This is a genomic window from Streptomyces sp. NPDC006997 (assembly GCF_040635175.1).
In the GTDB taxonomy this organism is placed as follows: Bacteria; Actinomycetota; Actinomycetes; order Streptomycetales; family Streptomycetaceae; genus Streptomyces.
This window is the reverse complement of sequence record NZ_JBEYHH010000008.1, coordinates 168,964-225,298: the sequence shown is the minus strand read 5'-3', so window position 1 is coordinate 225,298 and position 56,335 is coordinate 168,964. Positions and strand designations below refer to the sequence as shown.

At 71.7% G+C, this 56,335-nt stretch carries 49 protein-coding genes, 2 pseudogenes and 2 CRISPR repeat arrays (2 of these 53 running past the window's edge); of the genes and pseudogenes, 22 read left to right on the top strand and 29 right to left on the bottom strand.

Annotation, left to right across the window (positions count from 1 at the left end; all coding sequences use genetic code 11):
* The 3 genes and pseudogenes from ABZ659_RS10935 to ABZ659_RS10925 form a co-directional block, all read right to left on the bottom strand.
* Positions 1–109, bottom strand: partial view of a phosphomannomutase/phosphoglucomutase gene (locus tag ABZ659_RS10935; protein WP_360216279.1) — the 5' end (the start) only. The gene continues 1,256 nt to the left of window position 1, outside the view; 109 of the gene's 1,365 nt are visible here — the first part of the coding sequence; the start codon lies at positions 107–109; the stop codon falls past the left edge of the window.
* Between the two features lie 124 nt (positions 110–233).
* Positions 234–566 (bottom strand): annotated as a pseudogene (locus ABZ659_RS10930) (L-lactate permease); the annotation flags it as partial.
* 102 nt (positions 567–668) lie between these two features.
* The gene (locus ABZ659_RS10925; protein ID WP_210928338.1) at positions 669–1,091 is read right to left on the bottom strand and encodes a DUF3499 domain-containing protein; all 423 of its coding nucleotides are present in this window, start codon (positions 1,089–1,091) and stop codon (positions 669–671) included.
* Between the two features lie 291 nt (positions 1,092–1,382).
* Here ABZ659_RS10925 and ABZ659_RS10920 point away from each other — a divergent pair, with 291 nt between their 5' ends.
* On the top strand, positions 1,383–1,832 hold the full coding sequence (locus ABZ659_RS10920) for a metallopeptidase family protein (RefSeq protein WP_360216349.1): 450 nt from the start codon (positions 1,383–1,385) through the stop codon (positions 1,830–1,832).
* A gap of 28 nt (positions 1,833–1,860) precedes the next feature.
* Here the strand turns inward: ABZ659_RS10920 and ABZ659_RS10915 are convergent, their stop codons facing one another.
* The 3 genes from ABZ659_RS10915 to ABZ659_RS10905 all read right to left on the bottom strand — a co-directional run bounded on the left by ABZ659_RS10915 (position 1,861) and on the right by ABZ659_RS10905 (position 7,556).
* Positions 1,861–3,339, bottom strand: a complete 1,479-nt coding sequence (locus tag ABZ659_RS10915; protein WP_360216276.1) for a DUF5719 family protein — start codon at positions 3,337–3,339, stop codon at positions 1,861–1,863.
* Positions 3,336–7,097, bottom strand: coding sequence for a glycosyltransferase (locus ABZ659_RS10910; RefSeq protein ID WP_360216273.1), 3,762 nt, complete (start codon positions 7,095–7,097; stop codon positions 3,336–3,338). The genes ABZ659_RS10915 and ABZ659_RS10910 overlap by 4 nt, the downstream gene beginning before the upstream one ends.
* A gap of 195 nt (positions 7,098–7,292) precedes the next feature.
* Entirely contained in the window at positions 7,293–7,556 is a 264-nt protein-coding gene (locus tag ABZ659_RS10905) for a WhiB family transcriptional regulator (RefSeq protein WP_003975777.1), read from the bottom strand.
* 677 nt (positions 7,557–8,233) lie between these two features.
* Here ABZ659_RS10905 and ABZ659_RS10900 point away from each other — a divergent pair.
* The 4 genes from ABZ659_RS10900 to ABZ659_RS10885 all read left to right on the top strand — a co-directional run bounded on the left by ABZ659_RS10900 (position 8,234) and on the right by ABZ659_RS10885 (position 12,138).
* On the top strand, positions 8,234–8,728 hold the full coding sequence (locus tag ABZ659_RS10900) for a cysteine dioxygenase family protein (protein ID WP_360216270.1): 495 nt from the start codon (positions 8,234–8,236) through the stop codon (positions 8,726–8,728).
* 42 nt (positions 8,729–8,770) lie between these two features.
* Entirely contained in the window at positions 8,771–9,730 is a 960-nt protein-coding gene (cofD, locus tag ABZ659_RS10895; protein ID WP_360216267.1) for a 2-phospho-L-lactate transferase, read from the top strand.
* On the top strand, positions 9,727–11,037 hold the full coding sequence (locus ABZ659_RS10890; protein WP_360216264.1) for a coenzyme F420-0:L-glutamate ligase: 1,311 nt from the start codon (positions 9,727–9,729) through the stop codon (positions 11,035–11,037). The genes cofD and ABZ659_RS10890 overlap by 4 nt, the downstream gene beginning before the upstream one ends.
* An 84-nt stretch (positions 11,038–11,121) precedes the next feature.
* Positions 11,122–12,138 (top strand): DNA-3-methyladenine glycosylase 2 family protein, encoded by a 1,017-nt coding sequence (locus ABZ659_RS10885; protein WP_360216261.1) that lies wholly within the window; start codon positions 11,122–11,124, stop codon positions 12,136–12,138.
* 205 nt (positions 12,139–12,343) lie between these two features.
* On the opposite strand, the gene ABZ659_RS10880 is transcribed toward ABZ659_RS10885, so the two are convergent.
* Positions 12,344–13,789: a peptidoglycan recognition protein gene (locus tag ABZ659_RS10880; protein ID WP_360216258.1), complete on the bottom strand. Its 1,446-nt coding sequence runs from the start codon at positions 13,787–13,789 to the stop codon at positions 12,344–12,346.
* Positions 13,790–13,941: 152 nt separating this feature from the next.
* Between ABZ659_RS10880 and ABZ659_RS10875 the strand changes: the two genes are divergently transcribed.
* The 4 genes from ABZ659_RS10875 (at position 13,942) to ABZ659_RS10860 (ending at position 20,131) form a co-directional block, all read left to right on the top strand.
* Entirely contained in the window at positions 13,942–14,697 is a 756-nt protein-coding gene (locus tag ABZ659_RS10875) for a TIGR03089 family protein (protein WP_360216255.1), read from the top strand.
* A gap of 427 nt (positions 14,698–15,124) precedes the next feature.
* Complete coding sequence (locus ABZ659_RS10870; protein WP_360216346.1) at positions 15,125–16,297, top strand: LCP family protein; 1,173 nt, start codon at positions 15,125–15,127, stop codon at positions 16,295–16,297.
* 251 nt (positions 16,298–16,548) lie between these two features.
* Positions 16,549–18,327 (top strand): LCP family protein, encoded by a 1,779-nt coding sequence (locus ABZ659_RS10865; RefSeq protein ID WP_360216253.1) that lies wholly within the window; start codon positions 16,549–16,551, stop codon positions 18,325–18,327.
* Positions 18,328–18,532: 205 nt separating this feature from the next.
* The gene (locus ABZ659_RS10860) at positions 18,533–20,131 is read left to right on the top strand and encodes an LCP family protein (protein WP_360216251.1); all 1,599 of its coding nucleotides are present in this window, start codon (positions 18,533–18,535) and stop codon (positions 20,129–20,131) included.
* A 38-nt stretch (positions 20,132–20,169) separates the two neighbouring features.
* Here the strand turns inward: ABZ659_RS10860 and ABZ659_RS10855 are convergent, their stop codons facing one another.
* Complete coding sequence (locus ABZ659_RS10855) at positions 20,170–21,213, bottom strand: glycosyltransferase family 2 protein (protein ID WP_360216249.1); 1,044 nt, start codon at positions 21,211–21,213, stop codon at positions 20,170–20,172.
* A 185-nt stretch (positions 21,214–21,398) separates the two neighbouring features.
* Between ABZ659_RS10855 and ABZ659_RS10850 the strand changes: the two genes are divergently transcribed.
* Positions 21,399–22,871 carry an LCP family protein gene (locus ABZ659_RS10850; RefSeq protein ID WP_360216247.1) on the top strand — a complete coding sequence of 491 codons (1,473 nt, stop codon included), beginning with the start codon at positions 21,399–21,401 and terminating at the stop codon, positions 22,869–22,871.
* Positions 22,872–22,894: 23 nt separating this feature from the next.
* Here ABZ659_RS10850 and ABZ659_RS10845 read toward each other — a convergent pair whose 3' ends face one another.
* Positions 22,895–23,488, bottom strand: a complete 594-nt coding sequence (locus ABZ659_RS10845; protein ID WP_360216244.1) for an acyl-CoA thioesterase — start codon at positions 23,486–23,488, stop codon at positions 22,895–22,897.
* A 118-nt stretch (positions 23,489–23,606) separates the two neighbouring features.
* On the opposite strand from ABZ659_RS10845, the gene ABZ659_RS10840 reads away from it, so the two are divergent.
* Together ABZ659_RS10840 and ABZ659_RS10835 are read left to right on the top strand one after the other, a co-directional pair.
* On the top strand, positions 23,607–24,902 hold the full coding sequence (locus tag ABZ659_RS10840) for an LCP family protein (protein WP_360216241.1): 1,296 nt from the start codon (positions 23,607–23,609) through the stop codon (positions 24,900–24,902).
* On the top strand, positions 24,895–25,515 hold the full coding sequence (locus ABZ659_RS10835; protein WP_360216238.1) for an HAD-IA family hydrolase: 621 nt from the start codon (positions 24,895–24,897) through the stop codon (positions 25,513–25,515). The genes ABZ659_RS10840 and ABZ659_RS10835 overlap by 8 nt, the downstream gene beginning before the upstream one ends.
* A 16-nt stretch (positions 25,516–25,531) precedes the next feature.
* On the opposite strand, the gene ABZ659_RS10830 is transcribed toward ABZ659_RS10835, so the two are convergent.
* Positions 25,532–25,963, bottom strand: a complete 432-nt coding sequence (locus tag ABZ659_RS10830) for an ATP-binding protein (protein WP_360216235.1) — start codon at positions 25,961–25,963, stop codon at positions 25,532–25,534.
* Positions 25,964–26,195: 232 nt separating this feature from the next.
* Here ABZ659_RS10830 and ABZ659_RS10825 point away from each other — a divergent pair, with 232 nt between their 5' ends.
* Both ABZ659_RS10825 and ABZ659_RS10820 read left to right on the top strand, forming a co-directional pair.
* Positions 26,196–27,047 (top strand): helix-turn-helix transcriptional regulator, encoded by an 852-nt coding sequence (locus tag ABZ659_RS10825; protein WP_360216234.1) that lies wholly within the window; start codon positions 26,196–26,198, stop codon positions 27,045–27,047.
* A gap of 10 nt (positions 27,048–27,057) precedes the next feature.
* Positions 27,058–27,240: a DUF397 domain-containing protein gene (locus ABZ659_RS10820; RefSeq protein WP_360216232.1), complete on the top strand. Its 183-nt coding sequence runs from the start codon at positions 27,058–27,060 to the stop codon at positions 27,238–27,240.
* 85 nt (positions 27,241–27,325) lie between these two features.
* Positions 27,326–28,025: a CRISPR direct-repeat array (repeat unit 29 nt; unit sequence GGGACCATCCCCGCGGGTGCGGGGAGCAC).
* A gap of 92 nt (positions 28,026–28,117) precedes the next feature.
* Here ABZ659_RS10820 and cas2e read toward each other — a convergent pair.
* The 8 genes and pseudogenes from cas2e to cas3 form a co-directional block, all read right to left on the bottom strand.
* Positions 28,118–28,468, bottom strand: coding sequence for a type I-E CRISPR-associated endoribonuclease Cas2e (gene cas2e / locus ABZ659_RS10815; protein ID WP_360216230.1), 351 nt, complete (start codon positions 28,466–28,468; stop codon positions 28,118–28,120).
* Positions 28,465–29,433, bottom strand: a complete 969-nt coding sequence (cas1e, locus tag ABZ659_RS10810) for a type I-E CRISPR-associated endonuclease Cas1e (RefSeq protein WP_360216227.1) — start codon at positions 29,431–29,433, stop codon at positions 28,465–28,467. Before cas1e ends, cas2e begins: the two co-directional genes overlap by 4 nt.
* Positions 29,430–30,221 carry a type I-E CRISPR-associated protein Cas6/Cse3/CasE gene (gene cas6e / locus ABZ659_RS10805; RefSeq protein WP_360216224.1) on the bottom strand — a complete coding sequence of 264 codons (792 nt, stop codon included), beginning with the start codon at positions 30,219–30,221 and terminating at the stop codon, positions 29,430–29,432. The genes cas1e and cas6e overlap by 4 nt, the downstream gene beginning before the upstream one ends.
* A gap of 155 nt (positions 30,222–30,376) precedes the next feature.
* A pseudogene (gene cas5e / locus ABZ659_RS10800) lies at positions 30,377–31,123 on the bottom strand (type I-E CRISPR-associated protein Cas5/CasD); the annotation flags it as partial.
* Positions 31,120–32,316 carry a type I-E CRISPR-associated protein Cas7/Cse4/CasC gene (gene cas7e, locus ABZ659_RS10795; RefSeq protein WP_360216222.1) on the bottom strand — a complete coding sequence of 399 codons (1,197 nt, stop codon included), beginning with the start codon at positions 32,314–32,316 and terminating at the stop codon, positions 31,120–31,122. The gene cas7e and the pseudogene cas5e, both read right to left, overlap by 4 nt.
* Positions 32,313–33,065, bottom strand: a complete 753-nt coding sequence (gene casB, locus ABZ659_RS10790; RefSeq protein WP_360216219.1) for a type I-E CRISPR-associated protein Cse2/CasB — start codon at positions 33,063–33,065, stop codon at positions 32,313–32,315. Before casB ends, cas7e begins: the two co-directional genes overlap by 4 nt.
* The gene (gene casA / locus ABZ659_RS10785) at positions 33,062–34,861 is read right to left on the bottom strand and encodes a type I-E CRISPR-associated protein Cse1/CasA (RefSeq protein WP_360216216.1); all 1,800 of its coding nucleotides are present in this window, start codon (positions 34,859–34,861) and stop codon (positions 33,062–33,064) included. Before casA ends, casB begins: the two co-directional genes overlap by 4 nt.
* A complete protein-coding gene (cas3, locus tag ABZ659_RS10780) occupies positions 34,845–37,802 on the bottom strand; it encodes a CRISPR-associated helicase Cas3' (RefSeq protein ID WP_360216213.1) in 2,958 nt (985 codons plus the stop codon). The genes casA and cas3 overlap by 17 nt, the downstream gene beginning before the upstream one ends.
* Before the next feature lie 220 nt (positions 37,803–38,022).
* Positions 38,023–39,149: a CRISPR direct-repeat array (repeat unit 29 nt; unit sequence CTGCTCCCCGCACCCGCGGGGATGGTCCC).
* 59 nt (positions 39,150–39,208) lie between these two features.
* On the opposite strand from cas3, the gene ABZ659_RS10775 reads away from it, so the two are divergent.
* Positions 39,209–39,733, top strand: a complete 525-nt coding sequence (locus ABZ659_RS10775) for a DUF6879 family protein (RefSeq protein ID WP_360216210.1) — start codon at positions 39,209–39,211, stop codon at positions 39,731–39,733.
* A 415-nt stretch (positions 39,734–40,148) separates the two neighbouring features.
* Here the strand turns inward: ABZ659_RS10775 and ABZ659_RS10770 are convergent, their stop codons facing one another.
* Genes ABZ659_RS10770 through ABZ659_RS10760 form a run of 3 tightly spaced genes read right to left on the bottom strand, consistent with a single transcriptional unit; the run spans position 40,149 to position 41,753 of the window.
* Complete coding sequence (locus ABZ659_RS10770; protein ID WP_360216207.1) at positions 40,149–40,997, bottom strand: helix-turn-helix transcriptional regulator; 849 nt, start codon at positions 40,995–40,997, stop codon at positions 40,149–40,151.
* Between the two features lie 14 nt (positions 40,998–41,011).
* Entirely contained in the window at positions 41,012–41,527 is a 516-nt protein-coding gene (locus tag ABZ659_RS10765) for a DUF6879 family protein (RefSeq protein ID WP_360216204.1), read from the bottom strand.
* Entirely contained in the window at positions 41,499–41,753 is a 255-nt protein-coding gene (locus ABZ659_RS10760) for a hypothetical protein (protein WP_360216201.1), read from the bottom strand. Before ABZ659_RS10760 ends, ABZ659_RS10765 begins: the two co-directional genes overlap by 29 nt.
* A gap of 799 nt (positions 41,754–42,552) precedes the next feature.
* On the opposite strand from ABZ659_RS10760, the gene ABZ659_RS10755 reads away from it, so the two are divergent.
* Together ABZ659_RS10755 and ABZ659_RS10750 are read left to right on the top strand one after the other, a co-directional pair.
* Positions 42,553–42,786, top strand: a complete 234-nt coding sequence (locus ABZ659_RS10755) for a DUF397 domain-containing protein (RefSeq protein WP_360216198.1) — start codon at positions 42,553–42,555, stop codon at positions 42,784–42,786.
* Positions 42,787–42,868: 82 nt separating this feature from the next.
* Positions 42,869–43,336 carry a hypothetical protein gene (locus tag ABZ659_RS10750; RefSeq protein WP_360216195.1) on the top strand — a complete coding sequence of 156 codons (468 nt, stop codon included), beginning with the start codon at positions 42,869–42,871 and terminating at the stop codon, positions 43,334–43,336.
* Positions 43,337–43,517: 181 nt separating this feature from the next.
* On the opposite strand, the gene ABZ659_RS10745 is transcribed toward ABZ659_RS10750, so the two are convergent.
* Entirely contained in the window at positions 43,518–44,675 is a 1,158-nt protein-coding gene (locus ABZ659_RS10745) for an acyl-CoA dehydrogenase family protein (protein ID WP_360216192.1), read from the bottom strand.
* A 192-nt stretch (positions 44,676–44,867) separates the two neighbouring features.
* Between ABZ659_RS10745 and ABZ659_RS10740 the strand changes: the two genes are divergently transcribed.
* A complete protein-coding gene (locus ABZ659_RS10740; protein WP_360216189.1) occupies positions 44,868–46,211 on the top strand; it encodes a UDP-glucose/GDP-mannose dehydrogenase family protein in 1,344 nt (447 codons plus the stop codon).
* Between the two features lie 82 nt (positions 46,212–46,293).
* Here ABZ659_RS10740 and ABZ659_RS10735 read toward each other — a convergent pair whose 3' ends face one another.
* On the bottom strand, positions 46,294–46,800 hold the full coding sequence (locus ABZ659_RS10735) for a CGNR zinc finger domain-containing protein (RefSeq protein ID WP_360216186.1): 507 nt from the start codon (positions 46,798–46,800) through the stop codon (positions 46,294–46,296).
* 97 nt (positions 46,801–46,897) lie between these two features.
* Here ABZ659_RS10735 and ABZ659_RS10730 point away from each other — a divergent pair, with 97 nt between their 5' ends.
* Entirely contained in the window at positions 46,898–47,263 is a 366-nt protein-coding gene (locus ABZ659_RS10730; RefSeq protein ID WP_360216343.1) for a VOC family protein, read from the top strand.
* Positions 47,264–47,297: 34 nt separating this feature from the next.
* Positions 47,298–47,687: a VOC family protein gene (locus tag ABZ659_RS10725; RefSeq protein WP_360216183.1), complete on the top strand. Its 390-nt coding sequence runs from the start codon at positions 47,298–47,300 to the stop codon at positions 47,685–47,687.
* Positions 47,688–47,701: 14 nt separating this feature from the next.
* Here ABZ659_RS10725 and ABZ659_RS10720 read toward each other — a convergent pair whose 3' ends face one another.
* The 4 genes from ABZ659_RS10720 to ABZ659_RS10705 all read right to left on the bottom strand — a co-directional run bounded on the left by ABZ659_RS10720 (position 47,702) and on the right by ABZ659_RS10705 (position 51,820).
* Positions 47,702–48,820, bottom strand: coding sequence for a dipeptidase (locus ABZ659_RS10720; RefSeq protein ID WP_360216180.1), 1,119 nt, complete (start codon positions 48,818–48,820; stop codon positions 47,702–47,704).
* Between the two features lie 110 nt (positions 48,821–48,930).
* The gene (locus ABZ659_RS10715; protein WP_360216177.1) at positions 48,931–50,139 is read right to left on the bottom strand and encodes a dipeptidase; all 1,209 of its coding nucleotides are present in this window, start codon (positions 50,137–50,139) and stop codon (positions 48,931–48,933) included.
* Positions 50,140–50,144: 5 nt separating this feature from the next.
* Complete coding sequence (gene purE, locus ABZ659_RS10710) at positions 50,145–50,684, bottom strand: 5-(carboxyamino)imidazole ribonucleotide mutase (RefSeq protein ID WP_360216174.1); 540 nt, start codon at positions 50,682–50,684, stop codon at positions 50,145–50,147.
* The gene (locus tag ABZ659_RS10705) at positions 50,681–51,820 is read right to left on the bottom strand and encodes a 5-(carboxyamino)imidazole ribonucleotide synthase (protein WP_360216171.1); all 1,140 of its coding nucleotides are present in this window, start codon (positions 51,818–51,820) and stop codon (positions 50,681–50,683) included. Before ABZ659_RS10705 ends, purE begins: the two co-directional genes overlap by 4 nt.
* 144 nt (positions 51,821–51,964) lie before the next feature.
* Between ABZ659_RS10705 and ABZ659_RS10700 the strand changes: the two genes are divergently transcribed.
* Positions 51,965–52,510 (top strand): GtrA family protein, encoded by a 546-nt coding sequence (locus ABZ659_RS10700; protein ID WP_360216168.1) that lies wholly within the window; start codon positions 51,965–51,967, stop codon positions 52,508–52,510.
* Positions 52,511–52,521: 11 nt separating this feature from the next.
* Here the strand turns inward: ABZ659_RS10700 and ABZ659_RS10695 are convergent, their stop codons facing one another.
* Together ABZ659_RS10695 and ABZ659_RS10690 are read right to left on the bottom strand one after the other, a co-directional pair.
* Complete coding sequence (locus tag ABZ659_RS10695; protein ID WP_360216165.1) at positions 52,522–53,793, bottom strand: ATP-binding protein; 1,272 nt, start codon at positions 53,791–53,793, stop codon at positions 52,522–52,524.
* A 20-nt stretch (positions 53,794–53,813) separates the two neighbouring features.
* Positions 53,814–54,491 (bottom strand): response regulator transcription factor, encoded by a 678-nt coding sequence (locus tag ABZ659_RS10690; protein WP_235457590.1) that lies wholly within the window; start codon positions 54,489–54,491, stop codon positions 53,814–53,816.
* Between the two features lie 368 nt (positions 54,492–54,859).
* Here ABZ659_RS10690 and ABZ659_RS10685 point away from each other — a divergent pair, with 368 nt between their 5' ends.
* A protein-coding gene (locus tag ABZ659_RS10685; RefSeq protein ID WP_360216162.1) for an oligopeptide:H+ symporter crosses the window boundary here: on the top strand, positions 54,860–56,335 show its 5' portion. 21 nt of this gene lie beyond the right edge of the window; 1,476 of the gene's 1,497 nt are visible here — the first part of the coding sequence; the start codon lies at positions 54,860–54,862; its stop codon lies off the right edge, out of view.

The window sequence follows — 56,335 nt, the reverse complement described above, 5'->3', positions numbered from 1 at the left end:
CCTGGACGAAGGCGGCACCGAACAGCTCCGCGAGGGTCTCGTCCCACTGGTCGGGGACCACCCCGCGTACGTCGTACGCTTTCACGATCTGTGACAGATCAGCAGCCACGGCCAACCCTCCTGGAGGTCCTATCGGTCACCCCAAACTACCCGCACCCGCCGACAACGGGCCGCGCGGACCCCGGCGGTGGCGCGGGTTCAGGGCAGCATCCACTCCAGGACCGGCGGACTCTGGCGGCGGCGAGGAGTTCGGGGGAGAGTCCCGACTCGCGGGCGGCGGTGACCTGGAGGGCGCCGAAGAGGGCGTTGGCGGAGGTGTCCGAGCCGGAGACGGCGACGCCGAACCAGCCGAGGACGGGTGAGAGGAAGGCGAGCCCGGTGCCCGCGGCGGCGACGAAGTGGCCGATGGTGGCGGCCTGTCCGGAGAGGTTCATGACGTAGGCGAGGGCGGGGACGGACGTCACGGTGAGGATCGCGAAGCGCGGTTCACGCACGGTCGCGGCCCACTCGCGGACCGCCACGCGGGCGTGGACCCCCAGGACGGCGGCCGTGCAGACGCCCGCGAAGTGATGTCTCACGGGTGACGAAATGGTCGTGTTCGCGACAACGGCGCGTCAATGGTCGTGCAGCACACGACGGAATCAGGAGCGGAACCCGGACTACCGGCGTCAGTTGTCAGGAGAGCGCAGGACCCGCAGGTGGCCGCGGCGCGCGACCTCCATCGGATCCGCCGAGCGACCGCCGCCGCCCGCCTGCGCCGCGCGCTCCTGGGGGCGGGCCGCCTCGCGCACCGCGTTGGCGAGGGCCTCCAGGTCGTCCCCGCTGGGGCGGGCCGGGGCCGAACCGTCGAGGAGCCGGACGACCTCCCAGCCGCGCGGGGCGGTGAGGCGCTCGGAGTGCTCGGCGCACAGGTCGTAGCAGTGGGGTTCGGCGTAGGTGGCGAGCGGGCCGAGGACCGCGGTCGAGTCGGCGTAGACGTACGTCAGCGTCGCGACGGCGGGTCGGCCGCAGGCGGTTCGCGAACAGCGACGTACAGGGCTCACGACGTTGGACGGTACCGCACTCTTGAGCGGGCCGCGACGACTCTCCACCAGGTCACCCCACCGTGTCGTGATGTGAAACGCCCCACACGTTCCCTCCGTTCTACCCCACTGACCTGCGCGGACATGCACGTCCGAGACCTCGAACCTGACCGGGACCGGTCATCAGTCGCCACAAACCGCAGCAATAGCCCCGAGGCCGGCCCTCCCGGAGACGTGCCGGAGCCCCTCGGAGCGTCCGCGGAGCCATGGGATCAAGCCCCACCTTGGCCGGAACGGGCGTCCCACGACATGCCGGCAGGGCGCCGGACGGCGGCCCGTTCGGCATACCCTGCACCAGTGATGGACAACCGAGTACCGCCCCGCGCCGCCGGCCCCGGGCCCCGTCGTCGTGACCGTCACGGCCGGGGTATGCGCGGCCCGATCGCGCCGCCGCAGGTGCCGCTGGCCGCGAGCCGCGCCGACGCGTTCGCGGACCTGGTGCAGGACTCCGTGGAGCGGCTGGAGCGGCGGTGGCCGCAGCTCGCCGACATCGACTTCCTGGTGCTGGAGGTCCCCGCCCTGGACGGGGCAGGGCGGGGGTGGAGCGACGAGACGGTGCCCCTCGGCGGCACGGTGGCCGCCCGCGAGGGGCGCCCCGCGCGGGTGGTGGTCTACCGGCGGCCGGTGGAGATCCGTACCAAGGGGCGGGACGAGCGGGCGGCGCTGGTCCACGAGGTCGTGGTGGAGCAGGTGGCGGAGCTGCTGGGGCTGACTCCGGAGACGGTCGATCCCCGGTACGGGGAGGACTGAGCCTCCTGCCCGTCCTGCCCGCCGGCGGTCACCTCTGGAGGATGGTCAGGTCCTGGTCCGCGTCGGGGACCGAGACCGTGCCCCGGTCGTCGGGGAGTGTCTGGACGGTGAAGGCGGGGACGCCGTTGGTCTTGGCCGACAGGGTCCGGGAGGCGTAGACCGGGGTCGCCGCCGACGCCGGTTCCACGGTCAGGGCGTAGGTGCCCTTCAGGCCGTCCGGCACCGGGAGTTCCACGTCCTGGGTGGTGCCCGCCTTGATCGTGAACGTCTCCGACGCCGCCTCGCCGCCCTCGCTGCCCGCCGACGCGGTGACCTTGACCTTCGCGGTGCCGTCGGGCGCGGTCAGGGAGAGGGTGGTGCCCTTGGCGGTGTTGCCGACGGCGGTCGCGCGGGTGCCCACCGGGTTGGCGGCCGGGACGAACGCCGTCTCCTGGGCGTCCCCCTTGCCCCGCACCACCCGTACCGCCGCCACCACCGGCACGGCCTGGCTCGTCGGCGTCAGCACCAGCGAACCGGCCTCCCCGCGCGTGATGTCGCCCAGGTCGAGCGCGGTCGTCATCCCGGACTTCACCCGCAGCGTCTCGTTCCCGGCCGGGGTGATCAGCCCCGTGGGCGTGGCCAGCCGCACCTTCAGGTCCGCGTCCGTGCCGCCCGGCGTGAACGCCACCAGCCGCACCTCGGTGGCGTCCTTCGGGATGCCCGGCATCACCAGGCTCCCCGCGGGTTCGGCCGCCGCGGCCAGCCAGTCGCCGCCGAGTTCGTCGTCGAGGGCCTGCACGGCCGCGCCGACCCGGCCGCCGCGCACGTTGACGTGCACGGTGAGGTCGGTCTCCTCCTCCGAGACGAGCGTGGACAGCAGGATGGGCTCGCTGGAGTGCGGCGGGACGGTGATGCCCTCCCCGGCGGTGGACTCCAGCAGCCCCTTCTTGCCGTACAGCTCGATGTCGACCACGGCGGCGGAGTCGTCGGGGTTCGTCAGGTGGACGTAGTCGGTGCGGTTCTCGGCGGTGCCGGCGCCCGGGAACCAGAACTCCGTGTCGGCTGCGGCGCAGTTGACGCCCGCGAGGCCGCGCCCGCTGCCCGCGGTGACCTCCGTGGTCTCCTGTACGGTCCAGCCGGACGCGAAGGCGCCCTCGGCCGTCCCGATCAGCGCGGGCGAGTCGTCGCCGGACCGCTCCCCCGTGACCGGCGTGCCGGGCTTCCCCGGCTCCAGCACGGGCTTGGGGGCCTTGCCCTCGCGCTCCTCGTTCCCCTCGGCGTTCAGCAGCTCCGCCTGGCCCTTGCCCTGCGCGCCCTCGGTGACCGGCGTGAACGAGGTGTACGTCGTCTCCGCGAGGTCGGACGTGCTCGGCGCCGGGCACAGCAGGCCGCTGCGCTCCACGGGCAGCCGCTCGGCCGCCCGCGCGGTGTTCGTGCCGGAGCCGTCCGGCGTCGTGACCGAGGCGAAGCCGGTGACGGCGGCCAGCGCGGTCACGCCGACGATCAGGGACAGGGTGGTGCGGTTCACTGCTGACTCCCGTCGGGACGCTCGGGGCCGCCATCGTGCGGATGCTGCGGCTGCGCCGGGTCGTACCCGGCGTCGTAGCCCTGGCCCTGGGGGGCCTGACCGTAGGTCTGGTCGTACGCCCGCGTCGGGTCGTAGGCGGTGTCGTTGCCGGTGTCGTACGCGGGGGCGGCGTACGCGGTGTCGTAGGCCGAGGGGTCGTACGTGCCGCCGCCGTCCCGGGGCTGGGGCTGGCCGCCGTAGGCGTACGGGTCGTACTGGCCGCCCTGGTAGCCCTCCGCCGGGTACCGCTGCTGGTCGTAGCCGCCGCCCGCGTACTGCTGGTCGCCGCCGTAGCCCGCGTAGGTCGTGGCGTCCCACTCGTCGTAGGACTGCTGCCGCGGCACGGTCACCGGGGCCTCCTCCTCCGGAGGGGACGGGGGCTGGGGTGGTTCGCCCTGGGCGGCGGACTCCTCGGCCTCCGCCTCGGCCTGGGCGCGCAGGCGGCGGGCCCGGCGGCCCTCGCCCGCGACGGCCTGAGCCGGGACGGCGGGCTCCTCGGGCAGGTCGTCGTCGATGTCACGGCGACGGCCGGGGAGGGCGAGCACGACGAGGACGAGGGCCAGGAAGCCCTGCGCCCACAGCCACGCGGTGTGGCCGATCGGGTCGTCGTAGGTGACGTCGAGGCGTCCGCCGGAGGCGGGGAGCTGGAAGCCCTGGGCCCAGCCGTCGACGGTGGTGGGGGTGAGGGGCGCGCCGTCCAGGGTGGCGGTCCACCCCTCGGAGGCGGTGTCGGCGAGGCGCAGCACCCGGCCGTCGGCGCCGTCCGGGACGTCGGTGTGGATCTCGATGGGCCCGGCGGCGACGGGCACCGGCTTCCCGGCGCCCGAGGCGGCGTCCGACGCCGAGCCGGTGACGATCGTCGCGCGCGCCACCTCCTGGTTCACCCGCCACAGGGCGCTGCCGTTCTGCTCGCTGAGGCGGCTCAGCCCGGGTGTGGCGTCCAGGACGCGGGCGACCTCGCGGGGCGCGCCCTTGTGGACGAGGACGTAGCGCACGGCGAAGTCGCCGAGCTGGTCGGCCTGGTCGGCGCCGGACCCGGCGACGAGGTTGGCGACGATCTTGTCGAGCCGGGCGTTCTCCCCGTCGGCGGCGGCCAGTTCGGCGTCGCCGAGGCGGGCGCCGGAGCCGCGGACGAGGGTGTAGCCGACGTGGGCGGCGGAGTCGCTGTCGAGGACGAGGGTGCGGGCCTGGTCGCGCGTGTTGCTCTCCTCGGCGACGAAGGCGGGCACCTGGACGGGGTCGCGGCGCTCCAGCGGGCCGTCGGCGCCGCCGATCATCCAGCCCGCGGCGACCAGCAGCGGGCCCGCGGCGGCGGCGAAGGCGATCAGCGCGGCGACGGGCTGGCGCCAGCCGAAGCTCTGCTCGGCCACCCGCGCGCGTGCCCCGTCGGCGCCGAGGAGGGCGGCGGCGAGGAGGGCGATGCCGTAGACGAGGGTGGCGGGGCCGGACCAGGCGGAGGCGTTGGAGAGCGCGGCGAAGACGAGGCCGACGAGGGCGACGGTCCAGGCGGTCCAGATGCCCGGCTGGCGCTCCGAGCGCAGCAGGGCGGCGAGCGCGGCGAGCACGACGCCGACGAGCATCAGCCCGTCGACGGTGCCGGGGCCGCCGGGGCTGGCGCCGAGCAGGTCGAGGGCGGTGGCGGAGGAGGCGCCGTAGTCGAGGCCCGCCTCGGTGAGGAAGCCGGTGGGCAGCAGCGTCAGCGACCACGGGGCGAGGACCAGCAGGGGCGTGCCGAGCTGGGCCAGGAAGCGCGGGCCGTAGGCGACGAGGTCGGTGCGGCGGACGGCGAGCAGGCCGACGCCGAGGAACAGGGCGATGGGCCAGACGATCGGCGTGAACGCGGTGGTGACCGTCAGCAGCAGGGTGTACGCCCAGGTGGCGCGCCAGCTGCCGCGCGTCCCGGAGGGGGCGGCCAGGCCGCTGGCCGCGATGCCCGCGCGGGCGATGAGCGGCAGCAGGACGGCCAGGACGGCGGTGCCGAGGCGACCGCCCGCGAGGGCGCCGGTGGCGGCGGGCAGGAAGGCGTAGACGACGGCCGCCCACGCGCGCAGCAGCCGGGACTCGACGAGCGGGCGGGAGGCGAAGTAGGCGCTGAGTCCGGCCAGTGGGACCGAGCAGACCAGCAGGAGGGTGACGGCGAGTCCGGTGGAGCCGAACAGCACGGTCGCGAGCATCGCCACGAGGGCGAGGTACGGCGGTGCGGAGGCGGTGCCCCCGGTGCCGACGGGGTGCCAGGCGTCGAGGTAGCGCGACCACAGCTCGCCGGAGTCGGCCGGGGCGGGCAGCAGGGCGCCGCCGGCGAGGGCGCCGCCGCCGAGGAGCTGGCGGCAGGCGGCGAGCGAGACGAGCAGCAGCACCACGAAGAGCACCGGCCCCGGCTTGCGGGCGATGCGCTTGAGGCGGGCGAACTGCTCGATCTCCAGGAAGTCGGCGTCGTCGCCGCCGGGTCCGGACTCCACCGCGCCGCCGTGGCGTCCGGCGCCGGTGGTGGCCTCGGGGTCGGAGCTGCCGAAGAGGCTGCCCGCGGCCTGCTCGGCGGTGACGCGGACGGTCGCGCCGGGCGGCGGGAACAGCGGGCGCAGTTCGCCCTTGTCGACGGCGGGGCGGCCACGCTGGCGCCGCCCGGCGATGATCCGTTCCGGCCGCAGCAGGACGCCGAGGAGGCCGCGGATCTCGTCGACGGCCTGGCCGGGGACCTTGCCGACGAGGTAGGCGAGGGTCCGCAGGACGGTGCCGACGACGAGCCGCAGCAGCACCCAGGGCAGGGCGGCTGCGCGGGTGTTGACGAGCAGGGTGTAGGCGGCGCCCGCCTTGTCGACCTTGTGCGGGGAGGCGGTGGTGCGGCCCGCGCAGTCGACGGTGCGGCGCTCGCGCGAGGCGGCCTCGGCGTGGCGTACGACGGCCTCGGGGGCGACGAGGACGCGGTGGCCCGCCTGGTGGGCGCGCCAGCACAGGTCGACGTCGTCGCGCATCAGGGGCAGTCGGCGGTCGAACCCGCCGAGCTGTTCGAAGACGTCGCGGCGGACGAGCATCCCGGCGGTGGACACGGACAGCACGGGCCGGACGTGGTCGTGCTGGCCCTGGTCCTGCTCGCGGCGGTCCAGGCCGGTCCAGCGGCGGCCGGAGCTGGCGATGGAGACGCCGACTTCCAGGAGCTGGCGGCGGTCGTACCAGCCGCGCAGTTTCGGGCCGACGACGGCGATGTCGTCGCGGCCCAGTTCGTGTTCGTCCTCCACGACGCGCAGCAGCTGGGCGAGGGCGTCGGGGGCGGGGGCGCAGTCGTCGTGCAGCAGCCACAGCCACTGGACGGGTTCGCCGTGCGGCAGTTCGGGCAGGTCGTAGGCGTCGTCGCGCCAGCTGCGGGTGACCGGGTCCCAGCCGCTGGGCCGCTTCAGGTACGGCAGGTCGTCCGGGGTGAGGACGGGCGCCGTGCGGTCGGCCTCCTCGACGGCCTGGCCGAAGCCGGTGCGCCGGGCCAGGTGCAGGACCCGGTCGGGGCCGAGGGCGTCGGTGAGCAGCTGCGCGGACTCGTCGGCGCTGCCGGTGTCGGCCGCGACGGCGTACTGGACCGGGCGCTCCTGGCCGAGCAGCCCGGTGAGCGCGTCGGGCAGCCAGCGGGCGCCGTCGTGGGAGACCAGCACCGCCGTCACGACGTGACGCGGAAACTCTGGGGTGGCAGCGGTGTCTTGCTGGGCTGCCATATGGCTGTGCACGGACATCGAGGTACGGGCCCCGGGTTCGGTGGACTGCGGTGGACGCCTGTGCCCCGAGGGGGCGGCGGGACGTCTCGGACGAGCGCCCACACTATCGGCTGACCATGACGACGGCCCGCCGCCTGTGGACAACCCACCCGCGACGGGCCGTTCACACCGTTTATGACGTGCCGTCGGCCGACCGGGACGTCTCGGGCAGGCTCAGACGGCCGCCTTCTTCAGGCGGCGGCGTTCGCGCTCGGACAGGCCGCCCCAGATGCCGAAGCGTTCGTCGTTGGCGAGGGCGTACTCAAGACACTCGGAGCGGACCTCGCACGCGAGACAGACCTTCTTGGCCTCGCGGGTCGAGCCGCCCTTCTCGGGGAAGAAGGACTCGGGGTCGGTCTGGGCGCACAGCGCGCGCTCCTGCCAGCCGAGTTCCTCGTCCGCGTCGTCGACCAGCAGTTGCTGCACCAGCTCGGTCATGTGCGCCCCTCGTCTGTCTTTCGCGTCCCCGTGATCTAGCCGTTACCGATTCCGGCTGAACGACACGAGTGAAATTACAAGTGTGCTGCTCCGGGCGAGTCAAGCCGAGATCTGCTATTGGGCCCCTTATTCACTCTGCGGAACCAAGGCCAAGCGGAAAGTGTTCAAATCGCCATAAACCCTGACACGCAGACGAGGCCCTCACGGACCTCCGGTCCCGCACGGACCTCTACGGAGAAGGACGCCCAAGGGTTCGATCTCGTTCCGACACGCGCGCCGATGCGAACCGGATCACATTCGGATCACGGGATCGCAACGAGGCTTGCGCGCCCGGTTGTGCGCCATGTGTCCCGGTGAACGGGTGAGCAAACCTTTCATCTGCCGGATGAACCGGATGAGGTGAACCGTGTCCCACATCCCGGGCGTCGAGTTGACAGTGCGGGTGTGAACCGCTGTCCTTGTGGGCATGTTCGCGAACTTGGCGCCCACCTCGACCCGCTCCGCCGGGTCCCTCGGTGCTGCCCACGCTCGCTGTAGCTGTTGTCGCTGTTCCAGCTGTTGAGCCCTTCGCGCTCCGGCTCCCGCTGGTTCCACCCCTTCCCTCAGGGCTCTCTTCCCTGCTTCCTCCTTCTTCGCTTCTTCCTTCTTCGTTTCCGCACCGAGGACCAAGCACTCCCATGAACAGCGACAGCGACCTCCAGATCGCCGGCGACATCCTGGAAGTCCCGCACCTGCTCCAGCCCCCGCGTGAGCACCCGGCCACCGTCGCCGAGTTCGCCGGACTGGCCCGCTCCGTCGCCGCCGACCGCTCCCGGTGGGAGCACCTGGTCCGGTACGACGCCCTTACGCGCTGGTACCACCGGCTGCGCACGGGCCCCGGCTACGAGGTGTGGCTGCTGTCGTGGCTGCCCGGGCAGGGCACCGGACGCCACGACCACGGACCGTCCTCCGGGATCCTCACCGTCCTGGACGGCGCCCTGACCGAGCACACCCGCCGCGGCGCCCGCACCCTCACGCCGGGCACCCAGCACGTCTTCGCCCCGGGGTACGTCCACGAGGTGGTCAACGACGCGCTCGTACCGGCCGTGAGCCTGCACGTCTACTACCCGGGCCTGACCGAGATGCCCCTGCACGGGGCCGCCCGCCGCACGGCGGCCACCCCGGTCGCCTGACCTCCCGGCGCGTTGTCGTACCCGCCTGCAAGACTGGCTCCCATGCGCATTGTGGTTCTGGCAGGCGGCATCGGCGGTGCCCGTTTCCTGCGCGGTCTGAAGAAGGCCGCGCAGGACGCGGCCATCACGGTCATCGGCAACACCGGGGACGACATCCACCTCTTCGGGCTGAAGGTCTGCCCGGACCTCGACACGGTGATGTACACGCTCGGCGGCGGCATCAACGAGGAACAGGGCTGGGGGCGGTCCGACGAGACCTTCCACCTCAAGCAGGAGCTGGCGGAGTACGGCGTCGAGCCGCAGTGGTTCGGCCTCGGCGACCGGGACTTCGCCACCCACATCGTGCGCACCCAGATGCTGGGCGCGGGCTACCCGCTGAGCGCGGTCACCGAGGCGCTGTGCGACCGCTGGAAGCCGGGCGTGCGGCTGCTCCCGATGTCCGACGACCGGGTGGAGACCCATGTCGCGGTCGAGCTGGAGGGCGAGCGCCGGGCGATCCACTTCCAGGAGTACTGGGTCCGGCTGCGCGCCTCCGTGCCCGCCCACGCCGTCGTCCCCGTCGGCGCCGAGCAGTCCAAGCCCGCGCCCGGCGTCCTGGAGGCGCTCGCCGAGGCCGACGTCATCCTCTTCCCGCCGTCCAACCCGGTGGTCTCCGTCGGCACGATCCTCGCCGTGCCCGGCATCCGGGAGGCCATCGCCGACGCGGGGGTGCCGGTGGTCGGCCTCTCCCCCATCGTCGGGGACGCGCCCGTGCGCGGGATGGCGGACAAGGTGCTCGCCGCGGTCGGCGTGGAGTCCAGCGCGGCGGCGGTCGCCGAGCACTACGGCTCCGGGCTGCTCGACGGCTGGCTCGTCGACGAGGTCGACGCGGCCTCCGTCGCCCGCGTCGAGGCGGCCGGGATCCGCTGTCGGGCCGTACCGCTGATGATGACCGGCCTGGACGCGGCGGCGCGGATGGCGGGCGAGGCCCTGACACTGGCGGAGGAGGTCCGTACGGCATGAGCACGTCCCCGACCGACGGCTACCGCGTGTGGGCCGTGCCCGGACTTCCCGAGGTGCGGCCCGGGGACGACCTGGCCAAGCTGATCGCCGCCGCCGAACCCGCACTGGCCGACGGGGACGTGCTGCTCGTCACCTCGAAGATCGTCTCCAAGGCGGAGGGCCGGATCGTCGAGGCCGCGGACCGGGAGGCCGCGATCGACGCCGAGACGGTGCGGGTCGTGGCCCGGCGCGGCGCGCTGCGGATCGTGGAGAACCGGCAGGGGCTCGTCATGGCCGCCGCCGGGGTCGACGCCTCCAACACCCCGCCGGGTACCGTGCTCCTCCTCCCCGAGGACCCCGACGCCTCCGCCCGCGCGCTCCGCGACGGCCTGCGGACCGCCCTCGGCGTCAGCGTCGGCGTCGTCGTCACCGACACCTTCGGGAGGCCCTGGCGGGCGGGGCTCACGGACGTCGCGATCGGCGCCGCGGGCGTACGCGTGCTGGACGACCTGCGGGGCGGCACGGACGCGTACGGCAATCCGCTCGCCGCGACCGTCGTCGCCACCGCCGACGAACTCGCCGCGGCGGGCGACCTCGTCAAGGGCAAGGCGGCGGGACGGCCCGTCGCCGTGGTCCGCGGGCTGCCGCACGTGGTCGCCGAGGACGACGGGGACGGCGCGCGGGCGATGCTGCGGGGCGCGCGGGACGACATGTTCCGGCTCGGCACCTCCGAGGCGATCCGGCTGGCGGTCACCCAGCGCCGTACGATCCGCGCGTTCACGGACGAGCCCGTCGACCCCGGCGCCGTACGCCGGGCGGTGGCCGCGGCGGTCACGGCACCCGCGCCGCACCACACGACGCCGTGGCGCTTCGTGCTGCTGGAGTCGCGGGAGTCACGCGTCCGGCTGCTCGACGCGATGCGGGACGCGTGGATCGCGGACCTGCGCCGGGACGGCAAGTCGGAGGAGTCCATCGCCCAGCGCGTCAGACGGGGCGACGTGCTCCGCAACGCGCCCTACCTCGTCGTCCCGTGCCTGGTGACGGACGGCGCGCACACCTACGGGGACCCGCGGCGGGACGCGGCCGAGCGGGAGATGTTCGTCGTCGCCACCGGGGCGGGCGTACAGAACCTGCTGGTGGCGCTTGCCGGGGAGCGGCTGGGGTCGGCGTGGGTGTCGTCGACGATGTTCTGCCGGGACGTGGTGCGTGAGGTGCTCGGGCTGCCGGGTGACTGGGATCCCATGGGGGCGGTGGCGGTCGGTCATCCGGCGGAGGAGCCGCGGGCCCGGGGGGAGCGGGACGCGGGGGCGTTCATCGAGGTGCGGTGAGGGCGGACGGGCGTCCGCGGGTTCTCGTACCCTCGTACTCTCTTACGGCTCTCCCCTGTCCCTCCGCTCCCTGGGAACTCACTCGTGGCTGGACGCTTCGCCCCGCGGCCCACGCGGCCCACGCGTACGACCGTGCGCGGCGGGGACGTCGGTGTCCCCGGTGCGGTGGCCGCCCGGCAGCCGGGTGCGGGGGCGGCGCGGGTGCGGACGTATGTGCCGGACGGGGCGCTCGATCTCGGGCTGGTGCTGGGGCCGTTGCGGCGCGGGCCGGGGGATCCGACGTTCCGGGCGCTGCCCGACGGGTCCTTCTGGCGGGCCAGCCTGACGCCCGCCGGGCCGGGGACCCTGCGGATCAGCGGCCACGGCGGTGAGGTGCGGGGAGAGGCGTGGGGGCCCGGGGGCGACTGGCTGCTGGAGCGGCTGCCGGAACTGCTCGGGGCCGCGGACGATCCGTCCGTGTTCGCTCCCCGGCACCAGGTCGTGGCGCTCGCGCGGCACCGGCGGCCGGGGCTGCGTCTGACGCGGACCGGGCTGGTGCTGGAGTCCCTGATTCCGTCGATCCTGGAGCAGAAGGTCACGACCGACGAGGCGTACCGGGCGTGGCGGCTGCTGGTGCGGAAGTTCGGGGAGCCCGCGCCCGGGCCGGTGCCGGTGCGGATGAGTGTGATGCCGTCCGCCCGGACCTGGGCGCTGATCCCCTCCTGGGAGTGGCATCGCGCCGGGGTCGACGACAAGCGGGCGTCGACGGTCCTGCGGGCCGTGCGGGTCGCCGCGCGGCTGGAGGAGGCCGCGCGGATGGCGCCGGCGGCGGCGCGGGAGCGGTTGGAGGTCGTGCCGGGGGTGGGGCCGTGGACGTCCGCGGAGACCGTGCAGCGTAGTCATGGGGCGGCGGACGAGGTGACGACGGGGGATCTGCATCTGCCGGGCATCGTGGGGTGGGCGCTCGCGGGGGACCGGGACGCGGATGACGCGGTGATGTTGTCGCTGCTGGAGCCGTATGCGGGGCAGCGGCACCGGGCCGCGCGGCTGATCCTGCTGAGCGGGAGGGTGCCGGGGCGGCGGGCGCCGAAGATGCCGCGGGTGGATATCGGGCGGTGGTGAGGTGGGACCCGGGGGTGGGACGCGCGGCCGGCGCTGGCGGGGTGCCTCCCCGAGCTCTTCGAGCAGGGGCCCAGCGCCCACCTGCCGCCCCAGCCGCACGACTGCCCGCGGCCACGGCGGATGGGAGGGGCGGGTCCCGCCCCAACGGGTCCCAGCGGGTCCCAGCGGTGCGACTGCCCGCAGCCAGGGCGGGAGCCGGTGTCGGCTAGCGGCCTTGGTAGCGTGCCGCCTCGGTGCGGGCTGAGCCGAGTTTGTCGTAGAGCTTTCCGCCGGGGCATTCCGTGGCGAAGCCGTCCCGGTGACCCGAGATCACGTTCAGGCGGACGTTCTTGCCCTTGCCGTAGAGGTTGCCGCCGCCCGACCGCAGGTACGTCTTGCCGTTCGGGTTGGCGCCGAACAGTCCCAGCTTCCACGCCGTCAGCCGGGCCACCGCCCGGACCGCCGACTCGGACGGCTTGGAGCTGCCGTAGGAGCCCAGGACGGCGATCCCCGTGCTGTCGTGGTTGAAGCCGAGGGTGTGAGCGCCCATGACCGCTCGGGCCACGCCGCCCGCGCGCCCCTCGTAGATGTTCCCGCACTTGTCGACGAGGAAGTTGTAGCCGATGTCGCGCCAGCCCATGCTCACGACGTGGTAGCGGTAGATGCCGCGGATGAGCGAGGGCACCTGGGCGCACGTGTAGTTGTTGCCGGTCGCGGTGTGGTGGACGAAGGCCGCCTTGACGTACTTGGTGTAGAGGAAGTTCTTCTCCCGCAGGGACTCGTCCGCGCCCCAGCCGCGGCGCGTCACGATGCCCGGGCGCGGGCCGATGTACGGCTTCACGCGCTGCTCCTCCGTCAGTTCCGAGCCGCGCAGGGTGAGCAGTTCCTGCTCCGTGCGCGCCTTGTCCAGCTCCGGGATCTCGGCGGCGCCGAGGGGCGCGAGGTCGGCGTTGGCGGTGGAGGCGGCGATCGTGTCGGCGTTCAGGGAGGCGGTCGTGTCGGTGCGGGGGTCGTCCAGGGCGGGTTGGGCGTTCGTCTGGGTGGTGGCGGTGGTGGTGGCGGTGGTGGTGGCGGTGGTGCCGGTCGGGTCGTCGCCGGGGTCGATCAGTTCGAGGCGGAGGCCGGAGGGGAGGGCGGCGGCAGCGGCGCGGGCCCGGGTCCGGGGGGCCGTCGGCTCCACCTGTTCCGGTTGTTCCGCCTGTTCCGGTTGGGCGCGTAGTTCCACGCCGTTCGACTCGCCGACCCAGAGGGGGGCCGTGGCGCCGCGTACCCGGCCGGAGGCGCGTTCGGCGGTGCCGGGGTCGGCCGCGTGGTCGGCGTTGTGCGTCTCCAGGTCCTGCCACTTCGACCAGGTGCCGGTGGCGGCGGCGCGGGTGCGGACCTGGACGCGGCCGTGCAGTTCGGCCTCCGGGTCGTCCCAGACGACGCCGACCAGGGAGAAGCGCCGTACGTCCCGGCGGGGTACGCCCTGGACGCCGGTCGGGCCGAGGGCGCGGTCGCCGGTGAGGGGGACGAGCGGCAGCGTCTGGGTGCTGCCCGCGGGGGTGCGGGCGGTGACGGTGGTCGCGGGGGCGGGCGGTCCTGCGACGGCGGTGGCCTCCGGGAGGGTGAGGGGGAGGGCGATGACGGCCGCGCAGGTGATGCCGATGGGGGAAGCAAGGTATCCACGCATACTTCGGATCGTGGACATAGCCGAATAAGTCTGTCCATCCGGTAATTGACGGGGTGTTGCCGGGTGATTCCTCCGAAAAGGTGGCGGGGGTCCGCCGAACCGGTGTCCCGCGCGCTGGGTGCGCACGGGCGGGTCCGCGTACGCTTGCGCGGGTGAATGCCACCGATCGCACCCCTGCCGACCTGCTGCGTTCCGCGCTCGCCGCGGATCCCTCGCGCCCGCTGGTGACCTTCTACGACGACGCCACCGGGGAACGGGTCGAACTGTCCGTCGCCACCTTCGCCAATTGGGTGGCCAAGACCGCGAATCTGCTCCAGGACGGGATGTCCGTGGAGCCCGGTGAACGGGTGGCGCTGCTGCTGCCCGCGCACTGGCAGACGGCGGTGTGGCTGCTGGCGTGTTCGTCGGTGGGGGTCGTCGCCGACATGGGGGGTGACCCGGGGCGGGCGGACCACGTGGTCGCGGGGCCCGGGGAGTTCGAGGCGGGGCTGGCCTGCGGGGGTGAGCGGTACGCGCTGTCGCTGGAGCCGTTGGGGCGGCGCTTCCGGGAGGTGCCGGTCGGGTACGCCGACTACGCCGTGGACGTGCCGTCGTTCGGGGACCGGTTCGTACCGTACGGGGCCGTCGACCCTGAGGCGGCGGCGTTGATCGTCGCCGGGGCGGAGTTCACGGGGGCGGAGATCGTGGAACGGGCGCGGGGGGACGCCGGGGGGCTGGGGCTTACGGGGCCCGGGTCGCGGCTGCTGTCCGGGTTGCCGTACTCGACTTGGGAGGGGCTGAGTGCGGGACTCTACGCTCCGCTGGCCAGTGGGGGGTCTGTGGTGCTCTGCCGGCACCTGGAGGCCCTGGACGGCGAGGCGGTGGCCAAGCGGGTGGAGAGTGAGCGGGTTACGGCGACCGCGCGGTAGGGGGTCGCGGGGGCCCGGCGTCGCGGGTCCCCAGGACGCGGGGCCCAACGACCCAGGGGCCCAGCGTCGCGGGGGAGCCGGCGTCGCGGGGGAGCCGGCGTCGCGGGGACCCGACGCCGCGGGGACCCGACGCCGCGGGGACCCGACGCCGCGGGGACCCGGCGTCGTGAGGTACCGCCGGTGCGTGCTGGCGCGCGGGGGCGCCTCGCGCAGTGGGGTGCCCCCGCGCGGACCAGTCATCCCGTCACCCGTTCAGCCCACCCCACCCCGCACCCCCACCCCCCACCCCCCATCGTCGTAAGTGGACGTATGCGGCTGTGCGCGTGCGTCAGTGACGTCAACCCGTGGGCTCGGCTGTGTGAGGGGTGGACTCGTGGTGACCGATCATGGCGGGGTGCCGCTCGGGCCGGGGGTCGGGGCGTCGGCCGTGGGGGGAGGGGGGCGGCGGCGTTGGGGGCGGTGGGTGGCGGCCGGTGCGGCGTTGGCTGTCGTCGTCGCGGGTGGGGTCGGCTGGGGCGTCTACACCAAGCTGGACGGGAACATCACGCCCGACGAGGCCGCCGCGGCGGAGCTGGCGCGGTTCGAGAAGGAGCGGCCCACCGCGCTGGTGAAGGACGCGCAGAACATCCTCGTCATCGGGTCGGACACCCGGGGAGGCGCCGGAAACGCCCGCTACGGGCGGGACCCGGGGACCGAACGCTCCGACACCACGATCCTGCTGCACCTGTCGGGCGGGCGGCGCAGCGCCACCGCCGTGCACTTCCCCCGGGACCTGATGGTCGACGTGCCGGGGTGCCGCAGGCCGGACGGCTCCCGCACCCGGCCCATGTTCGCGATGCTGAACTACGCCTTCCAGGTGGGCGGTTCGGCCTGCGCCATCCGCACGGTGGAGAAGCTGACGGACATCCGGGTCGACCACCACATGGTCGTCGACTTCCAGGGGTTCAAGCGGATCGTCGACGCGGTCGGCGGTGTGGAGGTCTGCGTGGAGCGGCCCATCCGCGACAAGGCGGCGAAGCTGCGGCTGCCCGCGGGCCGGGTGCGGCTCGACGGCGAGCAGGCGCTCGGCTACGTCCGGGTCCGCAAGACCCTCGGCGACGGCAGCGACACCGAGCGCATGGAGCGCCAGCAGCGGTTCCTCGGCGCGCTGGTGAGCAAGGTGCGCGGGAACGACGTCCTGTTGAACCCGGTGAAGCTGTACCCGGTGCTGGACGCGGCGACGTCGTCGCTCACCACCGACCCGGGGCTGGCCAGCCTGCGCGGTCTGTACGAACTCGTACGGGGTGTACGCGACATCCCCACGGAACGGGTGCAGTTCCTGACCGTGCCGCGGGAGGCGTACGTCCGGGACAGCAACCGGGACCAGCTCGTCGAACCGGAGGCGGAACGGCTCTTCGCGCGGCTGCGCAGGGACGCCCCGGTGGCCGTGGCGGGGGACAATGCGCGGAATTCCCCCGAAAGCGGCTTCTCGTACGGAGATTCGGATCCGTCGTCGTACGATGTCGGCCAGCACGCAGGAACAGGACGCAGCACCCGAAACGACGTTTCCCCCGCGCCCACCTTCCGCGGGAACACGGCCGCCGAGGACGTCTGCGAGTAAAAGGCTCGCCAAGCCCTTGCCAAGGCGACGAACATCCGCTCCAGGAATTGGGCGAATTTGCCCAGTTGTAGGGACGTGGAATGGGTCACCGTCGTCGCTCGACGCTGAGCTGGGCGGATAGTGTGAGCGACCCGGTGCACCCGGCTCCCGGCCGTGAAAGGCCATCCAGGGGCCGCGCACCGTTTGTACGAGACCCGAGCGCCTACGAGGGGGAAGGCGCCGCGTGGCCCCGACGGAGGATTCAGACAACCGTGGACGCGCAAGGCCGTGGGCGGGCGGACGACATCGATCCCGCCGACCAGTGGGTACTCAATCCGGACACCGGCGAATACGAACTGCGACTGTCCCCTTCCGCACCGCAATCACCGGTGCCCGGACCCCGCAGCGCATCCTCCCCCACGCCAGGCCGCGCCGGGGGCCCGCCACGCCCCCGTAGGGCGAGCCCGCGCCCCCCCGCCGCCGACGCGGCCGACGGGCTCGACACCGACACCCCGGCCCGCACCCCCAGCCGTGACGTTCCGGCACCGCGCAGACGGCGGGGCGCGCCGGAGGAGCCGGTGCCCGGGCGGCGCGGCCGTCGGCCGGTGAAGAAGTCACGGGCGAAGAAGATCCTGATGTGGACCGGCGGCACCATGGCGTTCGTGGTGGTCGCCGCCGCGGGTGCCGGGTACCTCTACATCAAGCACCTCAACGACAACATCACCTCCGTCTCCGACGACGGCGCGAGCACCGGTGGCTTCAAGAAGGACGAGGCCATCAACATCCTGCTGATCGGCACCGACAAGCGCACCGGCGAGGGCAACGAGTCCTACGGCGACAAGGGCAGCGTCGGGCACGCCGACACCACGATCCTGCTGCACGTCTCCAAGGACCGCTCCAACGCGACCGCGCTGAGCATCCCGCGCGACCTGATCGTGGACGTCCCCGACTGCCCCACCGAGCAGGAGGACGGCTCCACCGAGGTGATCCCGGGCTCGCAGGGCGTCCGCTTCAACACCAGCCTGGGCCAGAGCGGCCGTACGCCGAGCTGCACCATGCGCACGGTGACCGAGCTGACCGGCATCACGCCGGACAACTTCATGGTCGCCGACTTCAACGCGGTCAAGACGCTGACGTCGGCGGTCGGCGGTGTCGAGGTGTGCCTGGCCAAGGACATCAACGACGAGAAGTCCCACCTCAACCTGCCCAAGGGCACGCACACCATCGAGGGCGACGACGCGCTGGCCTTCGTCCGCACCCGCTACTCGGTGGGCACCGGCGGCGACCTGAGCCGGATCGCGCTCCAGCAGCAGTTCCTGAGCGCGCTGATGCGCAAGCTGAAGTCCAACGACACCCTCACCAACCCGTCGAAGATGCTGAAGCTGGCCGAGGCGGGCACCGAGGCGCTGACCGTGGACTCCCAGCTGGACAGCATCGGCAAGCTGAAGGACCTCGGTCTCGAACTGGGCAAGCTCAACACCAAGAACCTGTCGTTCACCACGGTCCCGGTGGTCGACAACCCGGCCGAGACGGTGAAGGCGACGGTCGTCCTCAACGAGGCCAAGGCCCCCGCCGTCTTCGAGACCATCAAGAACGACATCTCCCTCACCGAGGTGAAGGCGAAGAAGAAGAAGGAGAAGGCCGCGGTGGCCGCCCGCCTCAAGGGCACCAAGTCGGCGGCGTCCGAGGTCCGGGTCCGGATCCTCAACGGCGGCGCGCCCTCCGGGTCCGCCCAGGAGACGCTGAACTGGCTCCAGCTCGAAGAGGGTGTCACGAAGTCCGAGAACGCGGGCAACGCGGACCAGAAGCTGAGCAAGACCACGCTGGAGTACGCGCCCGACCAGGCCGACCAGGCCCGCCGCCTCGCCGCCATCATGGGGCTGTCCGGCGCGGCGATGAAGCAGGGCGAGAGCGTGGAGAACTCCCAGGGCCTGCCGACGATGACGCTCACCCTGGGCGAGGACTTCAAGGGCGCGGGCGTCTCGCTCACCGCGCCGACGGCGACGAACGTGGACAAGTCGACGGCGGACAAGGTCGTCTGCGCCAGCTGACGCCGAGAGGTCCCGTCCACAGGACCACCGTTTCTGACAGACGGTGACCGGACGACCGCAAATTGAGGGGTAACCCAACGGGTCCCTCGTGCGTCTGACTTGACGCGGGACGGACCCGTGTCGGGTGCAGGGCCGGGAGGGGCAGGCGTTGGCGCGCAGCGTAGTGCGGGAGGACGGGGCTTCGGCGCCTTCGGCGGAGGACACCATGCCTCTCGCGGCGGAGGAGGCGGCGGAGACGGCGGAGCCCGCCACAGACCGCCGCGGCGGAGACGGTGGGAACGGCGGGGGCCACGGCCGTGGACGGCGGCGTGGCGGCCGGGGCCGCTCACGCGGCTGGCGGGTGCTGCGCTGGACGGCGGTCGTGGTCGCGGTGGCGGTGCTGGGCACCGCGGGTGCCGGGTACCTGTACTACCGGCACCTGAACGGCAACATCAGGCAGGACGACCTCAACCTCGGCGACAGCAAGGTGGCCGAGCCGACCCCGAACGCCGCCGGGCAGACCCCGCTGAACATCCTGCTCATCGGCTCCGACGCCCGGGACACCGAGGCGAACCAGAAACTCGGCGGCGCCCGGGAGACGTTCGGCTCGACGCCGCTCGCGGACGTCCAGATGCTGCTGCACCTGTCCGCGGACCGGTCCAACATGTCGGTGGTGAGTATGCCGCGCGACACACTCCTGCAGATACCGAAGTGCACCGACCCCGACGACGGCCAGGTCTACCCGGCCAGCGTCGGACGGGCGATGACCAACGAGAGCCTCGGCCACGGCGGGCCGGGCTGCACCGTCGCCACCTGGCAGGAGCTGACCGGCATCCACATCGACCACTTCGTCATGGTCGACTTCGCGGGCGTCGTGTCGATGGCGGACGCCGTCGGCGGGGTGCCGGTGTGCGTGGACGCCAACATCCACTCCCGGGACAGCAAGGGCCACGGCTCCGGGCTGCGGCTGTCGAAGGGCACGCACCCCGTCAAGGGCGAGCAGGCCCTCCAGTGGCTGCGCACCCGGTACGGCTTCGAGGACGGCAGCGACCTCGCCCGCGCCAAGGCCCAGCACATGTACATGTCCTCGATGGTGCGGGTGCTGCGCGAGAACGCCACCCTGAGCAGCCCCAACAAGCTGCGCAGGCTCGCCGAGGAGGCCACCAGGGCACTCACCGTCGACCCGGGCCTGGACACCGTGAAGAAGCTCTACGACCTCAGCAACGAGCTGCGGACGGTGGAGCCGGAGCGGATCACCATGACGACGATGCCGAACCGCTACGTCGGCAGCCGGGTGGAGCCGACGGAGGACGCCGAGCAGCTGTTCCGGCTGGTCCGCGAGGACATCGCCCTGGACGGCAAGGACGCCAGGAAGAAGCCGGAGAAGGACGAGGTCTCCGACGACCCGGCCGCGCCGGACGCCGAGATCGCCGTCCGGGTGCAGAACGGCACCCGCACCGACACCCTCGCCGCCGCCGGCGGGCGGGCGACCGGCGTGGCCGGGCAACTGGTCGAGCAGGGCTTCACCGGTGCCGTGGCGGACGGGTCCACCGTCCTGAGCGAGGAGACCACCGTCGTCCGCTACCCGAGCGCGGACCTGGAGGGCGACGCGCAGGCGGTGGCCAAGTCGCTGGGGATCCCGCTGAGCGCGGTGAAGCGGTCCACGGAGGTCTCCGGGGTCACGCTCGTCGTCGGCGCCGACTGGCGCGAGGACACGCCGTACGAGGCACCCGAGCGGGACGACACGACGCCCGACACGGCCGACGTGCTGAACGGCGCCGACGACACGGCCTGTATGCACGTGGACCCGGACTACAGCTGGTGAGGGCGTAGACCGGGTCCCCGGGTCGGCTTCGGCTCAGCTCAGCTCAGCTCTGCGGTGTCCGCGCCGCGCACCGCGGGGCGGCGGCTGGCGATGACCTTCCTGGCCAGCGACTTCGGACTGGTCAGGAAGCCCCAGCCCCACGACATGTGCATGGTCGCCAGAGCGACGGGGATCCGGAGCCGCGCCTTCCACGGCAGCCCCTTGCCCGCCGGAACGGACCCGGCGACGATCGCCGCGAGGTAGCCGCCGGGCACCAGGAGGCCCCAGGGCGTCAGCAGCGCGCCCACCACCACGCCCGCGGCTATCGCGCACACCGCGACGGGCGGGGCGAGGTAGCGCAGGTTGATCGAGCCGGAGTGGTAGCGGGCGACGACGTGCCGCCAGCGGCCGTAGTCCTTGTACTGCCTGGCCAGCGCCCGCACGCTCGGCCGCGGCCGGTACGACACCCGCAGCTCGGGCGAGAACCAGATCAGCCCGCCCGCCTCACGGATCCGGAAGTTCAGCTCCCAGTCCTGGGCGCGGATGAACTCCTCGTTGTACCCGCCCTGCCGCTCCAGGGCCTCGCGGCGGAAGACGCCGAGGTACACCGTCTCCGCCGGGCCCGCCTGCCCGCCGGTGTGGAAGGCGGCGTTGCCGACGCCGATCCTCGACGTCATCGCGGCGGCGACGGCGTGCTCCCAGTCGTTCTCGCCCTCGGCGTGCATGATGCCGCCGACGTTCTGCGCGCCGGTCTCCTCCAGGAGGCGTACGGCGGTGGCGATGTAGTCGGCCGAGAGGATGCCGTGCCCGTCGACGCGGACGACCACCGGGTGCCGCGACGCCTTGATCGCGGCGTTCAGCGCGGCGGGGGTGCGGCCGGTCGGGTTGGGGACGGTGTGGACGCGCGGGTCCTCCCGGACCAGCTCGGCGGCGATCTCGTCCGTACGGTCCGTGGACGGACCGAGGGCGATCACGACCTCCATCTCCCCGTCGTACTCCTGGGCGAGGATCGCTCGGACGGCGCCGCGCAGATGCCGCTCCTCGTTGAGGACGGGCATGATGACGGACACGGGCGGAAGCTGCACGTCGGACTTGGCGTTCATAAGGGCCTCACGTTACCGCGAACGGGGGACGCCGGTGCGCGCCGCGGGGGTGGTAAGCCGGGCAGCCGATCGTATGGGCCTACGGTGCTCACGGATCTCCCTTCCGCACACCTGGGTGGTCCCCACGCACGGCCCGAGCGCCGCCCCGGCCCCCGGCCCCGGCGCCCGCCCCGGAGGTGTCCCCCATGCCCCGCACCACCCCGCCCCGGTCCCCCGCCCGACCGCCGCGCCGCCCGCAGCCACGCCGCGCGGGACGGCCCCCCGTACGGAAGAGGCGTCCGCGCTGGGCCATGCGGGCGGTGACGACGCTGTCGGTGGTGGTGCTGGCGGCGGCGGGCATCGGGCACGCGGTCCTGACGGGCCTCGAGTCGGACATCGCGCGCGTGGACGCCTTCCGCGACATGAAGAACCGCCCGCGCGCCGGGCACGGCATGAACGTCCTGCTGGTCGGCACCGACGGCCGGGACAGGATCTCGGAGCGGGAACGGCGCAAGTACCGGCTGGGCGGGGCGCCCTGCCACTGCACCGACACGATCATGATCGTGCACATCTCCGCGGACCGGGAGCGGGCCAGCGTCGTCAGCCTCCCGCGCGACTCCTACGCCGAGCTTCCCGCCCACACCGACGCCACCACCGGCGAACGGCACCGCCCGCACCCGGTCAAGCTGAACGCGGCGTACGCGGAGGGCGGCCCGCAGCTGACCGTGCGGACGGTGGAGCAGATGACGCGCGTGAAGATCGACCACTACCTGGAGGTCGACTTCATCAGCTTCATGAAGACGGTGGACGTGCTGGGCGGGGTGCGGCTGTGCACCCCCAAGCCCCTCAAGGACTCCTACACCGGCCTCGACCTGCCCGCCGGGACGCACGACATGAACGGCGGCCAGGCCCTCCAGTACGTCCGCGCCCGCCATGTCGACGGCGCCTCCGACCTGGGGAGGATGGAACGGCAGCAGCGGTTCCTCGCCGCGCTGGTGGACCGGGCGACGTCCTCCGGGGTCCTGCTCAACCCGATGAAGTTCCGGGACGTGACCCGCGCGGTGCTGGGCTCGGTCCGCGCGGACAAGGGCTTCGGCACGGACGAACTGCTGGCCCTGGGCCGCGCGATGCGGAACTTCTCCCCGTCCTCCTCGGAGTTCACCACCGTCCCCATCGGGCAGATGGGGTACGCCGTGAAGGGCATCGGCTCGACGCTGAAGTGGGACCCGGTGAAGGCGGGCCGCCTCTTCCGCGCCCTGCGCGAGGACCGCCCGCTCTCCTCCCAGCGGCCGAGGACGTCGTCGGTGCCGAAGGTGGAGGTGCCGCCCCGGGACATCCGCGTCCAGGTGGAGAACGGCACCGTGACCGCCGGACTCGGCAAGCGCGTCGACACCGCGCTCGCGGCGGCCGGTTTCCGTACGACCGGGATGCCGGTGAACGCCGACGACACCGCCGTGACCCGCACGGTCGTCGCCTACGACCCCCGCTGGGACCGCTCCGCCAAGTCCCTCGCGGCGGCCCTGCCGGGCAGCGAGCTGCGCGCGGTGCGCGGGCAGGGGGCGACGCTGAAGGTGATCGTGGGGAGGGACTTCCGGGAGGTCCGGAAGGTACGGGCGCGGGAGCGCCCCGCGGAGGGCGAGGCGAGGGTGGTCCGGGGCGACGAGGTGAAGTGCTCCTGAAGATCACCTGACCGCGGGCTGGCTCAGTCCTCGATCCCCTCGGCGGCCCGCTGGGCCCGCAGTTCCATGATCGCGCGGCGCCGGGCCAGCCGGTGGGTGCGGCGGATCTGGGCCTCCTGGAAGCGGCGCTTGTCCCGCTCGGTCTCCGGCAGCACGGGCGGCACGCGGCGGGGCTTGCCGTCGGCGTCGACGGCGGCGAAGACGAGGTAGGCGGAGCCGACCTGGGTGGGCGGCGCGGACTCGTTCCACCGCTCGGCCAGGACCCGCACGCCGACCTCCATGGACGTCCGTCCGACCCAGTTGACCTGGGCCTTCACATGGACGAGGTCACCGACGCGGACGGGTTCGAGGAACGCCATCTCGTCCATGGACGCGGTGACGGCGGGACCGCCGCTGTGCCGCCCGGCGACGGCCCCGGCGGCGTCGTCGACGAGCTTCATGATCACACCGCCGTGCACGGTGCCCAGGAGGTTGGTGTCGCCCTGGGTCATGATGTGGCTGAGCGTGGTCCGCGAGGCGGAGGTGGGCTTCCCGGGGAGTTCCGCGGCGGCGGGAACGTCGGCTATGTCCGGGGTGCCCGGGGTCTCCGGCTCCGGGGCGCTGGCCTGGTCTGTCATGGCCTCCACCTTATGCGGAAGCGGCAGCGGGGCGATTTGTGTCAGCTTCGCAACAGCGGCGCCCCTATTTCTCGTCATCCCTTGTAAGGACCACAGCAGCGACCGGCACACTGGGCGCATGAACGATTGGCCCCAGGGGTGGTCCGACGACAACCGCGGCACCCGGTACGGACGCGGCAGCTCCGGCGCGCAGCCGGAGAGCGCCCGCGTGATGCGCCAGGTGCGGCGCGGTCCCTCGGCGCCCCCCGGGGGCCCTCCGGGCGGTGTCCCGCAGCAGCCGTCGTACGTGAACGGCGGCCAGGGGGACGCCGGCGGGTATGACGGCTACGACAGCGGGTACAACACCGGCCAGGTGTACGGCGCCCCGGGCGGCCGGGGTCCGGGCGACGCGAGCGGGGGCGGAGGCGGGGGCGCCATGGGGGAGCCACGTCCCGCGCCGGACTGGCGCCGCCGCATCAAGATCACGTCGATCACGGTGGTGACCGTCCTCCTGGCCACCACCGTCGGCACCTACTTCTGGGCCGACTCCAAGCTCAACCGCGAGGTCGACCTGTCCAAGGTGATCGACCGGCCGGAGGCGGGTGAGGGCACCAACTACCTGATCGTCGGCTCCGACAGCCGCGAGGGCATGTCCGCCGAGGACAAGAAGGAACTGCACACCGGGTCCGCCGAGGGCAAGCGCACGGACTCGATGATGATCCTGCACACCGGCGACAACGGCTCCACCCTCGTCTCCCTCCCCCGCGACTCCGACGTGGAGATACCGACCTTCAAGGGCTCCGAGTCCGGCAAGACCTACCAGGGCACCGGACGGCACACGAAGCTGAACGCCGCGTACGCGGAGGACGGCCCGGAACTCCTCGTCCGCACCGTCGAGTTCAACACCGGCCTGCGGATCGACCACTACGTGGAGATCGGCTTCGCGGGCTTCGCGAACATCGTGGACGCGGTCGGTGGCGTCGAGATCGACATCCCGCAGGACATCAAGGACACCAAGTCCGGCGCGAACCTGAAGAAGGGCAAGCAGACCCTGAACGGCGAGGAGGCCCTGGCCTTCGTCCGTACCCGGTACGCGCTGGCCGGATCCGACCTGGACCGCACCAAGAACCAGCAGAAGTTCCTCTCCGCCCTGGCCAACCAGGTCGCCACGCCCGGCACGGTCCTGAACCCCTTCAAGCTCTACCCGACCATGGGCGCGGGCCTGGACTCCCTCATCGTCGACAAGGACATGGGCCTGTTCGACCTGGCCTCGATGTTCTGGGCGATGAAGGGCGTCAGCGGCGGCGACGGCACCTCCATGAACATGCCGATCTCCGGCTCGACCGGCGGCAACCTCGTCTGGGACAAGGCGAAGGTGAAGACGCTGGTGGAGCAGTTGAAGAACGACGAGAAGGTCACGGTGTCGAGTGACTGACGACGTCCCGTTCGACGCCGTGCTCTGCGACGTCGACAACGTCATCCGCTTCTACGACCCCACGGAGCTGCTCGCCCGCGAACGTGCCCTCGGCCTCACCGAGGGCACGACGACGAAGGTCGCCTTCGCCCCCGAGAACGACCTCCCCCTGCTCCTCGGCCGGATCACGCAGGAGGAGTGGGCGGAGTCGGTGGCGGAGGCCCTGACCGGCCTGGTCCCCGCCGACCAGGCCCTCGACCTGGCCCGCACCCTGGCCCACCTGCCCTTCCACGCCGACGAGACGGTGGTCGCGCTGCTCCGCGCGGCCCGCGCACACGTCCCGCTGGTCCTGCTCACCAACGCCACCCTCCAACTGGAGGAGGACCTGGCCTCCCTCGGCCTGACCGACCTCGCCGACCACGTGGTGAGCAGCGCCCGCGTGGGCCTGGCCAAGCCCGACGCCCGGATCTTCGCACTGGCGGCGGAACGGGCGGGTGCGCGGCCGGAGCGGTGCCTGTTCGTGGACGACACGCGGGAGAACGTGGAGGCGGCGGTGGGGCTGGGGATGCGGGGGGTGCGCTTCCGCACACCGGAGGACTTGCGGCGGGCGCTGGCCCCGGTCCTCCGACCGTAGACCGACGACCGGTCCGTCATCCACGGCCTCCCACCTCGAACCAGAGCAGTTTCCCCGCCGACCACCCAAGGACCCCGTCCTCCCCCAGCGACCAGCCACCCCAGGAGTCGGCACACTCCCGCACGAGCCGCAGCCCACGCCCGCTCTCGGCGCCGAGCGGCGCGGGGCCACGGAGCGGCGCGGGGACGTGCGGGTGACTGTCCCAGACCCCGACGCGCAACCGCCCGTCCGGGAGGGCGGTGAGCCGGAGGGAGGCGGGCCCGTCGGTGTGCAGGTAGGTGTTGGTGACGAGTTCGGTAGCCAACAGCTCCACGGTGTCGAGGAGTTCCCCTCTCCCGTGCCCGGTGAGCGCGCCCCGCACGGTCATCCGTGCGACCCGTGCGGCGCGGGGGTCATGGGGGAGGCGAAGGGCGTACGTCCAGGTGTCGGGCGGGGATACGGTGTCCATGAAGGGCTCCTGCGGTGAGAGGACTTGGCGTGCTGCCCGATCCGTCCGTGCGGTGGCAGTGCCGCGCGTGGGCAGGCTGGCGCGGTGCGCTTCCGGCTTACCGGTCGGCGCGAGCGGCTCGGGTCTCACCGTAGACTCCACTCACTGAACGTTTTGCATAGATGAGCAAAACCTTCAGCAACTCCCTTCTTGTGAGGGACTTCTACGCCAGGTGTACGAACGGAGTGAGGACATGCCCCCCAGGCCCATCCCCACGGCACGCCGACTCCGTATCGGTATAGAGCTCCGCCGGCTCCGGGAGCGGGCGGGCATGACCGCCGCCGAGGCCGCCCAGGCCCTGGGCACGACTCCGAGCCAGCTCAGCAACATCGAGGCCAACCGCTTCGGCGTCAGCGCGGACCGCGTACACGCGCTCGCCCACATCTACGGCTGCGCCGACCAGGCCCTGGTCGACGCCCTCGCCACCATGGCCGCCGACCGAACGCGCGGCTGGTGGGAGGAGTACCGCGACAACCTGCCAGCCCGTCTTCTGGACCTGGCCGAGTTGGAACACCACGCCTCGGCCCTGCGCGTGACTCAGGTCATCAACATCCCCGGCCTGCTCCAGACCCCGGAACACGCCCGTGCACTGTTCCGCCAGGCGGTTCCCCCCTTGCGTCCCCATGAGATCGAGTACCGCATCTCCCACCGCATCAAGCGTCAGGCCATCCTGCACCGCGAGCAGCCACCGCCATACACGGCGATCGTCCACGAGGCCGCCCTGCGGATGCAGTTCGGGGGACGTGAGGTGACCAAGGCGCAGTTGCGTCACCTCGCGGAGATGAGCGAGCACCCAGCCGTCACGCTCCGTGTCATCCCCTTCGACGGCACCGCGTTTCCCACCACTGGTCACGCTGTGGACTACTTCCACGGCCCGGTACCCACCCTCGACACCGTGGAGGTGGACACGGCGCATGGCGGCACACTCGTCGACGCGGCAGGACAGCTCGAAAAGTACCGGCTTGTGCTGGACCGGATGGAGTCCGTGACCCTGGAGCCAACCGCGTCCCTCGACCTCATCCACCAGATCGCCCAGTTCACTTGAGGAACGAACCATGTCTGAACCGACCTGGCAGAAGTCGACCCACAGTGAAGAGGGCTCGGCCTGTGTCGAGATATCACCCACGCCCACCACCATCCACATCCGCGACTCCAAGAACCCGACCGGCCCCCGCCTCGCCGCCTCACCCGCCGCGTGGTCGGAGTTCGTCGGGTACGCGGCGGAGAGCAGTCACTGAGCAGGAGCGCGCACGAACGAGGAGCAGGGCCCGCCCCGGTGCTACGCGGTCGAGGCCCCAGTCACGGGGAACAGCGAGCCACATTGGGACCATCCCCGCAGGTGCGGGGAGCACCTCTGCAAGCAGGCCGCGTCCCACTCGTACACGGGACCATCCCCGCGGGTGCGGGGAGCACGTCTGCGCGTCCGTGCCTCCGCGTTGGTGGCCGGGACCATCCCCGCGGGTGCGGGGAGCACACGCTGGGGCAGATGATGCTGCCCGCGCTGCGGGGACCATCCCCGCGGGTGCGGGGAGCACCGCTGAAGGCAGGCCGCGTCCCACTCGTAGGCGGGACCATCCCCGCGGGTGCGGGGAGCACCCCTGATAGGAGGGTGTAGCGATCTCGATGATGGGACCATCCCCGCGGGTGCGGGGAGCACCGCTGGAGGCAGGCCGCGTCCCACTCGTAGGCGGGACCATCCCCGCGGGTGCGGGGAGCACCAGTAGTCCTCGTACTCGCACTGCTCGCACTCGGGACCATCCCCGCGGGTGCGGGGAGCACGACCGGCCCCGCGGATGTGGGGGCCATGGTCCGGGACCATCCCCGCGGGTGCGGGGAGCACGTGTCGTACACCACGACCTCAGTCGACCACTGGGGACCATCCCCGCGGGTGCGGGGAGCACGTGACGCCGGGGTCGTCGGCTGCGGTCTCCGGGGGACCATCCCCGCGGGTGCGGGGAGCACGCCGCCATATCCCACGCCCAAGCCCTCGGCCTGGGACCATCCCCGCGGGTGCGGGGAGCACGCTTCGTGAGCTGGGCTTTTAGTGGGGCTGGGGGTGGTTTTTCGGTACTTTTGTTGAGTCCGGCATATCGAGCATTGAGGACTTGTTGGGCATTAGCCTCTTCCGAAGCGTCGGCGTTTGGCGGCTCTGCTCCAGCCTGACGGTGGGTCCGCTCGGGGAGCGGGGGCGGTTGGTGCTGGGCGGTGGATCAAGGTGACGCCCTCGTGGTCGGTGGGGTGCCAGGAGTGGTCGTGGGTGCGGAAGGTGAAGCCTTGTTCGTTGTTCGTGGTGTGGGCCAGTAGCGCGCGGCCCTGGCCTGCGTACTGCTGGACCTCTTCCCACAGGGCGTCGCGGACTCGGGCCGAGGGGTTGCCCACGAACACGCCTGCGGAGATCTCCAGGAGCCAGCGGGTAAGGAAGCCGCGTAGTCCGGCGGGGCAGTTGGTGAGGACGATGACGGTCACCAGGGATCGGCTCCGTAGTCCTCGGGGCCGTCGTGATTGACGCCGGAGGCTATCTGGTGGCCGTGGTCGCCTTGGAGGGTGACCACGTCGCGGTCGTCGGCTAGGTCGGAGGCTGCGGGCGCCTCCGGCAGCAGGAGGTGCTTGATGTCGTCGACGCACCGGTTCAGGAGGGAGGTTTCGTTGATGCGGTCCCGTAGTGCGCGACGGGTGCGGGAACCGACGTCCTCCTCGTCCTGTGCGGCCACGTCGAAGGCGAGTGGGATGCCGATCTCCGTCTTGTAGAGGTCGGCGACGTCCAGGACGAAGGACAGTTCGTGGCCGGAGTGGACGAAGCCGAGAGCGGGGCTGCAACCCAGGGAGGTGACCACGGCGTGCGCGATGCCGTACATGCACTGGGCGGCGGCCGTGATGGCCTGGTTGACGGCGTCGCCGCTGGTGAAGTCGCCTGGAACGTAGCGGCGGCCCTTCCAGGGGATGCCGGTCCGGGCGGCCTGGGCGCGGTAGCAGTCCTTGACCCGTCTGCCCTCCCGGCCGAGGAGTTCCTGACGGGTGAGGCCGGTCGGGTCCTCGTCCGGGAAGCGGAGCCGGTACATGGCGCGGGCCACGGCGAGACGGCTGCGCGGGTTGGCCCACTGCCGGGCCTGGGCTTCCATGAGGGCGGACGAGCGGCTGAGGGCGCGGCCGGACGCGTAGTAGCGCACGCCCTGTTCGCCGACCCAGCAGACCGCGGCACCGGTCTCGCCGAGCACGCTCATGGCCTGGTGGGTGACGCGTGTTCCGGGGCCGAGGAGGAGGGTGCCGATGGTCGCGGAGGGGATGTGGGTGGTGCCTTCCGCGTCTTGGGCCGTGATGGCGTTGGCATCGCGGTGGACCGTGCAGCGTTCCAGGTAGACGAAGGAGAGGCGTTCGTCGGTGCGGGTGAGCTGCCGGGGAGTCAGCGCCGGGCGCCGGGAAACGGTGCTCATGACGTTGGCCGCCCCGACGGGGTGACGGGTGCCAGGGTGAGCAGGCCGCAGCCGTAGGCTCGGGCTCGGCCGACGCCCTGGGTGAGCGTGCGGCGCAGGGCGTCGGGGTCGGTGACCTCCAGCCGTCCCTCGAAGGCGACGGTGACGACGGTGACCGGCTTGCCCCGGCGGCTGCTGCCGGAGTCGCGTGACTTGTCGAAGGAGAGGGTCCGGGTGTCCCGTACGGCCAGCTCGTAGCGGTCGCCGGGGTGGGGACGCTTGTGGTGGGTGGTGCCCTCGGGCAGGAGGCGCCGGTCGGCTGGTTTCTCGCAAACGCCGAAGCCGAGGCGCTTCTGGCGGTCCTCGTCCAGCAGCCAGCCCATCTGGTGGGCGGGCGTCAGGTGGGCGGTGAGTTTGCGGGGCTCGCCCTCCTTGCGGCGGATGGTGTGCACGGGGTTCGCGGTCAGGCGGAACGCCCAGCGGTCGCCTGCGGTGAGGCGGTTGAGGAACGGGGTGTACGGGCGGGACTGCCAGCCGGGGTTGTCGGGGTCGGCGACGGCGGGCCATCCGGCCTGCTCGACCAGGTGCGTCAGGTCGGAGCGGTCGGGGCTGACGACGTACAGCAGCACCTCGGCGCGGGCCCGGTGGTCCAGACGCCACAGCACGCGTGGCGCGTCGGGTGCCGGTGTGTTGGAGGGCAGGAGGTGCGGGAACGACGACATGACGGCCGCGTGCATGGCCTGGGGCGAGGACAGCAGGCGGCGGGCGGCGGGCCGGGCCGTGTTGACGCGGAAGCGGGAGATGAACATCAGGCGCTCTCACCCTCCGAGGCATCCAGGGTACCCGGGGTACCCGGGGTACTGAGGCCGCCCGGGTCGTCCACGGCGTCCGGGGCGTCCGGGGCGTCCGGGGCGTCCGGGGCGTCCGGGGCGTCCGGGGCGTCCGGGGCGTCCGGGGCGTCCACGGCGTCGAATGCTTCCAGGGCTTCCAGGGCGGCGAACGGGTCGTGGGCGGCCTCCCACGGGCTGCCGCCGCCCGACGGGACCGGTGTCGGTACGGCGGCGGTGACGACGGTGCGTGGCGCGTGCCTGCGGTGCGCGGCGTCGAAGCTGACCGGCTGGTCGCGCAGGACGTCCGCCACGTCGGCGGGTTCGTCGGCGGCGGTCTCGCGCAGCACGGTCAGGGTGCGCGGGGACGGGTGGCGCCTGCGATACCAGGTGGACGCCTGCCACGGCAAGGTGGTCAGGACGTCCTCGACGTGGGCGTTCCCGTACAGTCCGAGGTCCACCGGTTCGGTGGGCGGGCAGGAGCGTCGGCCCAGGTAGGGCGGGTACACCGGGGCGCGCAGGGCGTCGCGCAACCCGGTGAGCAGGGCGTGGTCGCCTTCCAGCGCGGCGACGAACACGGCGTCGGCGAGGTAGAACCGCTCGGACAGCGGCATGGACGCGCCGATGACGCCGTGGTGGGCGGTGTGGAAGTCCCTTACGCGGGAGCCCGGTTGGTCGATGCGGACCCCGAACCGGAGTCCCGCCACCGGGGTGAGACGTGTGTCGTCGCCGCGTTCGATGCCGGCCGCCGCGGCGAGCAGGCCGACGACTCCGCTCTTGGTCGGTGCCGATTCGGTGGTGCGGCGGGTGAAGCGGGAGGACACTCCCCAGGACTGCAGGGGCCCCGCCAGGCGGATCGCGAGCACGCCGGTGCCGCCGCTCATACGGGCTTCTCCAGGCGTTCGGCGACGGCCTGGCCGACGGCGGCGGCGAGCCCGGGCAGCGTGTCGGTCTCGGTGCCGAGTTCGGCGAGCTTCCGCGTGGCGGGGCCGACGCGCAGGACCCAGGTGAGTGTGGTCCCGGGGTCGCCGTAGGCGCGCTCGACGTCGGCGGCGTAGGTGGCGAGCCGGTCGGCGGCCTCGCGCAGGTGCCCGCCGCCGTCGCCGCGGACCGGGTCCTCGAACGCGGCGACGTAGCTGATCGGCCGGGTGGTGCGGAGCCTGACGACGACGGCGTCCGGCTCGGTGTGGTGACCGAAGGTGTTGATCTTCCCGGTGGGGAGGGACTCGACGAACGCCCGCACGAACGCCTCGACGGCGCGGCGTACCGGCTCGGTGCGCGGTTCTTCCTCGCGCAGGCCCTGGCCGAGGTTGGCGGCGAGCTGGTGCACGCCGAGGGCCGCGTAGCGGTAGAGGGTCGCGGAGTTGAAGTCGACGGTGCCGATCATCCCGGCACCGGTCTCCTCGTCGGTGTTCTCGTCGTCCACGGCGGTGTAGTAGTCGGACTCGTTGTCGACGCGGTGGACGCTGAGGGCGTGCGCGACCTGTACGGCGGCGTCGACGTTGATGTCGGCGACGTTGGCGACCATCCGGCCGAACAGGGCGATGTCCACGGAGTGCCGGGTGTCCGCGAGTTCCTTGGCGCGTGCCTTGTTCTCCCTCACCTTCAGGAACGCCGTGATGTCGGCGGCCCCTTCGAGGGCGAGGCGGGCCAGGCCGTCGAGCTGGCGGGAGCTGAGGAAGACCAGGTACTTGCTCTCGGGTGCGGGGGCGGGGCCGCCGTCCTTCTTCGCCTGCTCGGCCTTCCGCTTGGGAACCTCGGTCTTGAAGCCCACGGCCTTGACCGTCTCGTCGGCGAGCTGCCACGCCGTCTCCCGTTCGAGGGAGGTGTCTAGTCCGGTGATCCGGTCGGCGAGCAGTTCGACGATCTTCTTGGTCCGTACGCCCAGTTCGGCGGGGTCCAGGAGGTGCTCGTCGCCGAAGTAGATGCGGATGGCCCGCTTCCATGCCTGGCTGGAGACCCGGGCGCGGGTGACCCCGCCGTAGACGGCCGTCTTGGGCGCGCCCGTGTCGTCCCGGTTGAGGTTGCTCGGCGGGACGGTCTGGAGGGCGTGCACGTCCAGGAAGATGCGGTTCACGAGGCGTCCTTGTCGGTGTCCTGGGTGGTGGTGTCGTCGGGGGCCGCCGACCTGGGTCGTCGCTGCTCGTGGAAGGAGCGGCCCCAGCGGCGGCGGACGGCGGCGGGACCGTCGGGCCACTGCCAGACGTAGAGCTGGCCCGCGAGGAGGGCGTAGTCGAGCGGGATGTCCTCGCGGCGCAGCAGGGCGACGATGTCGCGCAGCCGTTGGGCGAGGATGACGAGGTCGGGGGCGGTGCCCGCGCGGACCAGCCGCTTGCGGGCGGGTTCGTCGACGGCGTCGGCGGGCATCAGGCGCCGTACCGCCGCGCCGAGACCGCCCGGCTGTTCCCGGGTGTGCCGCCGGTGCATGGGGGTGCCGCGGGACTGCTGGTGGAACGCCCACAGGGTGAGGGCCGCGTGCAGCGCGTTCTCCGCGCTTACCAGCTCCTGCTCACTGAGTGGTCGTGTGCCCGGGGCCGGGGCGTGTAGCGGATCGGTGTTGATCAGGCTCCACAGGTCGGGCAGCTCGCCTGCCTCACGGCCCGCGCCGCGGCGCAGCCGGGCGAGGGCGGCGACCTCCGGGGAACGGTCCTTGAGGTAGCCGTCCTGCCAGGGGCGGATGTGCGCGGCGGCGAGGTCCGCGACCTGCTCCTGAACCGAGGGAGGTGTGGTCGTGGTGGTCCCGCTGGTGAGACCGGTGGTTGTGTTGGTTGCGCCGGTTGCGCCGGTTGCGCCGGTTGCGCTAGTCGCGGTGGTTCGGGTGGTCATACGCGCACCTCTGGAGCGGTCGCGGGGTGATCGGTTTCCGGCGGGGTGTTGGAGCCCGGTCCGGGTGGACCGGGCTCGCCCGGCTGGGGCGGATCCTCGTCCGCCGGAGCGGCCGACCGGTGGCCGGAGTGGAGGGAGCGGGGCGCGGAGTCGGCGTCGCCGGGGTCCCCCAGCGCCCTGGCCAGCCCCCTCCGGAACCACACGTCGGCCAGGCCCGCGTTCAGCCAGTGGGTGGCGCCCTTGGCGTCGGTGTGGGTCCGCCCCTCCCAGGCCGCGTCGCCCGCGGCGGCGACGAGGCGGTCGCCGAGCCGCCCCACCGTCTGCCGTACCTGCCGCTGCCACGCGTACCGGTGCTCGAAGGGATCGGGAGCCTCCACCATGGCGGACAGCCAACCCCGGTACGGCTGGTCCAGCGCGTCGAACCCCTCGGCACGGGCCGCGGACTTCGGCCCCTCCTGTTCCGTTCCGGTGGCTCGGGCCAGGTCGGCCGCGAGGTCGCCCAGGGCCCGCACCGCCCGGTCGGCCTCCTCGGCTGCGGCGATGGCCTGCTGGGCGTAGGTGGGGTCCTGCTCGTGCAGCAGGACGACCGGCATCGGCAGGCGGTCGTCGACGACCTCGTCGATCACGGACTGCTGGGTTCCGTAGGCGACGCCCACCACCCGTGCCCGGACGAGGAAGCGGCGGCCGAGATGGCCCTCGGTCACCAGCCGGGCGATCCACTCCAGGATCCGGGGCCGCAGACGGGCGGGCCCCTCGGCGCCGCCGGCGTCCTCCAGCCGGTCAGCGAGGAGCGAGTCGATACCCCGCCAGGCGGAGCGGGCCGGGTCATGTTCGAGGGGGAGATAGACGGGTGACTGACCCAGTTTCCTCTCCTGCGCGGGGCTGCGCCGCCACGGCGTCATCGGCTCGCGGCCGTGCATGTTGCGGAAGGCGAGCGGATCGCCGTAGCCGAGGACGACACCGTGGACGCCGTCCGTGTCGTAGTGCAGGCGCACCCGGCGCGACTGCCAGGTGTAAAGGTCACGGAGACCGCTCGCCGACCGCCCCTCGGAACCCGGCCCACAGGGCTCACGGCGCCACGCGGGCTGGTCGTCGGAGGGGAAGTCGAGCCCTACGGTGTCCGCAGCCACCAGGTTGAGGAGCAGGGTCTCGCGCAGCGTGTTCCCCTCCACAAGGACGCCGCCGAGCCCGCCCGCCCAGCCCGTGCCGAGCGGGTACACCTTCCCGCCCTTGACCCGGTCGTCACCGACCATGCCGGTCTTGATGCCGGAGGTGTCGTAGGCGTGGACGTGGACGACCCAGCGAGCGGCCTCGGCGAAGGTCAGCCGTCCCACGTCCGGCACCCGCGCGCTGAAGAACGGCTCCCCGGCGGGCACGTCGGCCACGATGCGGTTGAGGGAGAACACCTCGCCCCTCGCCGTGCGGAGCCCAGCGGTCTGGAGGAACGGCGTGACCGGGTGGAGCAGGTCGAACCGGGCACGGTGCTGCTCCAGGTACGCCGGGACGGGAGCGAAACAGCCGCGGTCCTCCCACAGTTCCGCCCACTTCTCGATGTCGCCGGGACCGTCCAGGGCGTCGTGTGCGACGGCCAGGAGGAGACGGACCAGGGCGAACTCCTGCGTGGCCAGATCGCCCACGAGTCGTCGTACGTCATCGGCCTGCGCGAAGACCTCGCTGAGCGACAACTCGTCCTGAGAACCGTCCCGCCGCAGCACCTGGATCCAGGGGCGGGTGGTCAGGTCGAAGGACAGCACCTCGTCCACCCCGGCGCCCGGGGGTTCAGTCGTCCGCGTCACGGGTCACCTCAAGGCCGTCGTTCGGGCTGTAGCGGAGTGTGAAGCCTGCCAGGTGGGTCTGACAGTTCTCGTCGAGAGCGAGGATCAGCTGGTCGGACAGCCAAAGGCTGTCCTTTCCCTGCCACTTGGGCACATACAGGCGCTCCAGTTCCTCGATGGCCTGGTCCATGGTCTCCCCGGAGAACTGCAAAGGGAGCCGCAGTCCGCAGCTCGCGGCCGTGCGGGCCGCGAACCGCGTCGGCGTCGCGTCCTGCGGGAGTTCGAGACCCGCGCGCTGTCGCCCCCTGCCGTCCGGCGTGAGCCACGGCAGGGTGCCGAGGCTTCCGTCGCCGCGCCGCTGTACGACGACGACCTCCAGGCCGTCCCGGCTGTCCCGGACCTGGGCGCGCCCGGCGGGGGTGTCGTCGGTGTCTCCCACTCCGGCGGCGACCCAGCCGAACAGCGGCCGTCCCGGTGCGCCGACCTCTCCCAGGCGGAACACGGCGGCGCGCTCGGCCTGGTCGTCGCGGTGGCGCTCGAACTGCTCGCGGGCCTCCTTGATCGCGTCCTGCCAGTGGTCCGGCCCGACCGGGCTTTCGCCGTACGCGCTCTGCACGAGGGGGCTGATGTCCACCGGGAGTCGCAGCGGCCTCCGGGACCCGTCGTCGAGGTGAGGGAGCAGCACCGCGGCCGACCGCAGCAGGGTGTACCGCCCGTACACGGCGACCGACCCCCGCACCGGGACGGGTACCTCCGCCGTCCAGTCGGCTCCGGTCACCAGGCAGCGCGCGGTCCGCAGCCGCGGCGGCCGGGGTCGCTTCCCCTGTTTCTGACCGCGGGGGTGGCGGTGCAGGCGTCCCATGCGCTGGAGCAGCAGGTCGACCGGGCACAGGTCGCTGACCAGCAGGTCGAAGTCGACGTCCAGGGACTGTTCGGCGACCTGGCTGGCTACGACGATGTGGCGGCCCGTGGGCCTGTCGTCCGTCTTCCCGGGAGGCCCGAAGAGGCGGAGCAGTGTGCTGTCCTTGTCCGCTCGGTCGAGGTCGACGAAGGACGAGTGGGCCACGGTCACGCGCTCGGGACCGAACCTGTCGCGCAACACGCGAGCCGTCTCCAGCACCCGCCTCACCGTGTTCCGGATCACCAGGACGCATCCGCCGTCCGCCAACTCGTTCTCCAGCCGGTCGGCGAGGCGGCCGAGGTCGTCGGCGAGGGGCTCCACCCGCACGTCCGTCGAACGGGACGACGCCTGCGGGAGGCGGACCAGCGGACTTCCGCCACCTGGGGCGACGGCGGTCAGCAGGGGGTACGGGTCCGTCTCGTCGGACGCGGTCGGCACATCGGTCGGGCCGTCGGACACACCGGCGTACGCCGCGAGCAACGCACGTCTGCGGGAGGCTGGCAGAGTCGCGGACAGCACCACCACGGGAACCCGGTACGCGCCCAGCCAGGAGAGCACCCGGTCCAGGTACACGCTCATGTACGTGTCGTAGGCGTGCGCCTCGTCGATGACGACGACCTTCCCGGCCACGGCGAGGTGACGCAGCGCCAGGTGTCTGCTCTTCAGTCCGGCGAACAGCAACTGGTCGATGGTGCCCGCGATGAACGAGGCGAGCATGGCCTTCTTACGGCCCCGCAGCCAGGCGTGCGCCACGAGTTCGGGCGCCGCTCGGTAGTGCTGGTGCTGGTGCCGCGCTGTCCGCTTCCCCGTCGACGTGGGCGTCACTTCGTCGACGTCGACGGCCACGACCCGTCCCGCCGTCCGGGCCATCAGACCGGCGAAGTCCTCGTTGAGAGCGGCTTTCGCGTGAGCAAGGTGCACCGCGTGGCGGGAGCCCGCCACCTCCGGCAACCGGTCCAGCCAGTGGAGCAGGCGCGGGAACATGGCGTTGCCGGTGGCCATCGTGGGCAGGGCGAAGAACACCCCACCCGCGCCCGAGCGCGCCGCGAAGATCTCGGCCACGGCGAGCGCCGCCTCCGTCTTCCCCTCGCCCATCGGCGCCTCGACGATCATCAGTCCCGGCGTCTCCATGTCCCGGGCGAGTTCCACGGCGGCTTCCTGGACCGGGCGTATACGCGCTCCCGGCGGCAGCTCGAATCGGGAGGCGAACAGCTCCTGAGCGCTTCGGTCCGGTTCTTCCGCACGCCAGGGACCTGGCAGGTCCAGTCCTCGCCAGGCGGCGGCAAGACGTTCCTCGTCGCTGCGGGACGCGCCGTCGGGGAAGTACGGGAAGAGGTCCGGATTGCTGGCGATCCAGTCGGAGACGATGACCAGTGCGGTGAGCAGTACCTGTACCGGCTGCGGGAGCCTGACCGTCCGCCACTCCCCCAGCCGTTCGGCGGCGCCGTAACGCTCGGCACAGGCGTCGAGCAGCTCGGTCTGTACCTGCCGCCAGACGCGACTGCTCACGCCGGGTGTGCGCAGCAACTCCTCACGGCCGTAGAGGGCTTTGATCTGACCGTGCTCGGGCGGCACACCGTGATGCCCGCCCACGGCTACCGTGAACTGCCCGGTGCGAGCGGGCGTCCAGTGGTGCCGTTCCTCCAGCCACTCCCCCAGCAGTACCTGCCCGGCCAGGCCGTGCGGTGCGATCCGACGGTCCGGGCCCATCGCCTTCGGCGAACGCATCTCCAGCCCCTGGCTCCGCATCAGGTCGGCGAGTTGGTCGACCTGACAGGCGAAGGCAGGGGTGGCCTTGCCGATGTCGTGCACCCCGGCGAGCCAGACGGCGAGGATACGTGCGTCCGCCTCACCGCGCGGCAACGCCTCGGCGACCGGTCTCCGCACCGCTGCGGGCAGCCAACGGTCCCACAACAGGCCAGCCACCGCGGCGCTGTCCTCCAGGTGCCGCCACAACGGCAGCCAGCCGTCACTGTCCCGATCATGCTTCGCCCACACGGACCGGGCCGCCTTACCGAGGCGGCATAACAGGCCCGCACGAGCAGTCCCCCCATCGCTCATGAGGGATTGATACACGGAAAGCCCGACTCCTCACCCTCAAAATGAGCAAGCTGAGGAGTTCAACCCAAAGCAGCAACTTCAGGGCGTAGCATGACCGGTTCACCCTGAGCCCATGAGACGCAACCACAGAACCTGTTACGACACAATGCCCCATTCGCCCGAATCTGCAAAAGTCACTGATACCACGCACCTGCGACAATAAAGTCGCAGGTCATTCAGTCTGCTCCCCGCACCCGCGGGGATGGTCCCAGTGGCAGCGCAGGGCGGTCCAGATCTTGGTGCTGCTCCCCGCACCCGCGGGGATGGTCCCGGCGGGGGCTCTTGGCCCGCATGAACCAGCTGCTGCTCCCCGCACCCGCGGGGATGGTCCCGCCACCGTGCGCGACGACCGCCTCAGCCACATCTGCTCCCCGCACCCGCGGGGATGGTCCCGGGTCCCCGCACGGGTCGTCTGACGGCCCGTACTGCTCCCCGCACCCGCGGGGATGGTCCCAGGTCGGGCCAGTCCGACTCGCCCTGCGCGCGCTGCTCCCCGCACCCGCGGGGATGGTCCCAGCTACTCCGCCAGCAACCCCGAGAGCGACCACTGCTCCCCGCACCCGCGGGGATGGTCCCGGCTCGTACATGTCGGCCTGCTCGTCCGTGCCCTGCTCCCCGCACCCGCGGGGATGGTCCCCTTCCTCAGGCGTTCGATGTCGCCCAGGGCTGCTGCTCCCCGCACCCGCGGGGATGGTCCCCCGAAGGGCACGGGCAATGAAGGGCCAGAGGTCTGCTCCCCGCACCCGCGGGGATGGTCCCGAGAAGGCGCAGGTCGTCGCCGCGCGCCCCTTCTGCTCCCCGCACCCGCGGGGATGGTCCCCGGGATTCGAGCGCGCACCGATCGTCGTACTGCTGCTCCCCGCACCCGCGGGGATGGTCCCCTCGGCGTCATCCACGGCGTCAAGGGCTGCCCCTGCTCCCCGCACCCGCGGGGATGGTCCCTGGTTGGCGTCGTTGGGCAGGCCGACCTGCTGCTGCTCCCCGCACCCGCGGGGATGGTCCCGCGGCGCGGCGCTGGTACTCGGCGATCCCGGACTGCTCCCCGCACCCGCGGGGATGGTCCCCAGACGGCCTGCACGTCGGCCGGGTCGTCAACCTGCTCCCCGCACCCGCGGGGATGGTCCCTGGCCGTTCGCGTCCTCGTCCAGCTCGATGTCCTGCTCCCCGCACCCGCGGGGATGGTCCCGGGCCCTTCGCGACGTCCTTGCTGGCGTAGACCTGCTCCCCGCACCCGCGGGGATGGTCCCACGGCAGTCAACGGGCCCGAGCGCGTGCGGCTCTGCTCCCCGCACCCGCGGGGATGGGCCCTTCACCCGCTCATGAAACCCTGGTAGAAATCCCGATGGAACTGATCCAGAAGGCCATCCGTGACCACCTCGTCTAGGACCCTCGGCGACCTCTTCGACACGTTCCAGCGTGAGGCGTTCCGGCTCGAAACCCTCGATGAATACAGCAAGTCGGGGAACGTCGAGGCCTATCACGCATTCCTGGCCGGGGAGTTGCAGCCGGACAACTACAACGCGGGGTGGGTCAAACAACTCCGCTCACTCACTGGTGCAGGGAAACGGGTCTACCGGGTACACATCCTGCGCCGCCCTCTCACGGACTATCTCAGGTTCGAACTCGGGTGGGGGTACCAGAAGAACATGTCTGGAGGGGAGGAGTTCTTCGTTCTGGACGTCACCGACAGGCGGAACCCGCTACCGGACGTACCTGACTTCTGGCTGTTCGACTCCGAGTCCGTGGCCGTGATGAACTACGACGGCGCTGGAAAGTACCTGGGTTCGGAAGCCCTGCCACCGGAGCGAGCGGCAGAATTCGCCGGGTACCGTGACACGGCACTCGCCCACGCTGAGCCGTTCACTGAATGGTGGGCCAAGTACGGGGCGTGAACCGGGCACAGTTGGGGGCCGCACCGCGGGCACTGCACCAGGCATCCGGAAAGAAGGCCAAAGCAGTCGCCCGTGGCGCCCTCATGTTCCCATCCGAGGCGTCAGAGGTCGCCTGATCCGCGTACGACAACAGCCCCCGGCGTCACGCCGGGGGCTGTGCTGTTTGTGCAGGTCAGTAGCTGCAACGGACAGAAAGCCGAGGGTGCCCCTCCGGACCTTCGAAACAGCTTCTGACCTGCACAAACCCTGCTGGGGAAGGTTCCGCGCCATCACGATGCGCTGGACCTGGTCCGTGCCTTCATAAATCTGGGTGCTTTACAGGCCATACGGCCGTGAACTGCACGAATACCCCTCACAGAGGGGGCTCCCCAACATTTCCCCGTGCTCGCTCACAAGGGCTGTGCCGCATCACCTGTCACGTAAGAGACGCCACCGCATCCGCTATCAGGCATCGCGCTGCCGCTCCCCGCGCGGCCCCCTGTGACAGCCGCTCAAAGGCTCGGGCGTATAGCTCGACCTGGCTGGGCTGCGTGAGGGTGGCAGCCGCGTCCAGCGTGTCCGCGTGCACCCTGCTGTCGTCGAAGATCGTGAACGTTGGCATGGGCCAAACGGTTCGTTGCACTGAGAACGGGATGAGCCCCACGGCGACGTTCGGGAGTTCCATCGCCCCAAGCAGATGACCAAGCTGTGCCGCCATGGTGTCCGCGCTGCACAGCCGGTACCGCAACACCGACTCCTCCAGTACGAATGAAAACCGGCGTGTGCCACTGCTCAGCACCTCGTTACGTCTCATACGGGCCGCAACAGCATCGCTCACATCGTCCGGGGTCCCCCGGAAGTCTGCGATGGACGACAGAAGGGCAGCGGCGTATCCGGGCGTCTGGAGGAAACCGGGAATCACATCGGAGACGTAGACCCTGAATATCTTTGTTTGTTGGTACAGGTCTCCAGTGGACTCCTGCAACCGGCGGAGGCCGCTTCGCTGGAGTCGTCTCCACTGCACATGGGCATCTGCGGACTGTCTGTTGGCAGCGATCAGGTCGGGGGCCTGGTCATCAGCGCCGCAGGCTCGACACCACGCTTTGATATCCGCGTCTGACGGAGGAGTCTTGGCATTCTCGATCCGGGAGGACTTCGACTCCGACCAGCCGCACCTGACAGCCAGCTCCCGCCCGCTGATCCCCGCGTCCTTCCTGATCTCACGCAGACGGCCAGCCAGTTCTTCACGGGCCTTCTGAACGCGCGAGGAGGCGTGTGGGGGCATGGCGCTGGCTTTCGTCAGATCTCGTACATGTGGTGCGGAATCGCTCGCTCCCAGACCGCTTCGAAGGCGGCGGAGCACAGCTTCACAGCTTCCGGGTCCGCCGTGATCTCGTCTTCCACCACCACTCCATCACCTGAGAAGTGGTGCACCCGGAGCAGGGTGCCATCGAAGAGCCAGAAGTCATTGCCCGGCAGGGCGATACTCGTAGCCCGCCGCCGTGGCAACCACCGCACTTCCTCGCCCGCCGTGACGTTGGCGCGGGTGACGTAGTGCTCCCAGCGGATGTAGTCCGACACAGGCTCGGAGACCACCCGGGCCCGACGGATCGCCACGCCCCGGGCCACGGTGTCCGCGATCAACTGATCGTAGGGATGCCACCAGGATGCGCGGTCCTCCCAATCGATCCGCTCACCCCGCTTCCACGCCTCAAACCGATCGGTGGGGGCGTATGAATCACGGAGTTCCAGGTGAACGGCGGATCGCTCGCACTGGCCAAGCAGCTCAGCGAAGCTGGGCACGCTCGACGGCATCACACGCCTCCCTGATCATCGGGATCATCCGGGCCGGAATCCTGACGATGGCCTCAGTGTCTGGCACCGAACCGTTCGCGGGGCTGGTCGCCTCGCACACCGTCTGAGTCTCGATGCTCGGCTTCCACCCCTGCAACAAGATCTCCTGAGCTTCCGCGTCCACCCACACGGTGGGGCAGTGGTCCCGGTCCGTTTCGGGGTCGATTCCAACGAACGCTACGGCCATGGCTGGCTCCCTGGTCTAGGTGCTTGCTCGGGCTTGCATCAGCTTCGTTGAACTGCGGATACACCGTCAATAGCGCCACTCGCCAAGCAGATTGGCGTGCAAGTCTGTGCAAGATTGTGGAACCTCACGCTCTGCGGTTCCTACCGTCGGCACATCGACGCGGAACCGATCAGGAGGGTGCGATGGGCGAGAGGGAAGCGCAGAACGCCGAAGCGGCTGATCATCTGGGCAGCGGTGAGGCCCGAGAGTTCCTCTCCCGCCTCTCGGGAGCAATCGGCGTCGGCGGCGTGCTCATGGTGCAGGAGAGCGCACCTGGCTTCGAAGGCGCGGATTTGGCGCCCGGTTCGGCTTTGAGCTGGCCCCGCTGCGAGTGCGGGAGCCCGAGGTGCCCTGACTACAACGACCCGCCGAACCGGCCGCCGGAAGGGCTGAGCAGCAACGTTGCTGAGTCCGACGCACGGAGCCGTGGGGGTGGGCTGTGAGCGTCAGAACGGCCATGCGGTACGTGATGCACCGGATCACCGAGCACCCGGATACGGACGTGACCTTTGAGGCCGAGTGCCTTCACTGCAAGTGGAAGGCGACGCCGTCCACCGTGTCAGCGTCCGTCGATGTGGAGTGCATGAGCCACACGGGCCGGTCCGGCCACGCCGGTTTCCGCCGTATCAGGACCTCGTTCGCGGTGGTCGTTCGCGCCGAGTAGATCCCTCCTGCCCCAGCTTCCGGGGACCTGGACTCCCGCCCGCACGGGCGGCGGCGGTCAGCCATGGCCGCGATTAGTTAGCAGGAAGGTGCAGTGATGCTGAACGGAACCCACCTGTACGCGCTCGACATCAGCGGGGCCTCGTTCGTGAAGGCGTGCGGGGGAAGCACTCACCCGGACGGCGAGGCGTGCGTGACCCTGGCCCGGATCGGTGACGACACCTGGGCCCTGGGCGACAGCAAGCGGCCGAGTGCGGAACCGCTGCGGTTCACCACGCGGGAGTTGGACGCGGCCGGTATCGACCCGGCGCGGTTCGGTCTGAACGTCTGATCCTCCCCCTCCAGCCAGCCGGGCCGGGTCCGCCCCGCTCCCGGGACCAGCCCGGCTGGCACCTCACGGACAGGAACGACTGGTGCACCATCACGGGTATCTGTGGACCGGCCCGAAAGTACGTTTCGACCAGGAAGCGCTCCGGCGGCCCCCGCACCCTGAGCCGCCCCCGGCCGGAAGCAGACCGGAACTGGTTCAGCGGTACCGCGAGGTAGCCGCGGGGTTTCCCACTTCGGATCTGCCGCCGCTCGAAACGGCGTACTGGTTGGTCAAGCCGCGTTCCTTGGTTCGTGGCACGTGGGAGGAGGCGAAGGAGGCCGCCTCGTGGCTCGGTGAGCGGCTGGCCGAGTACGCGCCGCGGTTCGCGTCCGAGCGGGACCGGGAGACGAGCCGGTTGGCGCGGCTGGTGAACGCCGCCGCCGAGAGGCTGCGCCGGGGCGCTGACGTGTCGTACGGCTTCTACCTGGAACGTCCCTCGTACCTGTCCCTGGCCGTGGTCACCTGTTCCCCGCTGCGTGCGCAGGGCGAACTGGTCTGCCCCGTCACGTAGTCGACGCGACGAGGAGGTGTCGGGGCACGCCTGGGCCTCGATGGGAGCGGATGTCCCGTAAGGACGGGGCGCAGGGGCGTGTCGCTGCGCCATCCGCTCCCATCGAGCCGCGTGCTGAGACGGGATGCGTCAACCGCGTCCGGCGTGCCGCCGGAGCGGGCCGAGGGTCTTCGACCGTCGGTTACGGCAGGTTGCGGGCCATCACGATGCGCTGGACCTGGTTCGTGCCCTCGTAGATCTGGGTGATCTTGGCGTCGCGCATCATGCGCTCGACCGGGTAGTCGCGGGTGTAGCCGTAGCCGCCGAGGAGCTGGACGGCGTCCGTCGTGGCCTCCATGGCGACGTCCGAGGCGAAGCACTTGGCCGCCGCGCCCAGGTAGGTCAGGTCGGCGTCGCCGCGTTCCGAGGCGGCGGCGGCCTGGTAGGTCAGGGCGCGGGCGGCGGAGATCTTCATGGCCATGTCGGCGAGCATGAACTGGATGCCCTGGAAGTCGGCGATCGGCTTGCCGAACTGCTTGCGCTCCTGGACGTAGCCCTTGGCGTAGTCGAGGGCGCCCTGGGCGATGCCGAGGGCCTGGGCGGCGATGGTGATGCGGGTGTGGTCCAGGGTCTTCATCGCCGTGGCGAAGCCCGTGCCCTCCGCGCCGATCATGCGGTCCGCGGGGACGCGGACGTTGTCCAGGTAGACCTCGCGGGTCGGGGAGCCCTTGATGCCCAGCTTCTTCTCGGGGGCGCCGAAGGACACGCCCTCGTCCGACTTCTCGACGACGAAGGCCGAGATGCCCTTCGAGCGCTTGGTGGGGTCGGTGACCGCCATCACCGTGTAGAACTCCGACACGCCCGCGTTGGTGATCCAGCGCTTCACGCCGTTGAGCACGTAGTGGTCGCCGTCTCGGACCGCCTTCGTCTTCATGCCCGCCGCGTCCGAGCCCGCGTCCGGCTCCGACAGGCAGTACGAGAACATGCCCTCGCCCTTGGCGAGCGGGGTCATGTACCTCTTCTTGAGGTCCTCCGAACCGGAGAGGATCACCGGGAGGGAGCCCAGCTTGTTCACCGCGGGGATCAGGGAGGAGGAGGCGCAGACGCGGGCCACCTCCTCGATCACGATCACCGTGGCCAGCGCGTCCGCGCCCGCGCCGCCGTAGGACTCGGGGACGTGCACGGCGTGCAGGTCGTTCGCCACCAGGGCGTCGTGCGCCTCCTGCGGGAAGCGGGCGTCCTCGTCCACCGCGGCGGCGTACGGCGCGATCTTCGCCTCGGCCAGCGAGCGGACGGCGTCGCGGAGCATGTCGTGCTCCTCGGACGGGCGGTACAGGTCGAAGTCAGCCGATCCGGCCAAGGTCTCTCACGCTCCAGAACGATGCGGTGGTACCGGTACCTACCAGTGTGCTAATTACCGTTAAGTAACACGGATTTTAGAGGTCGCCCCCCGCCCAGGGATACGTGAGTTAGGCGACAGCGGGAAAGCTGCCCAAGGTGCCCGAGGGCTATGCTCGACCAGCGCATCCACGCCGTTTTCCCAGGAGCATCCATGGCCCTCAAGATCACCGTGATCGGTACCGGCTACCTCGGCGCGACCCACGCGGCGGCCATGGCCGAGCTGGGGTTCGAGGTGCTGGGGCTCGACGTCGTGCCGGAGAAGATCAAGATGCTCCAGCGCGGCGAGGTCCCGATGTACGAGCCGGGGCTTGAGGAGCTGTTGCGCAAGCACGTGGCCGGGATCGAGGGGGCCAGCGGGCGGCTGCGGTTCACCACCGACTACGCCGAGGTCGCGGCCTTCGGTGACGTCCACTTCGTGTGTGTGAACACGCCCCAGCGGCACGGGGAGTACGCGTGTGACATGTCACATGTGGACGCCGCCTTCGGGGCGCTCGCGCCGCATCTGACCGGGCCCGCCCTCGTCGTCGGCAAGTCCACCGTGCCCGTCGGGTCCGCCGACCGGCTCGCCGACTACCTCGCCCGGCACGCGCCCGGGGGGGAAGCCGTTGAGCTGGCCTGGAATCCCGAGTTCCTGCGGGAAGGGTTCGCCGTCGACGACACGCTGCATCCCGACCGGATCGTGGCCGGGGTGCGCAGTGAGCGGGCCGAGAAGCTGCTGCGGGAGGTGTACGCCACGCCCGTCGAGGAGGGGTCGCCGTTCGTCGTCACCGACTTCCCCACCGCCGAGCTGGTGAAGACCTCCGCCAACTCCTTCCTCGCCACCAAGATCTCCTTCATCAACGCCATGGCCGAGGTGTGCGAGGCCGCCGGTGGGGACGTGGCCAAGCTGGCCGAGGCCATCGGGCACGACGACCGGATCGGGAAGAAGTTCCTGCGCGCCGGGATCGGGTTCGGCGGCGGGTGCCTGCCGAAGGACATCCGGGCGTTCATGGCCCGCGCCGGTGAGCTGGGCGCCGACCAGGCGCTGACCTTCCTGCGCGAGATCGACTCCATCAACATGCGGCAGCGCGGGCAGATGGTCGAGCTGGCCCGGCAGGCCCTGGGCGGCGGGCCGTTCCTGGGGAAGCGGGTCGCGGTGCTCGGGGCCACCTTCAAGCCCGACTCCGACGACGTCCGCGACTCCCCCGCCCTGAACGTCGCCGGTCAGATCCACCTCCAGGGCGGCCAGGTCACCGTCTACGACCCCAAGGGCATGGAGAACGCCCGCCGCATCTTCCCCACCCTCGGCTACGCCGACTCCGCGCTGGACGCCGTACGCGGCGCCGATGTCGTACTCCATCTCACCGAGTGGCGGGAGTTCCGGGAGCTGGACCCGGCCGCGCTCGGTGAGGTCGCCGCCGCCCGGGTCGTCCTCGACGGGCGCAACGCCCTCGACCCCGAGCTGTGGCGGCGGGCGGGGTGGACGTACCGCGCGATGGGGCGTCCTACGGCGTGACCGCGCACGACGACGCCGGTTCGGCCGAGGCTCAGTCGGCCGAACCGGCGTCTGCACGCATTCTGCACCACCCGCCTGCGGCTCAGGCCCCCTTCGCCCGGTAGCGGCGCATCTTGGCGCGGGCGCCGCAGACCGACATGGAGCACCAGCGGCCCCGTCCGGCGGGGCTGCGGTCGTAGTACGCGAAGTGGCACTCCGGCAGTTCGCACGCCTTCAGGCGCTGCCAGGTGCCCGTGGTGAGGGCCTCGGCGACGGCCGCCGCCACGCGGGAGAGCAGGGAGTCGGCCGAGCCGGGAGTCAGGTGCGCCGAGCCGTCCCCCGGGTCCACCCGCACGTACAGCGGGGCCCCCGCCAGGAGGTCGCCCAGCGGGGTGACCGGGGCGTGCGGGGGGTGGCCCGCGTGGGCCAGGCAGACCGCGCGGAGGGACTCGCGGAGGCGGCGTACGTCGGGCAGGTCCCGCTCCCCGACGCCGAAGCGGGCGCGGCCCTCCGCCGTGTCCAGGGTGTCGGCGCCCGAGGCCAGGTCCACCGTGTTCACCAGCGCCTCGATCAGGGCGAGACCGCCCGGTGCGGGCGCTCTGTCATTCATGGTTGCGAGGTTACCGGCTTTACGGGATCATGCGGTAACCGTTACCCGTTCACCGGTGCCTACCGGTAACGGCGACCCTATCGACCTGGAGGAAGCCGTGGCTCTCGCCAAGCTGGACGTCGTCGCCCTGGACTGTGCCGATCCGCGCGCGCTGGCCGGGTTCTACGCCGGGGTGCTCGGCGGCGAGGTGGAGGCCGAGGACGAGGGGTGGGTCGTACTGAAGGTGCCCGGCGGGCAGACGCTGGCGTTCCAGAAGGTCGCCGGGTACACCCCGCCGGAGTGGCCGCGCGCCGACCGCAACTCCCAGCAGCTCCACCTGGACCTCACCGTCGAGGACCTGGACGCGGGCGAGCGGGGCGTTCTGGAGCTGGGCGCGAAGGTGCTGGACGCCGAGGACCGGTCGCGGACCTGGCGGGTGTACGCCGATCCCGCCGGGCACCCGTTCTGCCTCTGCGCCTGCTGAAGCCCCTTACACCCGACCTGGAGGAGACCGAGTCATGCCACGCGTCGCCCGATTCCGTTCCGTCGTCCTGGACTGTCCCGACCCGCGTGCCCTCGCGCGGTTCTACGCCGAGATCGTCGGCGGTGAGCCCGAGGGCGAGGACGCCGACTGGGTCGTCCTGCAGGTGCCGGGCGGGCCCCGGCTCGCCTTCCAGCAGGCCGAGGGGTACGTGCCGCCGGAGTGGCCGCGCGCCGACCGCAACGGCCAGCAGTTCCACATCGACCTCGACGGCGGGGCGACGTGGGAGGAGATCGACCTCGCGGAGAAGCGGGTGCTCGCCCTCGGCGCGCGGGTGCTGGACAGCGAGGACCACGAGGCGAAGGGGTTCCGGGTGTACGCCGATCCCGCCGGGCACCCGTTCTGTCTCTGCCGTATCGATCACTGAAGGCCTCCCGGGAGCTATCCGTCCAGTTCCGCGATCCGGGCCGTCGACGGCTCCCTGCGCTCCTGCGCCGCGCGGGCCGTGCAGTCGGCCGTGCGCAGGACCCGCTGCATGTTGCCCCAGGTGAGCAGGGCGAGGTCGGTCTCGCTCCAGCCGCGGCGGAGGAGTTCCGCGACGAGGTGGGGGTAGCAGGAGATGTCGCGCAACTCCTGCGGGTGGGCCGTCCCGGCGTCATAGGTGCCGGACAGGCCCACGCAGTCGGGGCCCGCGAGGGCGCGGACGTGGTCCAGGTGGTCGGCGACGTCCCGGACCGTCGGGCCGGTCTGCTCGGCGGTCAGCGGAACCATGCACAGGCCCTGTACGGCACCCAGCCGGGCCAGCAGGTCGTCGGGCAGGTTGGCGGGGTGCGGGCGCAGGGCGCGGGCGGCCGAGCGGGTGAAGAGGACGGGCGTCCTGGAGGTGTCCAGGACCCGTGCGCTCGTCTGCTCGGAGGCGCCGGAGAGGTCGGCGAGCACGCCGAGCCGGTTCATCTCCCGCACCACCTCCTCCCCGAACCGGGTCAGACCCGCCCCGCTCGCCCAGGACGTGCCGGTGAGGGTGAGGACGCGCAGGCCGAGGCTGTGCAGGACGCGCAGGATGTTCAGGGAGTCGTCCAGGGCGGCGGCGGTGGCGGGGCCGAGGAGGACGGCGACGCGTCCGCAGTGGGCGGCGTCGATGACCTGTCCGGCGGTGCGGGCCAGCCGTAGGCCCTCGGGGTGGGCCGCGACGACCGTGCGGACGAGGTCCAGCTGCTCCAGGGTGGCGGCCACGGCCCGGCTGGCGACCAGCCCCTCCGGCAGGTGCAGCGAGCAGAACAGCGCGCGGACGTGGCCCTGGCGCAGCCGGGGCACGTCGGTGTGCACGGCACTCTCCCCCTCCTCCAGGTCGTACCAGGGGAGCAGCCGCAGCGCCCAGGGCAGTCCGCTGTAGCCGTCGGCGACGGGGTGCGCGCCGAGGAGGGTGTGGGCGCGTTCCAGCAGGGCGGAGTCCGCGTCCGCCGGAGGGGCGGCGGCGGCCGGGAGGGGGGCGTCCAGGGGCAGCTCGTCGAGTGCGGCGACCTCGGTGGTGGGGTGCAGATCGTCCTGGAGTTCTGCCATGGCGGCCCTCCGTGCGTACGCGGTGATCGCTGTACGGCCACCGTCCCACGCGGCACGGGGGGCTTCCTGGTGGACGGTGCGTTCGGGGGTACCCGCCCCGACACGCCCCCTCAGCCGTCCAGTTCCTCCAGCGTGGCGTTGGACGGGCCGCGGGTGGACCGCAGGTCACGGGCCACCGCCTCCGCCGCGTCCAGGACGCGGACCGCGTTCTGCCAGGTCAGCTTGGCCAGGTCGGTCCGGGACCAGCCGCGGTCGAGCAGTTCCGCGATCAGGTGTGGGTAGCCGGAGACGTCGTTCAGGCCCTCGGGGGTGAACGCCGTGCCGTCGTAGTCGCCGCCGATGCCGAGGTGGTCGACGCCCGCGACCTCGCGCATGTGGTCGAGGTGGTCGGCGACCGTGGCGACGGTGGCGACCGGGCGCGGGTGCCGTTCCTCGAAGGCGCGGTGGACCCTCATCGCCTCGGGCGTGGTGTCGAGGTGGTGGAAGCCGTGGGCGCGCATGTTGTCGTCGGCGGCGGCGGTCCAGTCGACGGCGGCCTGGAGGACGAACTTGGGCACGAAGGTGACCATCGCGACGCCGCCGTTGGCGGGCAGGCGTTCCAGGACGTCGTCGGGGATGTTGCGGGGGTGGTCGCAGACGGCCCGCGCGGAGGAGTGGGAGAAGATCACCGGCGCGGTGGAGGTGTCCAGCGCGTCCCGCATCGTCGTCGCCGCGACGTGCGAGAGGTCCACGAGCATCCCCTCGCGGTTCATCTCCCTGACCACCGCACGGCCGAACGCGGACAGCCCGCCGACGGCGGGTGCGTCGGTCGCGGAGTCCGCCCAGGCCACGTTGTCGTTGTGGGTGAGGGTCATATAGCGCACGCCGAGGGTGTGCAGCGCGCGGAGCGTGGCGAGGGAGTCGGCGATGGAGTGGCCGCCCTCGGCGCCCATCAGCGAGGCGATCCGGCCCTCGGCGCGCGCGGCCTCCAGGTCGGCGGCGGTGAACGCCGGGCGCAGGTCACCGGGGTAGCGGTCGAGCAGTTGCCGTACGCAGTCGATCTGTTCCAGCGTCGCGGCCACCGGGTCGGGCGAGTCCGTGCGGACGTACACCGACCAGTACTGCGCTCCGACGCCGCCCGCCCGCAGCCGGGGGATGTCGGTGTGCAGGTGGGCGTGCTGGTCGGTGGCGATGTCGCGGGCGTCGAGGTCGTAGCGGACCTGTTCGCGCAGGGCCCAGGGGAGGTCGTTGTGGCCGTCGACGACCGGGAACTCCCGCAGCAGTTCCCGGGCCGTCGCCAGCGTGCTCCCGGCGGTCTCCCGGTGCCGCGGCTGGCTCACGCCCGTCACTGTCCGCCGCCGAAGCCGAAGCCCGCCGCGCCGTCCGCCTTGGCGCGCAGCCGCTTGCCCTTCTCGGTGGCCTGGTCGTTGAGCTCCTGCTGGAACTCCCGCATCCGGGCGAGGAGGTCCTCGTCGTGCGCGGCGAGGATGCGGGCGGCGAGGAGTCCGGCGTTGCGGGCCCCGGCGACGGAGACCGTGGCGACCGGGACCCCGGCGGGCATCTGCACGATGGACAGCAGGGAGTCCATGCCGTCGAGGTACTTCAGCGGCACGGGCACGCCGATCACCGGCAGCGGGGTGACGGAGGCCAGCATCCCGGGCAGGTGGGCGGCGCCGCCCGCACCGGCGATGATCACCTTGAGTCCGCGGTCGGCGGCCTGCTCGCCGTAGGCGATCATCTCGCGGGGCATCCGGTGCGCGGAGACGACGTCGACCTCGTAGCCGACCTCGAACTCGTCGAGGGCCTTCGCGGCGGCCTCCATGACGGGCCAGTCGGAGTCCGACCCCATGACGATGCCGACGACGGGGCCTGCGGCGGTGCTCATTCGGTGATCGTCCCTCTCAGGTAGCCGGCCGCGTGGCGGGCGCGTTCCAGTACGTCGTCCAGGTGGTCGCCGTAGGTGTTGACGTGGCCGACCTTGCGGCCGGGCTTCACGTCCTTGCCGTACATGTGGATCTTCAGCTGGGGGTCGCGGGCCATGCAGTGCAGGTACGCCGAGTACATGTCCGGGTAGTCGCCGCCGAGGACGTTGACCATGACCGTCCACGGGGCGCGCGGGCGCGGGTCGCCGAGCGGGAGGTCGAGGACGGCCCGGACGTGGTTGGCGAACTGGCTGGTGACCGCGCCGTCCATGGTCCAGTGGCCGGAGTTGTGCGGGCGCATGGCGAGTTCGTTGACGAGGACGCGGCCGTCGCGGGTCTGGAACAGTTCGACGGCGAGGTGGCCGACGACGCCGAGCTCCTTGGCGATGCGCAGCGCCATCTCCTCGGCCTTCAGCGCGAGGGACTCGTCCAGGCCGGGGGCCGGGGCGATGACCGTGTCACAGACGCCGTCGACCTGCTGCGACTCGACGACGGGGTAGGCGACGGCCTGGCCGTGCGGGGAGCGGACGACGTTCGCCGCGAGTTCCCGGACGAAGTCGACCTTCTCCTCCGCCAGCACCGGCACCCCGGCGCGGAACGGGGCCTCGGCCTCCTCGACGGAGTCGACGACCCAGACGCCCTTGCCGTCGTAGCCGCCGCGGACGGTCTTGAGGACCACCGGGAAGCCGTCCCCTTCCGCGGCGAACGCGGCCACGTCCGCCGGGTCGGCGACGACGCGGTGCCGTGGGCAGGGCACGCCGATCGCGTCGAGCCGCGCCCGCATCACGCCCTTGTCCTGGGCGTGGACGAGCGCGTCGGGGCCGGGGCGGACGGGGATGCCGTCCGCTTCCAGGGCCCGCAGGTGCTCGGTCGGGACGTGCTCGTGATCGAAGGTGATCACGTCGCAGCCGCGTGCGAAGGCGCGCAGCGTGTCCAGGTCGCGATAGTCGCCGACGACGACCTCGTTCACGACCTGCGCCGCCGAGTCCTGGGGAGTGTCACTGAGGAGCTTGAACCTGATGCCGAGCGGGATGCCTGCCTCGTGGGTCATACGAGCGAGCTGGCCACCGCCGACCATGCCGACTACCGGGAACGTCACGACCCCAGGGTATCCGGCGCGCCGGAGTGGCCGGATCGCGACCTCTCCCGCACCACGGGCGATCTCCCGTCCACAAGCGATCACTCAGGGGGGATGGTTAGCATGGCCGGGTTGACGAACCCGACGGATGGGGGCCGCACGACCATGGGACGTGCACTGCGACCGCGCCTCGAACGGCTCTGGCGTGAGGTCGCGAAGTTCGGCGCCGTGGGCGGTGCGGGCCTGCTCGTCAACCTGCTCGTCTTCAACCTGGTGCGCGCGGTGACCGAGCTGCCGGTGGTGCGCGCCAGCGTCGTCGCGACGGTCGTCGCGATCGTCTCCAACTACCTGGGCTTCCGCTACTTCACCTACCGCGACCGGGACAAGAACCGCCGGACGCGTGAGATGACCCTGTTCCTGCTGTTCAGCGGGGTGGGGCTGGTGATCGAGAACGGGGTGCTGTTCCTGGCGACGTACGGGTTCGGCTGGGACAGCCCGCTGCAGAACAACGTCTTCAAGTTCCTGGGGATCGGGATCGCGACGCTGTTCCGCTTCTGGTCGTACCGGACGTGGGTGTTCCGGGCGCTGCCGCAGGTCGCGCCCCCGCAGGAGGCGGAGGCGGAGCCGGGGCCGATAGCGGTGCCCGTGCCCCTGCCGGAGCAGGCCGGCGCGGCGGAGCGGGCACTGCCCCCGCAGCGCGCCCAGGTCTGAGGCCCGCCCGGTCACCGCACCGTCCGGCGCTCCTCCGACGACTCCTTCCTGACCGGCGTACGCGACAGGAACAGTCCGAACACCGGCGGTGCGGCCTGGAGCATCTCCAGGCGTCCGCCGTCCGCCTCCGCGAGGTCGCGGGCGACGGCGAGGCCGATGCCGGTGGAGTTGCGGCCGCTGATCGCCCGTTCGAAGATCCGTGAGCCCAGGTCGGCGGGGACGCCGGGGCCCTCGTCGGTGACCTCGATGACGGCCTGGTTGCCGGTGACCCGGGTGCGCAGGGCGACCGTGCCGCCGCCGTGCATCAGGGAGTTCTCGATCAGCGCCGCCAGCACCTGGGCGACGGCGCCGGGGGTGCCGACCGCGTGCAGGTGCCGTTTGCCGGAGCTGACGATGGCGCGGCCCGCGCTGCGGTAGGCGGGGCGCCACTCGGCGAGCTGCTGCTGGATCACCTCGTCGATGTCGAAGGTGACGGCGGAGCCGGTGCGCGGGTCGCGGGAGTTGGTCAGCAGCCGCTGGACGACGTCCGTGAGGCGTTCGACCTGCGCGAGCGCGATGGTCGCCTCCTCCTTCACGGTGTCCGGGTCGTCGGTGAGGGTGATCTCCTCAAGCCGCATCGACAGCGCGGTGAGCGGGGTGCGGAGCTGGTGGGAGGCGTCGGCGGCGAGCCGCCGCTCGGCGGTGAGCATCCGGGCGATGCGCTCTGCGGAGGCGTCCAGGACGTCCGCGACCCGGTCCAGCTCGGGGACGGCGTACCGCTTGTGGCGGGGGCGCGGGTCGCCGGAGCCGAGGCGTTCGGCGGTCTCCGCGAGGTCGGTGAGCGGCGAGGCCAGCCGGTTGGCCTGCCGTACGGCGAGCAGTACGGCGGCGATCACGGCCAGCAGCGCCACCGCGCCGATGATCAGCAGGGTGCGGGCGACCTCCCCCGTCACCGCCGAGCGGGGCTCCTGGACGGTGACCGTCTCGCCCTCCTCGCCGGTGCGGGTGGCCTCGATGACGTCGCCGTCCGGCCGCTCGCCGACCTCGATGGGGGCGCGGCCGGGGATGCGGATGACGGCGTACTGGTCGCCGCCGAACTGGTCCCCGAGGAGGTCGGCGCTGATCCGCTCGGCGGCGAGGATGCGGCTGTCGACGATGCTGGCCAGCCGGACCGCCTCCGACTCCACGCGCTCCTGGGCGCTGGCGGTGATGGTGCGGGTCTCCACGATGACGAGGGAGACGCCGAACACGGCGATCACCACGAGCACCACGGCGAGCGTGGACTGGATCAGTCGGCGGCGCATGTCCTCTTACCGGCTCGGTGCTAGCTCTTCTCGAAGCGGAAGCCCACGCCGCGCACGGTGGCGATGTAGCGGGGGTTCGCCGCGTCGTCGCCCAGTTTCTTGCGCAGCCAGGAGATGTGCATGTCGAGGGTCTTCGTCGACGACCACCAGGTGGTGTCCCAGACCTCCCGCATCAGCTGGTCGCGGGTGACGACCCGGCCCGCGTCCCGCACCAGGACCCGCAGCAGGTCGAACTCCTTCGCGGTGAGCTGGAGTTCCTCCTCGCCCATCCAGGCGCGGTGCGACTCGACGTCGATGCGCACGCCGTGGGTGGCGGGCGGCTGCTGGGGCTCGGCGGCGCCGCGCCGCAGCAGGGCCCGGACCCGGGCGAGCAGCTCGGCGAGGCGGAACGGCTTGGTGACGTAGTCGTCGGCGCCCGCGTCGAGGCCGACGACGGTGTCCACCTCGTCGGCGCGCGCGGTGAGGATCAGTATCGGCACGGTGTGGCCCTCGGCCCGCAGCCGGCGTGCCACCTCCAGGCCGTCCATGCCGGGCAGTCCGAGGTCGAGCACGACCAGGTCGACGCCGCCCTGCATCCCCGCGTCCAGCGCGGTGGGTCCGTCCTCGCGTACCTCGACCTCGTAACCCTCCCTGCGCAGGGCGCGGGCCAGTGGCTCCGAGATGGACGCGTCATCCTCGGCGAGCAGTACACGGGTCATGGGGTGATGGTAGTCCGCCGCCGACAGCGGCCGGGCAGTGATCGCGTACCTCGCGCTCCCACGCGCCCCATGGGCCGCTTCCCCCTTCGCGTACCACTGACGCGAACCTGCGTCTGCAAGGTGGATCACAGGAAGATCCTTGGAAAGCGATCTACGGTTCCATCAATTCCTGTGATCCATCTCTCAAGTCCTTCCATTTCGGCCTCTGTCCTGCCGTATGGTGATCGGACGCCTGTAGCATCGTGAAGGACCTTCAGCGTTGAGGCATCACCTCTTCGCGCTGAGGGTCTTCTTCGTGTGCTGGAAGGAAACGACCCCCCACCGAGCGCGCAGCGCCCCACCGCGCGTCTTGACAGCAAGGAACGACCATGGCGTCCAGCCTGACGAAGGACTCGGTCACCCCGGGCACCCCCGGTTCCGAGAAGACCTTCTTCGGCCACCCCCGCGGACTGGCCACCCTCTTCATGACCGAGATGTGGGAGCGTTTCTCCTACTACGGCATGAGGGCCCTGCTCCCGCTGTACCTCGTGGCGGACGGCGGGCTCAACCTCAACGCGGCCACCGCGACCGCGATCTACTCCGTCTACGTGTCGCTGGTGTACCTGCTGGCGATGCCCGGCGGCTGGTTCGGCGACCGGGTCTGGGGCCCGCGCAAGACCGTCGCCGTGGCCGGTGCCGTCATCATGCTCGGCCACCTCACGCTGGCGCTGCCCGCCTCCGGCACCTTCTACGCCGGTCTCGGCCTGGTCGCCCTCGGCTCCGGGCTGCTGAAGGCCAACATCTCCACGATGGTCGGCCACCTCTACGACGGCCCGGACGACCCGCGCCGCGACGGCGGCTTCACCGTCTTCTACATGGGCATCAACCTCGGCGCGTTCGCCGCGCCGCTGGTGATCGGCACCGTCGGTGAGAACGTCAACTGGCACCTCGGCTTCGCGCTCGCCGCGCTCGGCATGGCGCTCGGCCTCGTGCAGTTCCTGCTCGGCAGCCGCCACCTGGCCGACCGCTCCAGCGTCGTCCCGAAGCCGCTGTCCGACGCGGAGAAGTCCGGCACCCTGCGCAAGGCGGCGATCTGGGCCGGTATCGCGGTCGTGTTCTACGCCGTCGTCGGCTTCTCCGGCGCCTACACGCTGAACTGGATCCTGGTCCCGCTGACCCTGCTCGGTGTGATCATCCCGGTGATGGTGCTGGTCAACATCAAGCGCGACAAGGAACTGGACCGCGCCGAGCAGTCGAAGATGTCCGCGTACATCTGGTTCTTCGTCGCCGCGGCGGTCTTCTGGATGATCTACGACCAGGGCGGCTCGACCCTGTCGATCTTCGCCGACTCCTCCGCCGACAACAGCGTCCTCGGCTGGGAGTTCCCGGTCTCCTGGTACCAGTCGGTCAACCCGGTCCTGATCATGGCGCTGGCCCCGGTCTTCGCCTGGTTCTGGCTGGCGCTGAACCGGCGCGGCAAGGAGCCGAGCACGATCGTGAAGTTCGCCTCCGGCCTGGTGCTGGTGGGTGCCTCCTTCTTCCTCTTCCTGGCCCCGCTGTCGATCGCCGAAGGCGGTCAGAAGGCGGCGGCGCTGTGGCTGGTCGCGATCTACTTCACACAGACCGTCGGTGAGCTGCTGCTCTCCCCCGTCGGCCTGTCGGTGACCACCAAGATGGCGCCCGCCAAGTACGCCTCCCAGATGATGGGCGTCTGGTTCCTGGCCGTCACCGCCGGTGACGCCACGACCGGTCTGCTCTCCATCGCGGGCGTCGACCTCGACAAGACCGGCATCGTCGCCATGGAGGCCACGCTCGCCGTGGTCGCCGGTATCGCGATCTGGATGTACCGGGGCAAGGTCAAGGGC

Excerpts from the sequence above, each read along its gene's own strand:
- ABZ659_RS10770 (WP_360216207.1), bottom strand. The coding sequence starts at position 40,997 with ATGCCCCCACACGCCTCCTCGCGCGTTCAGAAGGCCCGTGAAGAACTG.
- ABZ659_RS10905 (WP_003975777.1), bottom strand. The coding sequence starts at position 7,556 with ATGACCGAGCTGGTGCAGCAACTGCTGGTCGACGACGCGGACGAGGAA.
- ABZ659_RS10880 (WP_360216258.1), bottom strand. The coding sequence starts at position 13,789 with ATGCGTGGATACCTTGCTTCCCCCATCGGCATCACCTGCGCGGCCGTC.
- ABZ659_RS10900 (WP_360216270.1), top strand. The coding sequence starts at position 8,234 with ATGAACAGCGACAGCGACCTCCAGATCGCCGGCGACATCCTGGAAGTC.
- ABZ659_RS10755 (WP_360216198.1), top strand. The coding sequence starts at position 42,553 with ATGCTGAACGGAACCCACCTGTACGCGCTCGACATCAGCGGGGCCTCG.
- ABZ659_RS10760 (WP_360216201.1), bottom strand. The coding sequence starts at position 41,753 with ATGGCCGTAGCGTTCGTTGGAATCGACCCCGAAACGGACCGGGACCAC.
- ABZ659_RS10765 (WP_360216204.1), bottom strand. The coding sequence starts at position 41,527 with ATGCCGTCGAGCGTGCCCAGCTTCGCTGAGCTGCTTGGCCAGTGCGAG.
- cas6e (WP_360216224.1), bottom strand. The coding sequence starts at position 30,221 with ATGTTCATCTCCCGCTTCCGCGTCAACACGGCCCGGCCCGCCGCCCGC.
- cas1e (WP_360216227.1), bottom strand. The coding sequence starts at position 29,433 with ATGAGCACCGTTTCCCGGCGCCCGGCGCTGACTCCCCGGCAGCTCACC.
- ABZ659_RS10735 (WP_360216186.1), bottom strand. The coding sequence starts at position 46,800 with ATGAATGACAGAGCGCCCGCACCGGGCGGTCTCGCCCTGATCGAGGCG.
- ABZ659_RS10700 (WP_360216168.1), top strand. The coding sequence starts at position 51,965 with ATGGGACGTGCACTGCGACCGCGCCTCGAACGGCTCTGGCGTGAGGTC.
- ABZ659_RS10690 (WP_235457590.1), bottom strand. The coding sequence starts at position 54,491 with ATGACCCGTGTACTGCTCGCCGAGGATGACGCGTCCATCTCGGAGCCA.
- ABZ659_RS10855 (WP_360216249.1), bottom strand. The coding sequence starts at position 21,213 with ATGAACGCCAAGTCCGACGTGCAGCTTCCGCCCGTGTCCGTCATCATG.
- ABZ659_RS10740 (WP_360216189.1), top strand. The coding sequence starts at position 44,868 with ATGGCCCTCAAGATCACCGTGATCGGTACCGGCTACCTCGGCGCGACC.
- ABZ659_RS10725 (WP_360216183.1), top strand. The coding sequence starts at position 47,298 with ATGCCACGCGTCGCCCGATTCCGTTCCGTCGTCCTGGACTGTCCCGAC.
- ABZ659_RS10860 (WP_360216251.1), top strand. The coding sequence starts at position 18,533 with ATGCCTCTCGCGGCGGAGGAGGCGGCGGAGACGGCGGAGCCCGCCACA.
- ABZ659_RS10890 (WP_360216264.1), top strand. The coding sequence starts at position 9,727 with ATGAGCACGTCCCCGACCGACGGCTACCGCGTGTGGGCCGTGCCCGGA.
- ABZ659_RS10830 (WP_360216235.1), bottom strand. The coding sequence starts at position 25,963 with ATGGACACCGTATCCCCGCCCGACACCTGGACGTACGCCCTTCGCCTC.
- ABZ659_RS10840 (WP_360216241.1), top strand. The coding sequence starts at position 23,607 with ATGAACGATTGGCCCCAGGGGTGGTCCGACGACAACCGCGGCACCCGG.
- ABZ659_RS10920 (WP_360216349.1), top strand. The coding sequence starts at position 1,383 with ATGGACAACCGAGTACCGCCCCGCGCCGCCGGCCCCGGGCCCCGTCGT.
- ABZ659_RS10695 (WP_360216165.1), bottom strand. The coding sequence starts at position 53,793 with ATGCGCCGCCGACTGATCCAGTCCACGCTCGCCGTGGTGCTCGTGGTG.
- ABZ659_RS10720 (WP_360216180.1), bottom strand. The coding sequence starts at position 48,820 with ATGGCAGAACTCCAGGACGATCTGCACCCCACCACCGAGGTCGCCGCA.
- cas3 (WP_360216213.1), bottom strand. The coding sequence starts at position 37,802 with ATGAGCGATGGGGGGACTGCTCGTGCGGGCCTGTTATGCCGCCTCGGT.
- ABZ659_RS10825 (WP_360216234.1), top strand. The coding sequence starts at position 26,196 with ATGCCCCCCAGGCCCATCCCCACGGCACGCCGACTCCGTATCGGTATA.
- purE (WP_360216174.1), bottom strand. The coding sequence starts at position 50,684 with ATGAGCACCGCCGCAGGCCCCGTCGTCGGCATCGTCATGGGGTCGGAC.
- ABZ659_RS10845 (WP_360216244.1), bottom strand. The coding sequence starts at position 23,488 with ATGACAGACCAGGCCAGCGCCCCGGAGCCGGAGACCCCGGGCACCCCG.
- ABZ659_RS10850 (WP_360216247.1), top strand. The coding sequence starts at position 21,399 with ATGCCCCGCACCACCCCGCCCCGGTCCCCCGCCCGACCGCCGCGCCGC.
- ABZ659_RS10910 (WP_360216273.1), bottom strand. The coding sequence starts at position 7,097 with ATGTCCGTGCACAGCCATATGGCAGCCCAGCAAGACACCGCTGCCACC.
- casB (WP_360216219.1), bottom strand. The coding sequence starts at position 33,065 with ATGACCACCCGAACCACCGCGACTAGCGCAACCGGCGCAACCGGCGCA.
- ABZ659_RS10820 (WP_360216232.1), top strand. The coding sequence starts at position 27,058 with ATGTCTGAACCGACCTGGCAGAAGTCGACCCACAGTGAAGAGGGCTCG.
- cofD (WP_360216267.1), top strand. The coding sequence starts at position 8,771 with ATGCGCATTGTGGTTCTGGCAGGCGGCATCGGCGGTGCCCGTTTCCTG.